Annotated in this window: 41 protein-coding genes and 1 riboswitch (1 of these 42 only partly in view); of the genes, 24 read left to right on the top strand and 17 right to left on the bottom strand. The window is 75.1% G+C overall.

Going from position 1 to position 57,671, the window contains the following annotated elements; all coding sequences use genetic code 11:
* The 7 genes from ABTY20_RS00560 to ABTY20_RS00530 all read left to right on the top strand — a co-directional run.
* Window positions 1–296, top strand: the 3' portion of a protein-coding gene (locus ABTY20_RS00560) for a tetratricopeptide repeat protein (protein WP_351994809.1). 2,011 nt of this gene lie to the left of the window's left edge; the window shows 296 of its 2,307 coding nt (coding positions 2,012–2,307); its start codon lies off the left edge, out of view; it ends in the stop codon at window positions 294–296.
* A 77-nt stretch (window positions 297–373) separates the two neighbouring features.
* Entirely contained in the window at window positions 374–1,765 is a 1,392-nt protein-coding gene (locus ABTY20_RS00555) for a vWA domain-containing protein (protein ID WP_351994808.1), read from the top strand.
* On the top strand, window positions 1,762–2,784 hold the full coding sequence (locus ABTY20_RS00550; RefSeq protein ID WP_351994807.1) for a hypothetical protein: 1,023 nt from the start codon (window positions 1,762–1,764) through the stop codon (window positions 2,782–2,784). The genes ABTY20_RS00555 and ABTY20_RS00550 overlap by 4 nt, the downstream gene beginning before the upstream one ends.
* Window positions 2,781–4,067, top strand: a complete 1,287-nt coding sequence (locus tag ABTY20_RS00545; protein ID WP_351994806.1) for an ABC transporter substrate-binding protein — start codon at window positions 2,781–2,783, stop codon at window positions 4,065–4,067. The genes ABTY20_RS00550 and ABTY20_RS00545 overlap by 4 nt, the downstream gene beginning before the upstream one ends.
* Before the next feature lie 126 nt (window positions 4,068–4,193).
* Entirely contained in the window at window positions 4,194–4,436 is a 243-nt protein-coding gene (locus ABTY20_RS00540) for a DUF6411 family protein (RefSeq protein ID WP_351994805.1), read from the top strand.
* Window positions 4,437–4,544: 108 nt separating this feature from the next.
* Window positions 4,545–5,663 (top strand): hypothetical protein, encoded by a 1,119-nt coding sequence (locus tag ABTY20_RS00535; protein WP_351994912.1) that lies wholly within the window; start codon window positions 4,545–4,547, stop codon window positions 5,661–5,663.
* Window positions 5,664–5,757: 94 nt separating this feature from the next.
* Window positions 5,758–6,519: an SAM-dependent methyltransferase gene (locus ABTY20_RS00530; protein WP_351994804.1), complete on the top strand. Its 762-nt coding sequence runs from the start codon at window positions 5,758–5,760 to the stop codon at window positions 6,517–6,519.
* Window positions 6,520–6,565: 46 nt separating this feature from the next.
* Here ABTY20_RS00530 and ABTY20_RS00525 read toward each other — a convergent pair whose 3' ends face one another.
* The 9 genes from ABTY20_RS00525 to ABTY20_RS00485 form a co-directional block, all read right to left on the bottom strand.
* Complete coding sequence (locus ABTY20_RS00525) at window positions 6,566–7,225, bottom strand: ABC transporter ATP-binding protein (RefSeq protein WP_351994803.1); 660 nt, start codon at window positions 7,223–7,225, stop codon at window positions 6,566–6,568.
* Window positions 7,218–8,195, bottom strand: a complete 978-nt coding sequence (locus ABTY20_RS00520; RefSeq protein ID WP_351994802.1) for an ABC transporter ATP-binding protein — start codon at window positions 8,193–8,195, stop codon at window positions 7,218–7,220. The genes ABTY20_RS00525 and ABTY20_RS00520 overlap by 8 nt, the downstream gene beginning before the upstream one ends.
* Window positions 8,192–9,079 carry an ABC transporter permease gene (locus tag ABTY20_RS00515; RefSeq protein WP_351994801.1) on the bottom strand — a complete coding sequence of 296 codons (888 nt, stop codon included), beginning with the start codon at window positions 9,077–9,079 and terminating at the stop codon, window positions 8,192–8,194. The genes ABTY20_RS00520 and ABTY20_RS00515 overlap by 4 nt, the downstream gene beginning before the upstream one ends.
* Window positions 9,080–9,083: 4 nt before the next feature.
* Complete coding sequence (locus ABTY20_RS00510) at window positions 9,084–10,052, bottom strand: ABC transporter permease (RefSeq protein ID WP_351994911.1); 969 nt, start codon at window positions 10,050–10,052, stop codon at window positions 9,084–9,086.
* A 20-nt stretch (window positions 10,053–10,072) separates the two neighbouring features.
* Entirely contained in the window at window positions 10,073–11,659 is a 1,587-nt protein-coding gene (locus ABTY20_RS00505) for an ABC transporter substrate-binding protein (protein ID WP_351994800.1), read from the bottom strand.
* A gap of 131 nt (window positions 11,660–11,790) precedes the next feature.
* On the bottom strand, window positions 11,791–12,930 hold the full coding sequence (locus ABTY20_RS00500) for a glycine amidinotransferase (protein ID WP_351994799.1): 1,140 nt from the start codon (window positions 12,928–12,930) through the stop codon (window positions 11,791–11,793).
* Between the two features lie 59 nt (window positions 12,931–12,989).
* The gene (locus ABTY20_RS00495) at window positions 12,990–13,190 is read right to left on the bottom strand and encodes an MbtH family protein (RefSeq protein ID WP_351994798.1); all 201 of its coding nucleotides are present in this window, start codon (window positions 13,188–13,190) and stop codon (window positions 12,990–12,992) included.
* Window positions 13,187–19,633, bottom strand: coding sequence for a non-ribosomal peptide synthetase (locus ABTY20_RS00490; RefSeq protein WP_351994797.1), 6,447 nt, complete (start codon window positions 19,631–19,633; stop codon window positions 13,187–13,189). The genes ABTY20_RS00495 and ABTY20_RS00490 overlap by 4 nt, the downstream gene beginning before the upstream one ends.
* A gap of 73 nt (window positions 19,634–19,706) precedes the next feature.
* Window positions 19,707–20,522: a thioesterase II family protein gene (locus ABTY20_RS00485; RefSeq protein ID WP_351994796.1), complete on the bottom strand. Its 816-nt coding sequence runs from the start codon at window positions 20,520–20,522 to the stop codon at window positions 19,707–19,709.
* A gap of 204 nt (window positions 20,523–20,726) precedes the next feature.
* Here ABTY20_RS00485 and ABTY20_RS00480 point away from each other — a divergent pair, with 204 nt between their 5' ends.
* Window positions 20,727–21,746 (top strand): diiron oxygenase, encoded by a 1,020-nt coding sequence (locus tag ABTY20_RS00480; protein WP_351994795.1) that lies wholly within the window; start codon window positions 20,727–20,729, stop codon window positions 21,744–21,746.
* Window positions 21,747–21,935: 189 nt separating this feature from the next.
* Here the strand turns inward: ABTY20_RS00480 and ABTY20_RS00475 are convergent, their stop codons facing one another.
* A complete protein-coding gene (locus ABTY20_RS00475) occupies window positions 21,936–23,570 on the bottom strand; it encodes an AMP-binding protein (RefSeq protein ID WP_351994794.1) in 1,635 nt (544 codons plus the stop codon).
* A 369-nt stretch (window positions 23,571–23,939) separates the two neighbouring features.
* On the opposite strand from ABTY20_RS00475, the gene ABTY20_RS00470 reads away from it, so the two are divergent.
* From ABTY20_RS00470 to ABTY20_RS00450, 5 genes are all read left to right on the top strand, one after another.
* Window positions 23,940–27,173, top strand: coding sequence for a non-ribosomal peptide synthetase (locus ABTY20_RS00470; RefSeq protein WP_351994793.1), 3,234 nt, complete (start codon window positions 23,940–23,942; stop codon window positions 27,171–27,173).
* The gene (locus ABTY20_RS00465; RefSeq protein WP_351994792.1) at window positions 27,170–33,616 is read left to right on the top strand and encodes a non-ribosomal peptide synthetase; all 6,447 of its coding nucleotides are present in this window, start codon (window positions 27,170–27,172) and stop codon (window positions 33,614–33,616) included. Before ABTY20_RS00470 ends, ABTY20_RS00465 begins: the two co-directional genes overlap by 4 nt.
* A 183-nt stretch (window positions 33,617–33,799) precedes the next feature.
* The gene (gene gntD / locus ABTY20_RS00460) at window positions 33,800–34,885 is read left to right on the top strand and encodes a guanitoxin biosynthesis L-enduracididine beta-hydroxylase GntD (RefSeq protein ID WP_351994791.1); all 1,086 of its coding nucleotides are present in this window, start codon (window positions 33,800–33,802) and stop codon (window positions 34,883–34,885) included.
* A gap of 38 nt (window positions 34,886–34,923) precedes the next feature.
* Entirely contained in the window at window positions 34,924–35,694 is a 771-nt protein-coding gene (locus ABTY20_RS00455; protein ID WP_351994790.1) for an SDR family NAD(P)-dependent oxidoreductase, read from the top strand.
* Window positions 35,695–35,749: 55 nt separating this feature from the next.
* A complete protein-coding gene (locus tag ABTY20_RS00450; RefSeq protein WP_502991717.1) occupies window positions 35,750–36,982 on the top strand; it encodes a cytochrome P450 in 1,233 nt (410 codons plus the stop codon).
* Here the strand turns inward: ABTY20_RS00450 and ABTY20_RS00445 are convergent.
* The gene (locus ABTY20_RS00445; protein WP_351994788.1) at window positions 36,944–37,750 is read right to left on the bottom strand and encodes a thioesterase II family protein; all 807 of its coding nucleotides are present in this window, start codon (window positions 37,748–37,750) and stop codon (window positions 36,944–36,946) included. The genes ABTY20_RS00450 and ABTY20_RS00445 overlap by 39 nt on opposite strands.
* A 153-nt stretch (window positions 37,751–37,903) precedes the next feature.
* Here ABTY20_RS00445 and ABTY20_RS00440 point away from each other — a divergent pair, with 153 nt between their 5' ends.
* A complete protein-coding gene (locus tag ABTY20_RS00440) occupies window positions 37,904–38,248 on the top strand; it encodes an acyl carrier protein (protein ID WP_351994787.1) in 345 nt (114 codons plus the stop codon).
* On the top strand, window positions 38,245–39,987 hold the full coding sequence (locus ABTY20_RS00435; protein ID WP_351994786.1) for an acyl-CoA dehydrogenase family protein: 1,743 nt from the start codon (window positions 38,245–38,247) through the stop codon (window positions 39,985–39,987). The genes ABTY20_RS00440 and ABTY20_RS00435 overlap by 4 nt, the downstream gene beginning before the upstream one ends.
* 94 nt (window positions 39,988–40,081) lie before the next feature.
* Here the strand turns inward: ABTY20_RS00435 and ABTY20_RS00430 are convergent, their stop codons facing one another.
* Both ABTY20_RS00430 and ABTY20_RS00425 read right to left on the bottom strand, forming a co-directional pair.
* A complete protein-coding gene (locus ABTY20_RS00430; protein WP_351994785.1) occupies window positions 40,082–41,437 on the bottom strand; it encodes an ATP-binding protein in 1,356 nt (451 codons plus the stop codon).
* A 259-nt stretch (window positions 41,438–41,696) separates the two neighbouring features.
* Entirely contained in the window at window positions 41,697–42,401 is a 705-nt protein-coding gene (locus ABTY20_RS00425) for a 4'-phosphopantetheinyl transferase family protein (protein ID WP_351994784.1), read from the bottom strand.
* Between the two features lie 133 nt (window positions 42,402–42,534).
* Between ABTY20_RS00425 and ABTY20_RS00420 the strand changes: the two genes are divergently transcribed.
* The 5 genes from ABTY20_RS00420 (at window position 42,535) to ABTY20_RS00400 (ending at window position 47,964) form a co-directional block, all read left to right on the top strand.
* Window positions 42,535–43,515 carry a helix-turn-helix transcriptional regulator gene (locus ABTY20_RS00420; RefSeq protein WP_351994783.1) on the top strand — a complete coding sequence of 327 codons (981 nt, stop codon included), beginning with the start codon at window positions 42,535–42,537 and terminating at the stop codon, window positions 43,513–43,515.
* Between the two features lie 157 nt (window positions 43,516–43,672).
* Window positions 43,673–45,064: an MFS transporter gene (locus tag ABTY20_RS00415; RefSeq protein WP_351994782.1), complete on the top strand. Its 1,392-nt coding sequence runs from the start codon at window positions 43,673–43,675 to the stop codon at window positions 45,062–45,064.
* A 31-nt stretch (window positions 45,065–45,095) separates the two neighbouring features.
* A complete protein-coding gene (locus tag ABTY20_RS00410; protein ID WP_351994781.1) occupies window positions 45,096–46,121 on the top strand; it encodes a 3-oxoacyl-[acyl-carrier-protein] synthase III C-terminal domain-containing protein in 1,026 nt (341 codons plus the stop codon).
* 47 nt (window positions 46,122–46,168) lie between these two features.
* Entirely contained in the window at window positions 46,169–46,468 is a 300-nt protein-coding gene (locus tag ABTY20_RS00405) for a phosphopantetheine-binding protein (RefSeq protein WP_351994780.1), read from the top strand.
* A complete protein-coding gene (locus tag ABTY20_RS00400; RefSeq protein WP_351994779.1) occupies window positions 46,465–47,964 on the top strand; it encodes an AMP-binding protein in 1,500 nt (499 codons plus the stop codon). Before ABTY20_RS00405 ends, ABTY20_RS00400 begins: the two co-directional genes overlap by 4 nt.
* Window positions 47,965–48,025: 61 nt before the next feature.
* Here ABTY20_RS00400 and ABTY20_RS00395 read toward each other — a convergent pair whose 3' ends face one another.
* Window positions 48,026–48,964 (bottom strand): HAAS signaling domain-containing protein, encoded by a 939-nt coding sequence (locus tag ABTY20_RS00395; protein ID WP_351994778.1) that lies wholly within the window; start codon window positions 48,962–48,964, stop codon window positions 48,026–48,028.
* Complete coding sequence (locus ABTY20_RS00390; RefSeq protein ID WP_351994777.1) at window positions 48,961–49,299, bottom strand: PadR family transcriptional regulator; 339 nt, start codon at window positions 49,297–49,299, stop codon at window positions 48,961–48,963. The genes ABTY20_RS00395 and ABTY20_RS00390 overlap by 4 nt, the downstream gene beginning before the upstream one ends.
* 173 nt (window positions 49,300–49,472) lie before the next feature.
* Window positions 49,473–49,655: riboswitch (cobalamin riboswitch) on the top strand.
* Window positions 49,656–49,685: 30 nt separating this feature from the next.
* Between ABTY20_RS00390 and ABTY20_RS00385 the strand changes: the two genes are divergently transcribed.
* Genes ABTY20_RS00385 through ABTY20_RS00370 form a run of 4 tightly spaced genes read left to right on the top strand, consistent with a single transcriptional unit; the run spans window position 49,686 to window position 52,377 of the window.
* The gene (locus tag ABTY20_RS00385; RefSeq protein WP_351994776.1) at window positions 49,686–50,405 is read left to right on the top strand and encodes an energy-coupling factor ABC transporter permease; all 720 of its coding nucleotides are present in this window, start codon (window positions 49,686–49,688) and stop codon (window positions 50,403–50,405) included.
* On the top strand, window positions 50,402–50,767 hold the full coding sequence (locus tag ABTY20_RS00380; RefSeq protein WP_351994775.1) for an energy-coupling factor ABC transporter substrate-binding protein: 366 nt from the start codon (window positions 50,402–50,404) through the stop codon (window positions 50,765–50,767). The genes ABTY20_RS00385 and ABTY20_RS00380 overlap by 4 nt, the downstream gene beginning before the upstream one ends.
* 6 nt (window positions 50,768–50,773) lie before the next feature.
* Window positions 50,774–51,523, top strand: a complete 750-nt coding sequence (gene cbiQ, locus ABTY20_RS00375; protein ID WP_351994774.1) for a cobalt ECF transporter T component CbiQ — start codon at window positions 50,774–50,776, stop codon at window positions 51,521–51,523.
* Entirely contained in the window at window positions 51,520–52,377 is an 858-nt protein-coding gene (locus ABTY20_RS00370) for an energy-coupling factor ABC transporter ATP-binding protein (protein ID WP_351994773.1), read from the top strand. The genes cbiQ and ABTY20_RS00370 overlap by 4 nt, the downstream gene beginning before the upstream one ends.
* Before the next feature lie 19 nt (window positions 52,378–52,396).
* Here ABTY20_RS00370 and ABTY20_RS00365 read toward each other — a convergent pair whose 3' ends face one another.
* Together ABTY20_RS00365 and ABTY20_RS00360 are read right to left on the bottom strand one after the other, a co-directional pair.
* Complete coding sequence (locus ABTY20_RS00365) at window positions 52,397–52,642, bottom strand: hypothetical protein (protein WP_351994772.1); 246 nt, start codon at window positions 52,640–52,642, stop codon at window positions 52,397–52,399.
* On the bottom strand, window positions 52,639–57,579 hold the full coding sequence (locus tag ABTY20_RS00360; protein WP_351994771.1) for a DNA repair ATPase: 4,941 nt from the start codon (window positions 57,577–57,579) through the stop codon (window positions 52,639–52,641). Before ABTY20_RS00360 ends, ABTY20_RS00365 begins: the two co-directional genes overlap by 4 nt.
* Window positions 57,580–57,671 lie beyond the last annotated feature (92 nt).

Here is a 57,671-nt window from a genome sequence, read left to right as displayed (position 1 = left end):
GTCCGGGCGACGGGGAGCCGGGCCTGTCGGAGGACGAGGCGCTGCGGCTGAGCACCGAGCTCCACGAGTGGAAACTGGACGCGGTGCACGGCCTCGGCGACCGCCCCGGCTCCCCGGGGAGCGGCGCCGGACGGCTCACCGCCCGCGCCCTGCGCCGTCTGAGCGCGCCGGAGCGCGCGTCGCGCGAGCGGCTGGAGTCGCTCTACCGGCGGCTGGCGGCGCGCCACCAGGAACCGGCCGCCCACGAGCACCTCGTGGACCTCATGCACGCGGTACGGCCGCAGACCGTGTTCTGACCTCACGAGGCGACCGAACGGGACGACCGAACGGGACGGCGCCCGGCGACGAAGGCGAAGGAGCGGTGACGTACGACATGAGCAGCCCCACCCGGCAGTCGCAGCCGGGCATCCGATTGCACGTCGACCTCGGCGACGATCCGCGTCCGCACCGCAGCGCGAAGATCGAGGCCCATCTGCGGGTCGACGTGTCCGCCGACGGCGCCCCCACCGACCTGCCCGCCGTCCAGCTCGCCGTGATCATCGCGGTGGACGTCGCCGAGTCCCACCGGGCGGCCGTCCGGCACGCCCTGCCGGCGGTGCTGCGCGCCCTGCCCGACCGCATCTCCTTCACCGTGCTCGGCAGCGGCCCCGAGCCGGTCCGCTGCTACCCCCGGGGCGACGACGAGTGGGCCGTCGCCGACCAGGACGCCAGGCGCCGGGCCGCCTTCGTCGCGGGCTCGCTCCCGCTGCACCGGGAGGGGCCGCGTCCCGCCGGGTACGCCGCCTGGGTGGCCGCGGCGCGCGCCCTGCTCACCGGCCGGCCGGTCTCCGTGCGCCATCTGGTGCTGATCACCGACGGCAGCAGCGCCTCCGCCGCCGATGACCGGCTGGAGGAGGAACTGGACGCCTGCGCCGGTCAGTTCACCTGTGACGTGTTCGCCGTGGGCGCGGACTGGACGCCCGACCCCCTGCTGGCCCTCGCCGAACGCCTGCACGGCACGGCGGAGTTCGTGGACGACGGGCTGGGCCGTGCGGTCACCGCCGCCCTCCAGCGGCTGCGCCGGGTGCACACCCCGCAGCTGCCGATCGAGGTGACCGTGCGGCCCTCCGTGCGGCAGGTCTCGCTCAGCGAGAAGGCGCCCCGGCCGCACCGCCTGGGCGGCCTGCCCCAGCCCGGCCGGCCGCACCGCTGGAGCTTCCCCACCTACCAGTGGGAGCAGGGACGACGCGACTACCTGCTCACCCTGGTCGCCGACTCCGACACCGACCCGCTGGAGACCGAGCTGCAGTTCGCCATGGTCTCCGTCGGCGACGTCCACGCGCCCGTCACCGCCCGCTGGCACCTTCCCGGGCAGTCCCCGCCGCACGCCCCGGCGGGCGCCGACAGCGTGCGCACCCTCAACGCCACCGCCCGGATGCGGAGCGCGCTGCGCCGGGGACTGGTCGCCCTCCGGGAGGGCCGGCGCGACGTCGCGGAGGAGTGCCTGGGGCAGGCCGCCCGGCTGGCCGTGCGGTTCGGCACGGACTGGGTGCTGGACGAGATCGGCGCGGTCGCCCGCATCGAGGACGCGGCCGAGGGGCGGGTCCGGCTGCGCGCCGTCGACGCCGGCACCCTCGGCCCGATGATCCTGCGCGCCGGGTCCCGTCCCGGCGGCCCCCCGGCCGATCCCGCCGGGATCCGGCCCGGTCCGCGCTGCGCCGGCTGCGGCACCCCGGCGGGGAGCGAGGCCCGCCACTGCATCGCGTGCGGAAAGAGGCTGCTGTGACGGCCGGGCGCACCGCCTCCCGGCGCCGGTACTCCCCCGCCGCGTTCTGGCGCCGGCGGCTGGGCCCCTGGCGGACCCGCCGGCTGCTGGAGGCGCACCTGGTGGTGCTGTTGCTGCTCACGGCCGTGGCGTCGGCCGCCCTGTTCCTCTCCGGACGCCAGGTCCAGCACGGCGCCGAGGCGCTCGCGTCCCGTGAGGCGCCGGCCGTGCAGGGGCTCGCCGCCGCCCGGCTCGCGGCCCTGCGCGCCGACGAGGAGGCCGGCCGCCTGCTGGAGAGGAAGCTCATCGGCGTCGCGGGCTCGGGCGAGGCCTACCGGTCCCAGCTCTCGGCCGCCGACCAGGGCCTGTCCCGGATCGCCGACCGCACGGACCAGGACCTCGGCACGGTCAAGGGCCTGCTCGCCACCTACAGCAACTCGCTCGGTCTCGGCACGTCCCTCTACCGCGACCAGCCCCTCATGCCGGAGCAGAAGCTCCAGGAGGCCCACTCGCTGCTCACCCGCGAGACGGTGGGGATCGCACCGCGTCTGAAGGCCCTGCAGCGGGCCCAGGTGGAGCACGCCGAGTCCACGGCCGCCATGGGGTGGTGGCAGCACGCCGGGTGGTGGGTCGTCGAGCTCTCCCTGGCGGCGGCGGCGCTGACCCTGCTCTCGGCGCTGTTCGTGCTGCGCGACCGCTGCGGCCGCGACTGGAACCCGTACCTGCTGGCGGCGTTCGTCCTCACCGCGCTGCTCGCGGTGGTGCCGCTGACGACGGCGTACTCCACCCAGGACGACGTCGACGCGACGCTCGGGGACCTGCGGCGGATCACCGCCGCGTCCTGGCAGCGGGACGTCCCGCCGGCCGTGGCGCAGCGGAAGGTCACGGAGATGTCGGAGAGGGTCCGGCGGCAGCCGGCCGGCGACGCGTGGACCGAGTCGGTGCACCGGGGCTCCCTCGTCGGCGGCCTGCTGGCCGTCGTCCTGCCCGCGCTGGGGCTCGGTCTGCGGCTCGACCACGACTACTGGAGGCGACGGTGACCCGGCGGTTCGCGATGCTGGTGTTCGGTGTGGTCATGCTGCTGCTCGTCGCCGGCGGCATGGTGGTGGTCTGGGCGCAGCACGACGACGAGGAGCCGGTGACCGTCCTCGGGACGTGGACGGCCGGGCAGGAGGAGCAGTTCGAGAGCGTGCTGCGGGAGTTCGGCGTCCCCTTCCGCTACCAGGGCACCGCGGCCCAGCGGGACGTGCTGCTCTCCAAGGTGCAGTCGGGCGACCCCCCGGACATCGTGATCATGCCGGGCCTCGGGGAACTCGCCGAGTACGCCGGCAGCGGCCTCCTGGAGCCGCTGGACGAGCTCTACGACCCGCGGGAGTACGGCGCCCCCTGGATGCCGTCCGGCACGTCCTCCGGGCACGTGTACTGGGTCCCGGTCAAGGCGGACCTGAAGAGCATCGTCTGGTACCGCGAGGGCGAGCAGCCGGGCACGTCACCGGCCCCGCTGGGGCGCTGGTGCGTCGGCATGGGGGACGACGGCGCCTCCGGCTGGCCCGGCACCGACTGGATCGAGGACCTCGTGCTGCAGCGGGAGGGTCCGGAGGTCTACGAGAAGTGGGCGCTGGGCGCCGGCGGGACGCGATGGTGGCGGAGCGCTCCGGTGCGCTCCGCCTGGAAGGCCTGGGACCGCCTGCTGCGACAGGACCGGGCCGCGGCCGGACGGGCGCTGCTCACCGACCACCGCGGCCATCCGAAGGGCAGCGGACTGCTCTTCAGCGACCCCGACCGCCCCGAGGAACCCGCCGGGTGCGCCCTGGAGCACCAGGGCTCCTTCGCGCTCTCCTTCTACGGGGCCGACGCGCGGCACGCGCGCCTGACGGACTCCGCCCCGCTCCTGCCCGACGGCGGCGACCGGGTCCGGGCGCACGAGGTGACCGGCGACTTCGCGGCCCTGTTCAGCGACCGCCCCGAGGCCAGGGAGCTGATCGGGAGGCTGGCGTCGAAGGAGGGCCAGGAGAAATGGGCCGAACGGGCGGGCGTCTTCTCGGCGAACCGCCGGGTGACGCCACCGGACGACGCGGTCAGGGGCGGGATCGCCCGGCGGCTCCGTCAGGGGCCCCGCTGCCTGGACGCCTCGGACGTCATGGCGCCCGCCGTGCGGGGCGCCTTCTACGAGGCCGTGCTGCTGACCATCGCCAGGGCCGCCTCCGGCCGGGACCCCGGCCTCGGGGAACTCCTCGAGGACGTGCAGCAGGTGCAGGACGCGCAGCCCGCGCCGGCGGCCGGCGGCGGAGCGGCTCCGAAGACGGTGTGCAGCACGCGGTGAGCGACGGGCGCCGCCCGTCGCGCGGGGCACGACGGCCCCGGCGCCGCGGCCTCCGGTTCGGCGCCGGGGCATGGGGGCCGTCCGCGGGGGCATCCGGTAGGGCACCCACGTCCCCGGGAGGTCATTGTGGTCATCGTCGGTGTTGTCGCCCTGTGCGTCGTCCTCGCCGTCCTGGCGTTCCTCGTGCCCCGGCTGTCCCGGGGGCCCGAGCGCGGCACCCAGCGCGTGCTGGGCGTCGGCTCCCGCGCCGGCGGCAAGGCGCCCGGGCCCCTGGGCCGGCTGTTCAGCAAGCCGTTCCGCAGCAGTTCCAAGGCCGTGGGCCGCAGCGGGTCCGCCGGACGCCGCACGCGTGGCCGGCTGCCCTTCTGAGGTCCGTCCGGCCGGCTCCCCGCGGCCGCCCCGGGATCGGGTGGCCCGCCCCCGCGGACCCGGGGGCGGGCCACCCGATCCGCGTGCCGCGTACAACCGTTCGGGGTGCTGAGCGGTCTTCCCGGTGACCACACCGGTCGTGTTCACGAGGAGACCGTCATTTCCGCCATACGCAAGACCTTCACCGCCGCCGCCGTCGCCACCGCCGTCCTGGCCGGGTCCGCCGCCTGCGGCACCGTGGAGAACCTGTCCGCCGGTCAGAAGCTCGACCGGGCCTTCGAGAAGCTCGGCGAGGAGCGCTCGCTCTCCTTCGAGCTGGACCTGGACACCGACGCCGCGACGCTGAAGGCACTGGACGCCGGGGCGGCGCCCGAGGACGCGATGCCCGACGAGGTCGCCGAACTGCTCGGCGACGCGCGGCTCTCCCTCTCCGTGCGGTCCGAGAAGCCGCTCGGCCGGTCCGGTGAGAAGGACCTCAGCGGCATGGCGATGAAGCTCAGCGGCCCGGACGGCGGACTGTTCGAGTACCGGATGGTCGGCGACCACACCTACCTGCGCGCCGACCTGGAGGCGGTCGGGCGGATGGGCGGCGCCCCCATGCCGTCGGCCGACGAACTGCCCGACAGCGCGGGCGCGTTCAAGAAGCTCCTGGCCGGTGAGTGGATCAAGGTCGAGACGAAGGACCTGGAGGAGGCCGGCGAGCAGGCGTCCGGCGCCGGGGGCGGGGAGCCCTCGGCGGAGCCCACGCTCGACGCCAGGACGCGGAAGAAGCTCACCGGGGCGCTGCGGCGGATCATCGTCCGGGAGGTCGACTTCACCACCTCCGAGGGGTCGGACGGCACCGAGCACATCAAGGCCACGGCGCCCTTCCGCACCCTGATGACCGAGCTGTTCGACGAGATCGGCCCGCTGGCCGGGAAGTCGCCGGTGGGCTCCGGGATGCCGACGGCCGAGGACTTCGAGGACGCGCCGAACGAGAAGGTCACGGCCGACTTCACGCTGAAGGACGGCGAGCTGACCGAGGTCTCCGTGGACCTCGCCAAGCTGGCGGAGAAGCCGGAGGTGAAGAAGTTCGCGCTGGTGCTGCGCCTGGGCGGGGGCGAGAAGGCCACGGCCCCGGCGAACGCCACCGAGGTGCGCGTCGACGAGCTCATGGGAGGCTTCCTCGGCGGCTTCGCGGCGAGCGAGCTCGGCGAGGAGGACTTCCCGGAGGGCGTCGAGGGCTGACCCCACCGGTGCCGGCGGTCCCGGCCGCCGGCACCGGCCGTCCGGCGGGGGAAAAGAGGGTGCGGGCCGGCTCCGTCCGTGTCAGGCTCCGGCGATGCATCGTGAACGGATCTCCCGGCTCGCCCACGCCGATCACCCGATCGCGGCCCCGCTCGACGACGACTCGGTGCGGCGGCTGCTGGACCACGGCGTCCCGCGCGAGGACGCGCGGGTGCTCGACCTCGGCTGCGGCGGCGGGGAGTGGCTGCTGCGCGCCCTGGCCCGGTATCCGCGCCTGCGGGCCGAGGGCGTCGACGTCTCCGCGGGCTCGCTGGAACACGCCCGGGAGGCGGCGCGCGTGCGCGGGGTCCGGGAACGCCTGGTGCTGCACCACGGGGACGCCCGGGACTTCGCCGCCTCCCACGCCTTCGACCTGGTGATCAGCGTCGGGGCCACGCACGCCTTCGGCGGTCTGCCCGCCACCCTCGCGGCGGCCCGCGCACACCTGGCTCCCGGCGGACGCGTCCTGATCGGCGACGGGTTCTGGGCACGGGAGCCCTCCCCGGAGGCCGTCGAGCTGCTCGGCGGCCTCCATGACCTGCCGGCCACGGTGGACCGCGTCGTCGCCGACGGATGGACCCCGGTCCACGGGCACATCAGCTCGCGCCGGGAGCTCGACGACTACGAATGGGCGTGGACGGGGTCGCTGGCCTCCTGGGCCCTGGACCACCCGGACGATCCGGACGGCGCGCAGGCCCTGGCGGCGGCCTCCGCCCACCGCGACGGCTGGCTGCGCGCCTACCGGGACGTCTTCGGCTTCGTCTGCCTGGTGCTGCGCCCCACGTCCGGCCGCACCGGACCGCGCGCGACGCCGTGAGCCGGCGCGGGACCCGGCGGGCCCGCCCTCTTCCCCGGTGGCGGCGTCACCGGCCGGTGACCGTGTCCCAGTGGGCCGTGCGGTCGCACCAGCGGTCCAGGAGGGTCCGGTCGTGGCCCACGGCCAGCAGGCCCGCGCCGGTCGAGGCCCGGTAGTCCTCGACGACCCCGACCAGCGCGGCCGTGGTCGAGGCGTCCAGCATCGCGGTCATCTCGTCGCAGATCAGCCAGCGGGGGCGCAGCACCAGGGCCCGGGCCAGGCAGGCGCGCTGGAGCTGGCCGTCGCTGACCTCGTGGGGGCGGCGGGTGAGCAGGTCGGGGGTCAGGCCGACGGTGTCGGCGAGTTCGGCGACCCGGCCGGGGACGGCCGCACGGCGGCCCGTGGCGCGCAGGGGTTCCGCGATCAGGTCGGTGAGGCGCAGGCGCGGGTCGGCGGAGAGGCGGGGCTGCTGGAAGACGACGCCGACGGCGGTGCGCAGCTCCCGCGGGGCGCGGTGGCGCCAGCGGTGCACGGGGGTGCCGTCGAGGACGACGTCCCCGCGGTCCGGGCGGTGGAGGAGGGCGGCGACCCTCGCCAGGGTGGACTTGCCGCAGCCGCTGGGGCCGAGCAGGCCGACGGACTCCCCGGGGGAGACGGTGAGGGTCGCGTCCCGGACGACGGGGGTGCGACGCTCGTATCCGGCGGTGATGGCGCGCAGTTCAAGCACGGACGTCCTCCGGGGCGGGTGCCGGGACCGGGTGGTGGCAGGCGATCGACCCGGTGAAGGACGGCAGCGCGGCGCACGCGTCGGTGACCCGGTCGCAGCGGGCGGCGAAGGCGCAGCCGTCGGGGAGGTCGCCCAGTTCGGGGGGCAGGCCGGGGATGGGGGTGAAGGCCCGGTCGGGGAGGGCGTCCAGAAGGCCCCGGCTGTAGGGGTGGCGGGGGCCGGGGGCACCGAAGAAGGCCGTGGCGTCGGCGAGTTCGACGATGCGGCCCGCGTACATGACCGCCACCCGGTCGGCGACGCGTTCCGCCGCCGCGAGGTCGTGGGTGATCATCAGCAGCGCCCGGCCGCCGTCGGCGTCGACGTGGCGGCGCAGTTCGTCGACGGTGCGGTCCACCAGGTCGCGGTCGAGCCCGGTGGTGGGTTCGTCGGCGAGCAGCAGGGGTGCGTCGCCGATCAGGGCGAGGGCGGTGGCGGCGCGCTGGGCGAGGCCGCCGGAGAGCTCGTGGGGGTACCGGTCGAGGTGGTCCGGCGGGAACCCGGCGCGCTTTGCGGCCCGTTCGGCGGCGGCGCGCAGGGCGGCGCGGCCCCGGACGCCGGTGAGCTGGGCGACCGTCTCCTCCGTCTGGGAGCGGATGGTGCGCACCGGGGTGAGGTGCGCGGCCGGGCTCTGCGGGACGAGGCCGATGCGCCGGCCCCGTATCGTGCGGGCGAGGGTGCGCTCGTCGGCGGTCAGCAGGTCCAGGTCGCCGAGGAACGCGCCGCCCGCGGTCCGCGCGTTGGCGGGGAGCAGGCCGAGGAGGGCGGAGGCGAGGACGGACTTGCCGCAGCCGCTCTCGCCGATCAGGGCGAGGCACTCGCCGGGCGCCACGTCGAAGCGGGCGTCGGTGACGGCGGCGATCCGACGGCCGCCCGGCAGCAGGAAGCGCACGGACAGGCCGCGCACCGACAGCACGGGGGATCGCTCGGTCACAGCATGAGCTCCGATCGGCGGCGGGGGTTGATCCGCTCCCGCCAGGCTCCGGCGAGGCCGGCGACGGCGAGCGTGGGGATGATCAGGAACAGGCCGGGGAAGAGGGTCGGCCACCACTGCCCGGCGAGCAGGGAGCCGCGGGCGCCCTGGACGAGGGTGCCGAGGCTGGCCGTGTGGGTGGGCAGGCCGAGGCCGAGGAAGGACAGGGCCGACTCGTGCCACATGGCGTGCGGGACCATCAGGACGGCGGCGAGGCCGGCCTGGGGCAGCACGCCGGGCAGCAGGTGCCGGACGAGGACCCGCCGGCGGGAGGCGCCGCCGGAGACGGCCGCGTCGATGTAGGGGCGGGAGCGCAGCGAGAGGACCTCGGCGCGCACGATGCGGGCGGTGGACAGCCAGTGGGTGAGGCCGACGGAGACCACCACCGGCCAGACGCCCGGCCGGAACATGGCGACGATGAAGACGCCGAGCAGCAGGTGCGGCACGGAGGAGAAGGTGTCGACCAGGCGCATGACCGCGCGGTCGGTCCAGCCGCCGAGCGCGCCGGCGACGGCGCCGACGGCGGTGCCGATCACGGTGGCGGCGAGCGCGGCCACCACGCCCACGAGCAGGGAGACCCGCAGCCCGTAGACGCAGCGCAGCAGCAGGTCGCGGCCCACGTCGTCGGTGCCGAAGGGGTGGGACCAGGACGGCGGCAGGAGTTTGGCGGCGAGGTCGACGGCCTGCTGGTCGAGCCGGACCAGCGGCGGTACGAGGAGCACCGCGAGGACCGTCACGGCGACCAGGGCGGCGGAGACGCGCAGGCGCAGGGTGTGGGTGGAGCGGCGGGCGGCGCCGTGCGCGCGCCACGCCGTCGTCGCCGCGACGGCGGTGGGGTCGGCCATGGGGTCACATCTCCTTCAGCTTCACCCTCGGGTCGATCAGCCCGTAGAGCAGGTCGGCGAGGAGGTTTCCGGCGAGGACGGCGGCGGTGGCGAGGGTGGTCAGCGCGGCCAGCAGCGGGAAGTCGACGGAGGTGGCCGCCTCCACGGTGGCCGCGGCGATGCCCGGCCAGCTGAACACGGTCTCCACCAGCAGGGCGCCGGTGATGAGTTCGGGGACGCGGGAGCCGATCAGGGTGAGCACGGGCAGCAGTCCGGAGCGCAGGGCGTGGCCGAGCAGGACGGTGCGCTCGCTCAGGCCGCGGGCCCTGGCGCCGCGCACGGGGTCCTCCGCCAGGGCGTCGCCGACGCCCTGGCGGACGTAGAGCGTGAACCAGGGCAGCTGGGAGACGGCGAGGACGCCGGCGGGCAGCACCAGGTGGCCGGTGACCTGGCCGAAGGTGACCCGGTCGCTGCCGGTGTCGGTGAGGCCGCCGGCCGGCAGGACGTCCAGGTGGAGGGCGAACAGCCAGACGGCGAGCAGGGCGGTCCAGAAGACCGGGGCGGCCTCCAGGGCGTACGCGAGGGAGGTGACCGTGCGGTCGAGGAGCGAGCCGGGGCGGCGGGCGGCGAGGACGCCGAGGACGGTGCCGAGCAGGACGGCGACGGCGAACGCGACGGCGCACAGCAGGACCGACCAGACCAGGCGTTCGCCGATCACCTCGGCCACGGGCTGGCGCATCACGGTGGACTGCCCGAGGTCGCCGCCGAGCGCGGAGGTCAGCCAGTCCCACCAGCGGGCGGTGAAGGGCCGGTCCACGCCGAGGTTCTCCCGCAGCCGGTCCAGGGTCTCCTGGTCGGCGCCGAGCGCGGCGGTGCCGGCGTACGCCTTGACGGGGTCGAAGGGGGAGGCGGCGGCGACGGCGAACACGCCGAAGGTGACGACGAGCAGCACGGGCACGGCGGACAGGGCCCGCCGTGCCGTGAGCCGGGTCATCTCTCCCCAGGGGAGCGCGGTCATGCGTCGGGCCGCCAGTCCTCGACGTTCCACCAGGGGCCGCTGGCGAAGCCGTGCTCGTGCGGTTCGACCTGGGTGGTGAGGTCCTTCCAGCGGTCGGCGAGGACGTACATGTGGTCGATGTGGGTGAGGAAGGTGTAGCCGGGGTTCTTCACCAGTTCGCGCTGGAGGGTGTCGTAGGCGGCCCTGCGGTCCTCGGGGTCCCGGCCGCGGCGGCCGGTGTCGAGGGCCTCGTCGACGGCCGGGTTGTCGTACCGGGCCATGTTGTTGAAGCCGTCGCCGGCGAGCGAGGAGTGCAGCAGGGTGTAGAGGCCGAAGTCGGGGTCGCCGGTGCTGCCGAAGCCGGCGAGGACGGCGTCGTGCTTCATCCGGGGTTCGATGACCTCCCAGGTGGCGCTCTCGACCCTGACGTCGATGCCGGCCTTCTTGGCGTCGGAGGCGTAGGCGAGGGCGTGGTCCTGGCGGACCTTGTCGCCGGAGGGGTAGTAGAGGGTGAAGCGGGCGGGGCGGCCGTCCTTGGCGCGGATGCCGTCCTCGCCGGCCTTCCAGCCGGCCTCGTCGAGGACGGCCCCGGCCTCGTCGAGGTCCCGGGAGCGTTCGACGTCCTTCGCGAACCAGGGGTCGTCGACGGGCAGCGGGCCGTAGGCGGGGCGGCCGGCGCCGTCGAGGATCTTGTCGACCATGGCCTCGCGGTCCACGGCGAGGTCCAGGGCGCGGCGGATCGCGGTGTCGCCGGTGACGGGATTGCCGGTGGGGAGGCTCACGGCGCGGAAGTCGTACGACGTCGCCCGGTAGGTCTTCCTGCCGTCGTCGTCCTTGAAGGTGGCGGCGAGGTTGGGCGGGAGGGTCGCGCCGTCGAGGTCGCCGGAGCGCAGCCGGGTGGCGCGGACGTCGTCGTCGGCGATGATCGCCATGGTGAGCTTCCTCACCTTCGGGGCGCCGCCCCAGTAGTGCGGATTGGCCTCGAAGGTGAGCTTCTCGCCCTTGCTCCAGCCGGTGAGGACGTACGGTCCGGTGCCGATCGGCTTCGTGTTGAAGGAGCCGGTGTTGGGGTCCTGTCCGCCCGCGACGTGCTCGGGGACGACGGGCAGCACCGTGCGGGCGGCGAAGGCCGCGTAGGGGTGGTCGAGGGTGAAGACGACCTTGTCGTCGCCGACCGCCTCGACCTCCTTGATCGCGGCCAGTTCGCTCCTGGCGGTGTTGTTGGTCCCGTCGTCCAGCACGGTCTCGTACGTGAAGACCACGTCGTCGGCGGTCAGCGGCTCGCCGTCGCTGAACTTCACGCCCTCGCGCAGGGTGTACGTGTAGGTGCGGCCGCCGTCGGTCACCTCGGGGAGCGCCTTCGCCAGGGCGGGCTTCAGCTCCATGTCGGCGTCGCGGGCGAGGAGTCCGTCGAAGATCTTGGAGTTGCCGTCCTTGCCGTAGCCGAGCAGGGGGCTGAGGGTGTCCGGTTCGGACGGGACCCCGATCACGACGGAGTCGGCGGACGCCCCGCCGTCCGCGCCGCCGCCGGGCGCCGAGCAGGCGGCGACCGCACCGGCCATCGCGGCCGCGGCGGCGGCGCTCCGTATACGTCGGGTCGTCATCGAACCTCACACCCCTACTGCCTGGAAACCTTTGTTGCATATTAATTGCAACAAGAGGTCGTCCAGGACAGCGGCCCCCCGCTCCCCCGCCCTCGCGGGCGGCGGGAGGGCGAAGGGCCGGGCCGTCCGTGTCAGACGAGAGGGGTGTGGTCGAGGCGGGGGAAGTAGTCCTCGCGGGTGCCGGTGCGGCGGACGTCCCAGGTGGCGCAGTGCAGGGAGCCGCCGTACTCGAAGACGTGCCGGAAGGGCACCGTGAACACCTCGAAGCCCCGGTCGGCCAGCAGATCCTGGAGGGGCTTCTCGTTCTCCTCGCAGACGACCTTGGTCGGGGAGATGCTGAGCACGTTCATGGACAGCCACTTGGAGGACTGGCAGTACTGCGGCATCTCCTCGTTGGTCAGCACCGGCTGCGGGGCCTCGAGCAGTTCCCAGTCGTTGGCGAGGAACATCTTCTCCTCGCCCTCCTTCAGCGGGCGTTCGGGGTTGGTGAGGATCAGGCCGGGACGCAGCGGCACGAAGGTGCAGTCGATGTGGGAGGGGAAGAAGTCCAGCGGGAAGTGCACGGTGTGGACGCGGAAGCCGCGTGGCTCCAGGTGCTGCCTGAGCCAGCGGATGCCCGCCCGGTTGGTGGTCATCGACTCCTGGACGAGGACGTCCCGGCCGAGCCGGCTCATGTCGGCGGCGTCGAAGACGATCTCGTCCTGGGTGACGCAGAACTCGAAGGCGTGCATGCGCTCGTGCCGCTGCTCCAGCGGCCACTCCCAGAAGTCCTCGCGGTACATGCCGTCCGCCATCGAGGGCTTGGGGGCGGCGGTCCACGTCACGCGCGGGTCGGCGTTCCAGTACTCGTAGACCAGTTTGCGGTACGGCTGGTACTCGAAGTAGCGGGCCCGGCGCGACATGGTGGCCTCGACGATCTCGTTGCCCAGGGTGATCATCACGTCGCGCGGGCAGACCGAGCAGTACTGGTTCTCGACCTCGAAGTCGGGAGTGGCCAGCGGGCGGGAGAAGTCGTGCGGGGCGGGACGGCGGACCGTGACGCCCTGGGACTCCAGAAGGCGGACGAGTCCCTCGAGCTCCTCGTTGGCGAGGTCGATCGCCTCCTTGGACTTCGGGCCGGTCGGGAAGGGCGTGCCGGGGGCGCTGCGGACGGCGGGCCGGCTGCCCGGCTCGGTGGGCTCGAAGCAGGCGTTGTCGGCCGAGCCGACGACCATCTCCTCGAGGGGGTCCCATTCGTTCCAGGAGTTGACGACCACGGAGTCGTTCTGCATGGGTGCGGTCACCTGTCTGTGAGGGCGGGGCGGGGCGGGGTGCGCGCCGGCGGGACGGGTCACGCGTCGGCGAGGCTCGCCGGGCGCATGTCGGTCCAGTTCTGCTCGATGTGGTCCAGGCAGGTCCGCCGGTCGCTGTCGGCGAGGACGACGTCCCAGCCGGGCGGCACCAGGGCGAAGGCGGGCCAGAGGCAGTGCTGGCGTTCGCCGTTGACGAGCACGTGGAAGGTGCCGTTCTCGTCGTCGAAGGGGTTGGTCATGTCGTTCTCCCGGTGGGTGCGGTCTCGGCGTCGTCCCGTCGTGCGGCGAGCGCGACGGCGAGGGCTCTGGGTGTGCGGTGGCGGAAGACGGCCGAGACGTCGAGGGCGACGTCCAGTTCGGCCTCGATGCGGCCGACCAGGCGCAGCGCGGTCAGTGAGTCGCAGCCGAGGGCGAACACGTCGTCGTCGGCGCCGACGGCCGTGCGCCCCAGGACGTCGGCCGCCAGTTCGCACAGGCGCCGGCCGTCGGCGTCCGGCGAGGCGGCGGACGGGGCGTGGTGGCGCAGGAAGCGTCCGGTCGGGGCGGTGAGCGCCGGCGCCAGGGTGGTCAGCAGCTCGTGCATCCGGGAGACGACCCGCTCACCGGTCCCCTCGTCGAGGAGGTCGGCGCGGTGGCCGATCTCCAGCCGGAGCCGGCTGCCGGGCGCGACCATGAGCTTCAGCGGGTAGTGGTAGGGGTCGTGGCCCGCCAGCCCGACCAGGCGCAGACCGCCCTCGGGGGTCGGGAGGCCCTGGGCCAGGGGGAAGTTCTCGAAGACCACGCAGCTGTCGAACAGCGGGCCCCGTCCCACGGCCCGCTGCACCTCGGCCAGGGCGAGGTGGTGGTGGGGCAGCAGCACCGCCTGCTCGCCCTGCATGCGGCGCAACAGGTCCGCCACCGGCTCGTCGGCGTCCAGGCGCACCCGGACCGGCACGGTGTTGACGAACATCCCGACGGTCTCGGCGACGTCCGGCAGATCGGCCTCCCGCCCCGAGACCACGGCGCCGAAGAGCAGGTCCCGCTGCCCGGTCAGGTCGTGCAGGCACAGCGCCCACGCCGCGCGGACCAGGGTGTTGAGCGTGACGCCGTGACCGCGGACCGCGTCGAGCAGGGCGGCGGTCTCCGCCTCGGGGAGCTCGACGGCGAGGGTCTTCGGCAGGACCCGCACGCGGGCGGTGTCGCGGCCCGGGCTCACCAGGGTGGGCCCGGGCAGGCCGGACAGGGCCGCGCTCCAGGCGGCGCGCGCCTCGTCCCGGTCCTGCGCGGCGAGCCACTCCAGGTGATCGCGGCAGCGGCCGGTGGCGGCCGGGCTCCCGGCGTCGCCGTCGCCGTCGAAGAGTGCCAGGAGGTCCCGCAGCAGCAGGGACGTGGACCAGCCGTCGGCGAGCAGGTGGTGCGTGCTCAGCACCAGTTCGTGCCGGTCCCCGGCGAGCGCGAGCACGGTGCAGCGCATCAGTGGCGGCACGGCGGGGTCGAAGCGGCGGTGCCGGTCGGCGGCCAGGAGCGCGGCACGGCGGGCGTCCTGCTCCGGACCGTCCAGCCCGGTCAGGTCGTGGACCTGCCAGGGCATCCGGACGTGTTCCGCCACGGCCTGCACCGGCTCGCCCGAACGCCGCTGGAGGAAGGCGGCGCGGAGCACCGGGTGACGGCGCAGCAGGGCGTCGCAGGCCCGCCGGAACCGTTCGACGTCCAGCGGGCCCTCGGTCTCCATCGCGATCTGCACGGTGTAGACGTCGAGGTCCCCGCCGGCGTAGCGGGCGTGGAAGAGCAGCCCCTCCTGGGTGGGTGTCATCGGCAGCAGCTGCTCGACGGGACGGCCGATGCGGGCGGCCAGCCGGGACCGTTCGGCGGCCTCGTCCTGTGCGACGCGGGCCGGGCGCGCGGTGGCGTGGACGACGAGGGCGCGCAGCGCCGCGAACCACAGGTCGGCCAGTTCCGCCGCCTCGGAGTCGGTCAGGAGGCGCCGGGCCCACCGCCAGTGGGCGACGAGCCGGGGCCCGTCCGGACCTTCCTCGACCGCGGCGTCGACCTCGACGACGTGGGTCAGCGGCATCCGCGGGTCGGCACCGAGCGGCAGCACGCCGGACTCGGGAGCGACGTTCCAGTCCTCGTCCCCGGACGCCGAACCGTTCTGCCGGCCGAGGTAGTTGAAGCACAGCTGGGGTGGGGTGAGGCCGGCCAGGTCTGCCGCCGTGCCGCGATTGAGGTGGCGCAGCAGGCCGTAGCCGAGGCCGTTGCGCGGCACCCGGCCGAGCTGGGCCGTGACCCGGCGCACGGCCTCGCCGAGGCGGTCGTCGGACGCCGGGTCGGCGCCGTCGGGGCTCCACCCGGGGACCTGCGGGTCGAGGCGGACCGGGTACAGGGAGGTGAGCCAGCCGACGGTTTCCGACAGGTCGGCCTCGTGCTCGAGCGGCTCGCGGCCGTGGCCCTCGACGTCGATCACGACGGAGGTGCCGCCGGCCTCCGGGCCCCGCCGGGCGGTCGCCGCGAGGGCGAGGGCGGTGAGCAGCACCTCGTGCGTACGGGCGCCGAACGCGGTGGGCACCGTGGCGAGGAGCTTGCCGGTCAGGTCCTCGGGCAGGGTGCGGCGCAGCTCGCCGGCGGTGGCCTGGATGTCCCGGGAGGGCGACAGCGGCGCGTCGGTGAGGACCGGTCCGCCGGCCTCCAGGGTCCGCCGCCAATGAGGGAGTTCGGCGAGGACGTCGTCCGTGTGCGCCGCCCGGTGCAGGGCACCGCTCCACTCGGCGAGCGGCAGCGGCACGGGGTCGAGCCGCACGGTGGCTCCGGACGTGGCGGCGCGCCAGGCGGTGTGGAGGTCCATGAGCACGACGTGCCAGGACACCGCGTCGACGGCGAGGTGGTGGACGGTGACGAGCAGGCGTCCCTGACGGGTGTCCCCCGCGTCGAACCAGGTGACCCGCAGCATGGCGCCGTCGCGCGGGGCGAGGGCGTCGGCGTCCTCCGCGGCGCAGGCGGCGATCCGGTCGCGCAGTTCCTCGTCGTCGGCGGTCCGGGCGGTGACGTCGACCCGCCGCACGGTGCCCGGGGGCGCGGTGCCCGGGGCGGGGTCCACGGCGAGGGACCCGTCCTCGCGCAGCCGTCCGCGCAGTGCCTGGTGGCGGGCCAGGACGGCGTCCACGGCGGTGCGCAGCCGGTCGACGCCGAGGGCGGGCGGCACGCGCAGCAGGGTGGACTGGTGGAAGGCGTCGTAACCGCCGCCGTGCGCCTGCAGGCGTCGCATGAGGGGCGTGGCGGGGACGACGGTGACGGCGTCGGGCCGCGGGCCGACGGGGGCCGGGGCGGTGGACGCCGGAGTGGTGGACACCGGGGCGGTGGACACCGGGTCGTCGACGACCGGGGCGGGCCGCGGGCCGGCGGCCCCGGCCCCCGGGCCGGTCCGCGTCGGCACGGACTGCGCCAGGGAGGCGGCCAGCGCGGCGGACGTACGGTGCGTGAACACCTGCTTCGGCGTCAGCCGCACCCCCGCCTCGCGCGCCCGCGCCACCAACTGGATCACCGTGATCGAATCACCGCCGAGACCGAAGAAGTCCTCCTCGGCCCCCACCGCCTCCAGCCCCAGCACCTGACCGAACAGCCCCGCCAGCAACGACGCGGCGCCACCGTCCGGCCCGGGGACCGGAGCGGCCCCCGGGCCGGTCCGCGTCGGCACGGACTCCCCGGGCCGCTCGGGCCTGCGGGCGTGCTCGGGTGCGGGCAGCGCGGCGCGGTCGACCTTGCCGTTGGGGGTGAGCGGGAGCTCGGTCAGCGGGACGAAGGCCGAGGGCACCATGTAGGCGGGCAGCAGTCCGGCGACGCGGTCCGCCAGGCCGGAGAGGCCGCTCCCGGAGCCGGGCACCACGTACGCCACCAGGCGGGGGGTGCCGCGCCGGTCCTCGCGCACGGCCGCGGCCACCCGGGCGACCGCGGGGTCGGTGCCGATCACGGCCTCGACCTCGCCGAGCTCGACGCGGTGACCGCGGAGCTTCACCTGGTCGTCGGTGCGCCCGCCGTAGACCAGGACGCCGTCGGGCCGCCACCACACGAGGTCGCCGGTGCGGTACATCCGGGCGCCCGGCGCACCGAACGGATCGGCGACGAAGCGGGCCGCGGTGAGACCGGGGCGGCGGGCGTAGCCCCGGGCCAGGACGTCGCCCCCGATGTACAGCTCGCCGGGGACGCCCGGCGGTACCGGGCGCAGCCAGGGATCGAGGACGTGGAGCCGCGCGGCGGGCACGGGGCCGCCGATGGGCACGGCGCCCCGGGGCAGCGGATCGCCGGGTTCCAGGCGGTACTCCGTGCAGCCGACGGTCGCCTCGGTGGGGCCGTACTCGTTGACGACCGTCACGTCGGGGTGGTCCGCACGCCACTGGGCGAGCGACTCGCCGGTCAGCTGCTCGCCGCCGAGGACCAGCTGCCCGGTGGGCGAGTACCAGTCGGAGGAGGCCGTGAGCACCGGCAGGTGGCTGGGGGTGGCCTTGACGAACGCGGGCGGCCGGATCCCGGCGCCGGCCGGGGCGTCGACGCCGTCCAGGTCCACGACGTGGACCAGGCCGCCCGCGGTCAGGGGGCCGAGCATGCCGGTGACGGTGAGGTCGAACGACGGCGGCGAGTGCACCAGCGCCCGGTCGGCCAGCCCGGGGTAGGCGGCGCGGGCGAAGGCGAGGTAGCCGTCGACCGTGCGGTGCTCGACGACCACGCCCTTGGGGCGGCCGGTCGAGCCGGAGGTGTAGATCACGTACGCGGTGTCCCCGGGCCGCACCTCGGCGTCCGGGGCGGGCCCGTCGAACGCCGCCAGGGCCGCCCGTACGGCCGGGTCGCCGAGCGGGACGGGCGCCGGGCGGCCGGCGAGGGCGGGGTGGCCGGCGTCGGCGCAGACCACGGCGGCGGGTGCGGAGTCGTCGAGCAGGAAGGCGATGCGCTCCGCGGGGTGGCCGGGGTCGACCGGCACGTACCCGGCGCCGGCCTTCAGCACGGCGAGCAGGGCCACGACCAGATCGGTGCCGCGCGGCAGGACGACGGCCACCAGGTCGCCGCGGGCGACGCCCCGTTCGGTCAGGAGCCGGGCCAGCCGGCCGGCGGCGTCCTCCAGCTCGCGGTACGTGAGCGTGCGCTCGGCGTCGGCCACGGCCGGGGCGTCGGGGGTGGCGCGCGCCTGCTCCGCGAACCGCCGGGTCAGCGGAACCGGTTCGGGGAGCGCTCCGGAGCCGCGGCCCCACTCGTCCAGCACCTTCCGGCGCTCCTCGGCGGTCAGCAGGGGCAGCCGGGCGACGGGCGCCGTGGGGTCCTGCGCGAAGCCGTCGAGCAGCAGCCGCAGGCGGGAGCCGATCAGCTCCATGCGGTCGGCGTCGAACAGGTCCCTGCGGTAGCTGATGTGGAGGCTCAGCCGAGGGCCGGCGAGGGCGACGACGCTCAGCGGGTAGTGCGTCGCACCGGTGATCTCCTGCCCGCCGGGAGCTTCGGCGGCCCCGGCGTCCCCGGTCTCCTCCTCGGCCCGCAGCAGGGGGGCGATGCGCAGGCCGGGGACGGCGTCGCGCAGGGCGTCCCAGCCCAGGGGCGCGTCCCCGAAGCTGGTCGCGGTGTCGAACAGCGGCCCGTGGCCGGCCAGGCGCCGCACGTCGGTCAGACCGAGGTGCTGGTGCGGGGCGAGGGCGAGCTGCTCGTCCTGGATCCGCGCGAAGAGCACGGCCGTCGGTTCCGCGGGGTCGATCCGCACGCGCACGGGGACGGTGTTCATCAGCAGACCCACGATCCGGCCGGCCCCGGGGAGGTCGGCCGGGCGGCCGTGCACGGTCTGCCCGAACACCACGTCGTCGCACCCGGTGAGCATCGCCAGCAGCAGCGCCCAGGTGCCCTGGACGACCGAGTTGAGGGTGAGGCCGTGCCGGCGCGCGGCCCGCTCCAGCACGCGGCTGGTGTCCTCGGGCAGGGTGACGCGGACCAGTCCGGGCAGTGTCCCGCCGCCGGCCTCGGCGGCGCCCGGCGCGACGAGCGTCGGCCGGGCCAGTCCGGCCAGCGCCTCGCCCCAGGCCCGTTCGGCGGCGGCCCGGTCCCGCCGGGACAGCCAGCGCAGGTAGTCGGTGAGGGGAGCGGGAGGGGCGCCGGTGACGGTACCGCCGCCCGCGGCGTGGTGGTGGTACCGGGTGAACAGGTCCTCCAGCACCAGGGGCACCGACCAGCCGTCGAGCAGGATGTGGTGGTACGTCAGCACGAACGCGTGCCGGTCCGCGGCGAGCCGGACGAGCGCGAACCGGATCAGCGGCGGGTCCGCCGGGTCGAAGCGCCGGCGCCGCTCCTCCTCCAGGAAGGCGACCAGCTTCTCGACGCGGACGGGTTCCTCCTCGTCCGCGAGGTCCAGCGCGGTCCAGGACGTGGTCGCGGTACGGCGGATCAGCTGCACGGGCTGCCCGCCGGCGCGCTCGCGGAAACCGGCCCGCAGCGCGGTGTGCCGGGCGAGCGTGTCCGTACAGGCGGCTCTGAGCGCGTCGGCGTCGAGCCGGCCGGTCAGTTCGAAGGGCGCCTGGACGGTGTAGACGTCCGCGCCCTCGGGGTCGTACAGGGCGTGGAAGAGCATGCCCTCCTGCAACGGGGTGAGGGGCAGCGCGGCCTCGATCGGTGACGGGGCGGTGCTCTGCGGCGCCGGCTGCGAGGGCCGACGGTCCTGCGGGGCGACGTTGGTCTTCACTGTGAGGTCTTCCCGGAAGCGGTCGGCGGCGCGTACGACGACGCGCTCGCCCGGGCGGGGTCCGGCCGGTGGGTCAGGAGCGGGGAGCCGGCCGGGCGAGCGGGGCGAGAGCCCGCACGAGGGCGTCGAGCATGTCCCCTGCGTGGGTGAACGGACAGTCGTGGCCGCCGGGCAGCATCCGCAGGACGAACCCGTCGTCGGCGCAGTCCCGCCAGCCCTCCAGCTGGTGCGGGCCCACCAGCGTGTCGTCGGCGCCGCCGAACACGTGCAGGGGGCAGCCGACGGGCGCAGGACCGGGGGCCGCGTACGCCTCGGCCAGCGCCAGGTCGCGGCGGACCGTGCGCACGGCGTACCGCAGGTACGCGGGATAGCGGCGCAGTTCGGGCGGGAAGCCGCCGAACCCCTCCAGCCAGCTGAGCAGGCCCTCGTCGTCGTGGCCGGTGACCCGCCGGAGCACCCGGGCGTGCGGGGCGCGGGAGGCGGAGACGAGCAGCGCGGCGGGCGGGGTGAGGCCACGGCGGCGGATGCGGACGGCGAGCTCGTAGCCGATCAGGGCGCCGAAGCTGTGGCCGAAGAGGGCGTACGGCGCCCGGAGTTCCCCGGCTATGCCGTCGAGCACGGCGTCGGCGAGCTCCTCCAGGGTGCCGGGCCCCGGCTCGGCGCTGCGGACGCCCCGGCCGGGCAGTTCCACCGTGGCCAGTTCGATGCCCGGCGGCGGGGTGAGCCGCCAGGGCGCGAACGACGCGGCGCTTCCGCCCGCCTGCGGCAGGCAGATCAGCCTCAGACGGGCGTCGGGTGCCGCCACCCGGCCGACGATCCACGGACTGTCCACACCGCGCGTCGGGGTGTGCGCACGGTGGGAGGGTCGTGCGGCGGCGTCGGTTCGCATCCCGCTCCTTCGTCGGCCGGTCGTTCTCCGGGTGGTGGTCCGCAGGGACGATGGTGGGCGGCCGGCGGCGACGGGGCCAGGCACACCGACCGGCAACACCTCTGCCGCCCAGTTGCCCGGCACCTGCCTGGCCTGCGGGAACGCCCGGTGGCGAGGATCGGCGGAACAGTCCTGCTCTTGCTCCCCGAGGGGATCTCCTTCACGATGACCGCCCTTCCTGACGAGGCAGCCGACCCGACGTTCTTCACCCTGGAATCCGTCAAGGCGGAGCTGATGGAGGTGGAGAGCCTCACCCGGGCCTGCCTGAACTGGGACTACGGCAAGCGCGACAGCCGTGTGTGGAGCCTGTACGAGAAGAACAAGGCCTCCCAGTGGAACGCCACCACCGACATCGACTGGGACCACGACGTCCGTTTCGGTTCGGAACTGCCGGAGGAGAACGGCGCGAGACTGGCGTCGTTCGTGGTCGGCGAGGGCAGCCCGGTGCCCCGGGAACTGCTCACCCGGTTCCGGTGGGAGTACCAGGCGTGGATGTGCAGCCAGTTCCTCCACGGGGAACAGGGCGCGCTGGTGACGACGGCCCGGCTCGTCGAGACCGTGCCCGACATGGACGCGAAGACCTACGCCGCCTCCCAGGTCGCCGACGAGGCGCGGCACGTGGAGGCGTTCGCCCGCTACGTCGACGAGAAGCTGGGTGTGGTGTACCCGGTCAACCCGGGCCTGGGGACGCTGCTGCACGACGTGCTGTCGGAGTCGCGCTGGGACATCGTCTACCTCGGCATGCAGGTGGTCATGGAGGGCCTGGCCATCACCGGGCTGCGGCTGGCCAGCAGCGGCTTCGGCGACCCGCTGATCCGGCAGATCACGCGGATGGTGGCGAGCGACGAGGCCCGGCACATCGCCTTCGGCGTCACCGCGCTCACCGGCATGTACCAGCAGGTGACCTCGGCGGAGCTGCGCGAGCGGGAGGACTTCCTGCTGGAGGCGATCCGGTTGATGTCGCGCCGGTTCATGCTGCGGGAGCTCTGGGAGCGCATGGACCTGGACGTGGAGCTGGGCGTGCGGTTCGCGCGCACCAACCCGATGATGGCCACGTACCGGCAGCTGCTGTTCCAGCAGGTCATCCACGTGCTGCGGCAGCTGGGCATGCTGTCGCAGAAGGTGCGGGAACTCCTGATCGCGGAGAACCTGGTGCGGGCGGAGACGATGGCCGCGGTCCGCTGAGCCGCCGGCCACCGCGCGACGCCATCGGACGTGTTCCGCGGCCCTGCGCCCCACCGGGAACCCGCGGGCCCGCGCACGCCGTGACGGCGGACCGGCCGTCACGCACGGAGCCCGGCCGCGCCACGGGGGCCGGGCGGGTCCCGCGACCGCACGGGCCCGCCGCCGGCCCCCACCCGACGCCTCCGCCCGTCAGTCGTCCCCGGCCGTCAGCGGCCGGGCCGTGTCCTCGTACGCCCCGCCGCACAGCGCCTTCCAGATCACCCGGCGCCTGGGCTTGCCGCTGGAGGTGACCGCGATGCCGCCGCGCGGGACCTCGACGGCGAGGAGTTCGGCGTCGCCCAGCCACGTGGACAACACCTCGTGGGCGGTGCGCCGCCAGCCGTCCCGGACACCCGCGAAGACGGCCACGCCGGTCGGCGTGCCGTCGCGGACGCCGAGCAGCACCGCGACCCGGCGCTCGGGGATGCCGCGCTGGTGCAGCAGCGTCTCCAGGCTCTCGGCGAACACCATCTTGCCGCTGACCTTCAGCCCGTCGCCGAGCCGGCCGATCACGAACAGCTGCCCGTCGCGCAGGAATCCCGCGTCGCCGGTCCGCAGCCGGTCGCCGATGCTGGTGCCGGAGGCGGTGCCGGCGTCGCCGACGTAGCCGTCGGCGATGGACACGCCGCCCACCACGATCTCGCCGACCTGCCCGTCCGGCAGCGCGTCCCCGCTTTCGGAGACGACGGTCACCGTACGGCCCTCGAGCGGCCGGCCGCAGCCGACCACCGCCGTGCCGGCGAGGGAGCCCGCGTCGCCCTCGTCCGGCTCGCGCGTCGACCAGCCCTCGCCGGGGGCCAGCCCGGTCACGGCGAGGGTCGCCTCCGCGCTGCCGTAGGCGGGCAGCAGGGCGCCGCGGTCGAGGCCGTGCGGACCGAGCAGGGCGTGGACGTCGTCCAGCACCTCCGGGTCGACGCGTTCGGCGCCGATGATGACGCAGCGCAGCGAGTCGAACCGCAGGCCCTCGAGGTCGGCCGGGCGGACGCGGCGCAGGATGTAGGAGAGGCCGAAGTTGGGCATGGCCGTCATCGCGATCCGCCGCTCGCTGATCCGCCGCAGGTAGCGCTGCGGCGAGCGGATGAAGTCGTCCGGCTGGAGCATGTGCCCGTCGAAACCGGTGACGACGACGTTGAGCAGGAAGCCGACCAGGCCCATGTCGTGGTGGACCGGCAGCCAGCTGATCGCCGGGAGCTCCGGGGCGCAGCCCAGCCAGCCGCGCATCCCCGTGAGGTTGGTGCGCAGGGCCTCCGCGGAGATCCGCACGCCCCGGGAGAAGCCGCTGGAGCCCGAGGTGAACTGCACCAGCGCGGTCTCCGGCAGGGGCAGCGGGCCGTCCAGCGGCGGTACCCCGGCCACGAGTTCGTCGAAGACCACCGGTTCCGTCAGGTCGGTCACGGCGGCGATCTTGCGGACGCGTTCCTGCGACTCCTCGTCGCAGACGGTGATCCGGGGCCGCACGGTGGTGAACAGGTGGGCGGCGTGCCGCTCGTAGTCGTCGGCCCGCTGGAAGGCGAACGGCGGGGCGATGGTGCAGGGCGTGGCGCCCGCGGCCAGTGCGCCGAAGAAGGTCGCGACGAAGCCGGGACCGGAGCGCTGCACCAGCGCCACCACGTCGCCCTTCCCGACACCCCGCGCCCGCAGGGCCCCGGCGGCGCGCAGCACCAGTTCCCGCAGATCGCGGTAGGACCGGAAGTCCCAGCCGTCGCCGCGGTTCGCGTAGTACAGGCCGCGTTCGGCGGACGCGTCGTCCAGCCAGTCGAGCAGACCTCGGTCCCCGATTCCCAACGTGCTCGTCCTCTCCGGGATGTGGTGCCGACACGGGATGCCCGCGGCACGGCCGGCCCGCACGCGGGCGCCGCGTGCGGTGACCGCCAGCCTCAAGGCTCCCGGAGGGCGGCGCCAGGCAGGGGCCCGGTAACTCATCCGGAGCGAGCGGCAGTTACACCAGCAACAGCGGTTGCCGGTCGGTTGCCTGGCGACCGGCGGACGGCCCGTGCAGCATCGAGCGGGGTGCCGCCCCACCCCGCGCCGCGGACGAGACGGGCGCTCGCGCGGGGACGCCGCACCGTCCACCGGCATCCTCCGGAAGGCCCGGGAGACCGCGGGCGGCGCCCGACGGTCTCCCGGAAGTCCACGAGAGCGGTGACGAACCAGATGACACCACGCGACGGCGCCCTGCCCGCCGACCCCGGCCTGCTCCCGCTCACCGCGGCCCAGTCGGGGGTCTTCCACGCCCAGGGCCTCGACCCCGGCAATCCGGCCTACAACACCGTGGCCGTCATGGAGGTCCGCGGGCCGCTGGAGGGGGACCTGCTGCGACGCGCCGTCCGCCGGTCGGAGGCGGAGAGCGGCACCTTCGACGTGGAGTTCGTGGAGCGGCCGGACGGCGTGTTCCAGCGTCCGGTGGCGCCGGGCTGCTCCACCTGGCGTGAGCTCGACCTCACCGGTGAGCCGGACCCGTTCGCCGCGGCGCGGGCCCTGGTGGACGGCGACCGGTCCACCGCACTGGACCTGACGCGGGACGCCCTGTCCGCCCACGTGCTGATGCGGGTGGGCCCCGACCACCACCTGTGGTACCAGCGCAGCCACCACGTCCTGTCCGACGCGTTCGGGTCGGTGCTGCACTCGCGCCGCATCGCCACGCACTACGAGGCGCTGGCCACGGGCACGGACCCGGCCGGCGAGCCGCTGGACACGCTGCGGGCGCTGCTCGCGGAGGAGGCGGACTACCGCGCCTCACCGGAGTACACGGCCGACCGGCGGTACTGGAACGACGCGTTCGCCGACCGTCCCGAGACCGTGAGCCTCGCCCCCGGAGTACCCACGGGCGCCGCGCCCGGCGCCCTGTCCGCCTCGGCGGAGCTGTCCCCGGCCGAGCTGGCGGCGCTGCACGCGGCCGGCCGGGCGGCCCGCGCGCCGTGGACGGTGGCGCTGCTGTCGGCGGTCGCCGCCTACCTCCACGGGATGACGGGGGCCGAGGACCTGACGATCGGCGTGCCGGTCACCGCGCGGCTGGGCGCCCGGTCGCGCAACGCGCCCGGGATGCTGTCGAACACGCTGCCGCTGCGTCTGGGCGTCCGCCCGGCCGAGAGCCGCACCGCCCTGGTCCGGCAGGTCGCCCGCCGGCTCGGCGAGCTGCTGACCCACCAGCGCTACCCCTACGACGAGCTGCGGCGCGACCTGAGACTGCTGGGCAGCGGGGAGCAGTTGTACGGCGTGCTCGTCAACATCATGCCGGCCGGCTCGGAGACGGCCTTCACCGGACGCGAGGCGAAGCTGACCACGCTGTCCGGCGGACCGGTGACCGACCTGAACATCACCTGCCACCCGCACCCGGACGGCACCGGTGCCCGGGTGTCCTTCGAGGCGAACCCCGACCGCTACTCCCCCGCCGAACTGGACCTGCACCGGGTCCGCTTCACCGCGTTCCTGTCCCGGTTCCTGGCCGCCCCGCAGGACCTCCCGCAGGCCCGGACCGAGGTGCCGACCGCGGCCGAGCGCGCCACGGTGCTCGCGGTGGGGGAAGGGGCCCGGGGCGTGCCGCCGCGCACCTTCCCGGAGCTGTTCGAGGAGCAGGTCCGCCGCGACCCGCGCGCCCTCGCGGTCCTCTCCCCCGACGGCTCCCTGGACTACGCCGGGCTCAACGCCCGCGCCAACCGGCTGGCCCGGGCGCTGACGGCCCGCGGCGCGGGGCCCGAGGACCTGGTGGCGGTCGCCGTGCCGCGCGGCGCCGACGCCCTGACCGCCGTGGTGGCGGTGCTGAAGTCGGGCGCGGCCTATCTGCCGGTCGACCTCGGCTACCCGCGGGCCCGGCTGACCGCGATGCTCGACGACACCCGGCCCCTGCTGGTACTGACCACCCGCGCGGCGGACGACCCGACGCTCGCGCCCGGGGTGCCCCGGCTGTACGTGGACGACGGGGCCGTCGCCGGTCCGCCGGACGCCGACCCGGCCGCCGCCGACCCGACCGACGCGGACCGCCGTGCGCCGCTCGCCCCCGGGCACCCGGCGTACGTCATCTACACCTCGGGCTCGACCGGCCGTCCCAAGGGCGTCGTGGTCACCCACACCGGCCTGGCCTCCCTGGTCCGGCACCAACGGGACCGGCTGCGCCTGCGGCCGGGCACCCGGGTGCTCCAGTTCGCCTCGCCGAGCTTCGACGCCTCGGTGTGGGAGCTGACGACGGCCCTGCTGACCGGAGCCGCCGCCGTGGTCGCGCCGGACGAGCGGCTCGTGCCCGGGCCCCCGCTGGCGGCCCTGGTGGCCGAGCTGGGCGTGACCTGCCTGCTGCTGGCCCCGTCCGTGCTGGCGGTGCTGCCGGCGGACGCACTGCCCGAGGGGACCGACCTGGTGGTGGGCGCCGAGGCGTGCTCCCCGGAGCTGGTGGCCCGCTGGTCGCCCGGCCGGCACATGGTCAACGCCTACGGCCCCACCGAGTCGACGGTCATCGCCACCCAGACGGGCCGGCTCTCCGGCCGGACCGTGCCGCCGATGGGCCGCCCGGTGCCCGGCACCCGGGTCCGGCTGCTCGACGCGGCGCTGCGGCCGGTGCCGCCGGGGGTCCCCGGCGAGGTGTACCTGAGCGGTGACGGCCTCGCCCGCGGCTACCTGGCGCGCCCCGGCACGACGGCGGAGCGTTTCGTCGCCGACCCGTTCGGGCCGCCCGGCACCCGCATGTACCGCACCGGCGACCTGGCCCGCTGGGCGGCCGACGGCGAGCTGGTCCACCTGGGCCGCGCCGACAGCCAGGTGAAGGTGCGCGGCTTCCGCATCGAGCCCGGCGAGGTGGAGGGCGTGCTCACCGGGGCGCCGGGCGTCGGCGGGGCCGTGGTCGTCGCCCGCGAGACCGGACCGGGCGTACGCCAGCTGGTGGCGTACGTGGTGCCGGCGGCCGGTGCCCGGACACGGCCGGAGCCGGTGGCCGTGCGCGCCCACGCCGGGGAGCGGCTGCCCGCGTACATGGTCCCGGCGGCGGTGACGGTGCTGGACGCCTTCCCGCGCACGCCCGGCGGCAAGGTCGACGTCAAGGCGCTGCCCGAGCCGCGGTTCGAGGCGGCGAGCGCCTACCGGCCGCCGGCCACGGAACGGGAGCGGATCCTGCACGACGTGTTCGCCGAGGTCCTGGGCCGGGAGCGGATCGGCGTCGACGACAGCTTCTTCGACCTCGGCGGCGACTCGGTCACCGCCACCCGCCTGGCGGCCCGGGCCCACCGGGCGGGCCTGACCCTCACCGCCAGGGACATCTTCGGCCACAAGACCATCGCGCGGCTCGCCGAGGTGGCCCGGGACACCGGTCCCGGGACCGCGGCGCCGCGCACCGAGAGCCTGGTGCGGCTCGACGCGGACGAACTCGACGAGCTCGAAGCCCAGTGGGGGACGACACTGTGAAGCAGACTTCCTTGGAAGCGGTGCTGCCGCTGACCCCGTTGCAGCAGGGCATGCTCTTCCACGCCCTGTTCGACGAGGGGGACGGCCCGGCGCCCTCGGTCGACTTCTACACCGTGCAGACGCCCCTGGAGCTGACCGGCGCGCTCGACACCGCGGCGCTGCGTCGCTCCACCGCGGCCGTGACCGGCCGGCACGCGAGCCTGCGGGCGGGGTTCCTGCGGCGCCGCTCGGGCGAGGCCGTACAGGCCGTCGCGCGATCCGTGGAACCGGCGTGGGAGGAGGTCGACCTCTCCGGCTTCGGCGCGGACGAACAGCGGCTGCGGCTGGCGCGGCTGCTGGCGGACGACCGGGCGCGGCGCTTCGACATGGCCCGGCCGCCGCTGCTGCGCTTCACCCTCGTCCGGCTCGCCGCCGAGCGCCACGTCCTGCTGCTGACGCACCACCACATCCTGCTGGACGGGTGGTCGCTGCCGCTGCTGCTGGCCGACCTGTTCCGGATCTACCGGGACGGCGGCTCGGACGAGGCGCTGGAGCCCGCGGTGCCGTTCGGGGACTACCTCGGCTGGCTCGCGGCACAGGACCGCGAGGAGGCCGAGCAGGCGTGGCGGTCGGCGCTGGCCGGGCTGGACGGGCCGACGCTGGTCGCGGGCCCGTCCGGGCACGGCGGGCCGGTGCGGGCCCAACGGCGCGCCGTCGCGGAGCTGTCCCCGGCGGACACGGCACGGCTCGCGGAGACCGCGCGCTCGCGCGGACTCACCCTCAACACCGTCGTGCAGGGCGCCTGGGCGCTGCTGCTGTCGGTGCTGACGGGCAGCAGGGACGTGGTCCACGGCAGTACGGTCGCCGGCCGCCCGCCCGAACTGCCGGGCGGCGAGCGGATGGTGGGCCTGACCATGAACACGGTGCCCGCACGGGTGCGGATCGACCCGGCCGAGCCGGTGGCCGCGCTGCTCGCCCGTCTCCAGGACGAGCAGACGGCGCTGACCCGGCACGAGTACCTGGGCCTGGCCGACATCCACCGCGCGGCGGGCGTGACGGAACTGTTCGACACCACCGTCGCCTTCGAGAACGTGCCCGTCGACAGCGCCGTCCGCGGCGCCGAGGTGCCCGGCCTCGAGGTGACACTGCTGCGTGACGTCGTCGACGACGCGTTCGAGGGCACCCACTACCCGCTGAGCCTCGCCGCGCACCCCGGTGAGGGGCTGCGGCTGGAGCTCAACCACCGTGAGGACGTGTACTCCGCGGACGCCGCCTCCGGGCTGCTGGACCGGCTGTGCGGGCTGCTGCGCGACATCGCCGCGGACCCCGCTCTCCCGGCCGGGCGGCTGCCGTCGTGCCTCCCGGCCGAGCGCGAGGAGCTGCTGCGCACGTGCTCCGGACGGACCGTCGCCCACCCGGGGCGGACGCTGCCCGAGGTGTTCGAGGAGCAGGTCGGGGCCACCCCGGACGCGGTGGCCGTCGGTGACGGCGCCACCAGCCTGACCTTCGCCGCCCTCAACGCCCGGGCCAACCGGCTGGCCCGGCTGCTGGTCGCCGAGGGAGCGGGCCCCGGTCTGCTGGTCGGCGTGGCGCTGCCGCGCACCGTGGACGCGGTGGTGGCGATCCTGGCGGTGCTGAAGTCGGGCGCCGGCTACCTGCCGGTCGACACCGGTCACCCGGCCGAGCGGATCGCGGCGGTCTGCGCGGAGGTCCGGCCGGTGCTGGTCCTGACCGACGCGGCGACCGCGCCGGACGTACCCGGCCGGACGCTGCGCGTCGACCGGGCCGTGCTGCCCGAGGACGCCTCGGACCTCACGGACGCCGACCGCACGGGGCCGCTGCGGCCGGGGCACCTGGCGTACGTGATCCACACCTCGGGCTCGACCGGCCGGCCCAAGGGGGTCGCGGTCGAGCACCGCAACCTGGTCAACATGTTCCACAGCCACCGGGCCAACTTCTTCGAACCGGAGCGGCGGCGTGCCGGGGGCCGGACGCTGCGCGCGGCCCTGACCAACCCCCTCGGCTTCGACGCCTCCTGGAGCCAGCTGCTGTGGATGGTCGGCGGCCACGAGCTGCTGCTGGTCGACGACGACGACCGCAAGGACGCCGTGGCCCTGGCCGCGCTCACGGCCCGCGCGGCCGTCGACGTCGTCGACACCACGCCGTCGGTCGCCCGCCAGCTGCTCGCGGCCGGCATGTTCGAAGCGTCCGGACGGGGGCACCGGGTGCGCGTCCTGGCCCTCGGCGGCGAGGAGGTCGGCGCCGACCTGTGGGAGGCGCTGCACGCGGTGGCGGACCTGTCGGTGTACAACCTGTACGGCCCCGCCGAGTGCACCGTGGACGCCATGCTGTGGCACGGCGGCGCCGCGGCCGGCCCGGCCATCGGCACCCCGGCCGACAACACGCGCGTCTACCTCCTGGACGCCTTCCTGCGTCCGGTCCCGGACGGGGTGGTCGGCGAGCTCTACATCGCCGGCGACGGGGTGGCCCGCGGCTACCTGGGCCGCCCGGCGGCGACCGCCGAGCGCTTCGTCGCCGACGTCCTCGGAGAGCCGGGGGCGCGCATGTACCGCACCGGTGACCTGGGGCTGCGCCGCCCGGACGGGGTGGTGGAGTACCGCGGCCGGTCCGACTTCCAGGTGAAGATCCGCGGGTACCGTGTCGAGCTCGGCGAGGTCGAGGCCGCCCTCGCCGCCGACGCGTCGGTGGACCGGGCGGTGGCGTCGGTCTCGGAGGACGCGGCCGGTGTGCGGCGGATCGTGGGCTACGTGCGTCCCGCGACCGGCGCCCGGGTGCGTCCCGACGCGCTGCGCGCGGCCGTCGCGGAGCGGCTGCCCGCGTACATGGTCCCGGCGCTGGTCATGGCCGTCGAGGCCTTCCCGCTCACGCCCAACGGCAAGGTGGACCGGCGGGCGCTGCCCGAGCCGCGGTTCGAGGCGGCGAGCGCCTACCGGCCGCCGGCCACGGAGCGGGAACGGGTCCTGCACGACGTGTTCGCCGAGGTCCTGGGCCGGGAACGGGTGGGCGTCGACGACAGCTTCTTCGACCTCGGCGGCGACTCCATCACCGCCATGCGGCTCGCCGCCCGCGCGCACCGGGCCGGGCTCGCGGTCAACGCCCGGGACGTGTTCGTCCACAAGACCGTGGCCGGCCTCGCCGCGGCGGCCGGGGAGACCGGCCCCGGGCCGGAGGCGCCGGCCGTTCCGGCCGGGCCGCCGATCACCCTGACCGAGGCCGAGCTGGCCGAACTGGGGACGTCGGGGCGGCCCCACGCCGAGGTGCTGCCGCCGACACCGCTGCAGCAGGGCATGCACTTCCACGCGATGCTGGCCGCGGACGGCGTCGACGTCTACACCGCCCAGGCCCCCGTACGGCTCACCGGCACCCTCTCCCCGGCGGTGCTGCGCGCGGCCTGCGACGCGGTCCTGGCCCGGCACACCGCGCTGCGGGTCTCCTTCCGGCTGCTCGGCCCGGGCCGCCTGGTGCAGCTGGTGCACGAGGACGTCCGCACGCCCTGGCGCGAGGTCGACCTGGGCGGAGCGGACGGGGAGGAGCGGCGGGCCCGGGTCGCCGAGCTGCTGGCCGACGAGCGGACGCGCCGCTTCGACCTGGCCGAGCCCCCGCTGCTGCGGGTCACGCTGGTCCGGTTCGCGGACGACGACCACCTGCTGGTGGTGTCGCACCACCACGCGCTGCTCGACGGCTGGTCCCTGCCCCTGTTCTTCCGCGACCTGTTCGCCGCCTACGCCCGCGGCGGTGCCCACCCGGCGCCGGCGCCGGCGCAGTTCACCGACTTCGTGCGCTGGCTCGGCGGGCAGGACGGCGACGCGGCGGTCCGGGCCTGGGGCGAGGCGCTGGCGGGGTTCGACGAGCCCACGCTGGTGGCCCCGGACGCGGAGGCCGCCACGGCAGGCGTGCCGCACCTGGTGACGCACACCGTCGACGCGGAACGCACCGCCGCGCTCCTCGCCGGCGTCCGCGGCGCGGGACTGACCCTCAACACCCTGGTCCAGGGTGCCTGGGCGGTCGTCCTGGGCCGGCTGCTGGGCCGCGACGACGTCGTGTTCGGTGCCACCACCGCCGCCCGCCCGGCGGACCTGCCCGGCTCCGAGGACATCGTGGGCCTGCTGATGAACACCGTCCCGGTGCGCGTCCGCCTCGACGCGGCCCGGCCGTTCGGCGCGCTGCTGGCCGCCCTCCAGGAGGAGCAGGCCGGACTGCGGCCCTACCAGCATCTCGGGCTGACCGAGGTGCAGCGGTCCCTCGGGGCGGGCGAACTCTTCGACACCGTACTGGACTTCGCGAGCGCGCCGTTCGACGGCGAGGCCGTCCGGCAGCAGGTTCCGGGGCTGCGCATGACGGTGGACGAGGAGCCCGTGCCGGGCGCCTCGCACTACCCGCTGAACCTGGTGGTGGTGCCCGGTGAGCGGCTGAGCCTCGAACTCAGTTACCGTGCCGACCTGTTCACCGCCGAGGAGAGCGCCGCCCTGCTCACCCGGGTCCGGGCGGTCCTGGACGGTTTCCTGACCGACCCGTCGGCCCCGCTGGGCCGGCTGGACCTGCTCACGGCCGAGGAGCGGACCGCGCTGCGCGCCGCCGCGCGGGGGCCCGTCCCCCCGGGACCGGACACCTTCCCGGCGCTGTTCGAGGAGCGGGTACGGGAGCGGCCCGACGCCGTCGCCGTCGTCGACGGGGACCACGCCCTGTCGTACGGCGAGCTGAACGAGCGGGCCAACCGGCTGGCGCGGGAGCTGGTGGCCGAGGGCATCGGCCCGGAGGACGTGGTGGGCGTGGCGCTGCCGCGGTCCGCGCAGTCGGTGACCGCGGTCCTCGCCGTGCTCAAGGCGGGCGCCGCCCACCTGCCGCTGGACCCCGGCTATCCGCCGGAACGGCTGCGGCACATCGTCGGCGACGCCCGGCCCGTGCTGGTGCTGACCGCGCCGGAGACGGCGGACCTGCCGGCCTGGGCGGGCGCGGTGCGGACCCGCTGCCTCGGCACGGCGCCGGTGGACGGCGGCCTTCCCGGCACCGACCTGACGGACGCCGACCGGGTGACGCCGCTCAGGCCCGCGCACACCGCGTACGTGATCTACACCTCCGGGTCGACGGGCCGCCCCAAGGGCGTGCAGGTGCCGCACCTCGGGATCGCGGCCCTGGTCGCCCAGCAGCGCGCCGGTCTGGAGCTGCGCGCGGACGAGCGGGTGCTGCTGTTCGCCTCGCCGAGCTTCGACGCCTCGGTGTGGGAGCTGGCCACGGCCCTGCTGACCGGGGCGTGCGCGGTCACCGCGCCCGCGGACGAGCTGCTGCCCGGTCCGGCGCTGGCGGCCACGGTGGCCCGGCACGGTGTGACGGCCCTGCTGCTGCCGCCGTCCTCCCTGGCCGTGCTTCCCGAGGACGCGCTGCCGCCGGGCACGACCCTCGTGGTGGGGGCCGAGGCCTGCCCGCCCGACCTGGTGGAACGCTGGTCGTCCGGGCGCCGGATGGTCAACGCCTACGGCCCGACCGAGGCGACCGTCATGGCGACGATGAGCCGCCCGCTGAGCGGCCGGGTCCGCCCGCCGCTCGGCGAGCCCGTCGTCGGAGCCCGCGTCCACCTCCTGGACGGCACGCTCCAGCCGGTGCCGGCGGGCGTGCCCGGTGAGCTCTACGTGGCCGGCGAGGGGCTGGCGCGCGGCTACCTGGGCCGCCCCGGGCCGACCGCCGAGCGTTTCGTCGCCGACCCCTTCGGCCCGCCCGGGGCGCGCATGTACCGCACCGGTGACCTGGCCCGCCGGGGGCCCGACGGTGCCCTGGAGTTCCTCGGCCGGGTGGACCAGCAGGTCAAGGTGCGCGGATTCCGCATCGAGCCCGGTGAGATCGAGGCCGTGCTCGCCGAGGACCCGGCGGTCGCGCAGGCCGTGGTCGTCGTCCGCGAGGACCGGCCCGGTCACCGGCAGCTGGTGGCGTACGCCGCCCCGGCCGCCGGTGCCGTGCCCGATCCGGTCCTGCTGCGCGGGCGGGCCGCCGAGGTGCTGCCCGAGCACATGGTGCCCGCGGCGGTCGTCGTCCTGGACCGGCTGCCGAGGACCGCGAGCGGCAAGCTCGACCCGAACGCGCTGCCCGCGCCGGAGTTCCCCGCCGGGGAGGGAGGGCGGGCGCCGGGCACCCCGCGCGAGGAGCTGCTGTGCTCCCTGTTCGCCGAGGCCCTCGGCGTGGAGCGGGTCGGGGTCGACGACAGCTTCTTCGACCTCGGCGGCGACTCCATCGTCTCGATCAAGCTGGTGACCCTGGCGCGCGAGGCCGGCCTGGACGTCGCTCCGCGGGACGTGTTCGCCCACAGGACCGTGGCCTCGATCGCCGCGGCGGTCAAGGAGCTCGCCCCGTCGTCGGCCGACGCGGCGGCCGACGCGGCGGCCGGCGACGACGAGCCGCTGATCACGCTGGACCAGGCGGAGCTGGACCGGTTCGCACAGGACTGGCGGTAGGGCGGACCGCGCCCGGCCCCGCTCGGCACCACCGCACGACCACTGGACCACGACACGGCCGGGACCCTGCTCGGCCGGTCCGGTGCGCTCCACCACGCGGTCCGGCCGCCCTTCGGCGGCGCGGGCCGCACAGGACCGAACGACGGACGACCCGAGCGGTCACGACCCGGTGAGGACACCGACATGACAATCACGAACCCGACCGTCGACGCGTCCCCCCGGGACGCCGCCCGCGCACCGAGCGCCCCGGACCGCCCCGAGGCCCCCGCCGAGTACGTCCTGGACGCCGACGAGGTCGCCGAACTGCGCACCGCCGCCGAGAAGCTGGGCGAGGTGTACGGGGCGCCGTCCCTGCCCGAGTTCTACGACCGCGCGCTCACCGCGGAGGAGGCGCTGCCGGCGGGGCTGCGCACCTTCCTGCTGTCGTACCGGCGCAGCGAGCGCAGCGCCTCCTGCCTGGTGCACGGCTTCCCGGTGGACGGCGACGCGCTCGGGCCCACGCCCGCTCACTGGCGCGAGGCGATCCACGGACGCACGGCCCGCGACCAGGAGGTGTGGCTGGCGCTGTGCGGCCTGCTGCTCGGCGACCCGTTCGGCTGGGCGACCCTCCAGGAAGGGCGGATCATCCAGAACATCCTGCCGATCCACGGTGACGAGGACCGGCAGAGCGGGTACGGCAGCGAGGCGCTGCTGGAGTTCCACACCGAGGACGGCTTCCACCCCAACCGCTGCGACTACCTGCTGCTGATGGGGCTGCGCAACCCCGACGCGGTGCCGACCATCGTCGCCTCCGTGCGCGATGTCCGGCTCGACGACGCCGACCGGGCGGTGCTCGCCGAGGAGCGGTTCCTCATCCGCCCGGACACCGAGCACGTCCGGCAGCTGGAGACCTACGCACCCGGTCACCCGGCGCTGCCCCGGCTGCGCGCGATGGCCGGGGACCCCGTGCCGTCGGCCGTGCTGTTCGGCGACCGGCTCAACCCCTACCTGCGCATCGACCGCCCGTTCATGGACACGCTGCCCGGCGACACGGAGGCCGAGGCCGCGCTGGACCGGCTGATGGCGGAGCTGAACCGCGTCCAGCAGGACATCGCGATCGCCCCGGGCTCCCTGCTGATCGTCGACAACTACCGTGCGGTGCACGGCCGCAGGCCCTTCACCGCCCGCTACGACGGCACCGACCGCTGGCTGAAGAAGCTCACCGTCAGCCGCAACCTGCGCCGCAACCTGAGCGGTTACGCCCTCGACCACCCGCGCGTCATCGTCTGACCCGGCCGGTCCCCCCGTACGCGAAAGGCAGCATCGTCATGCGCACCGTCATCGTGTCCGGCGCCTCCAGCGGCATCGGGCAGGCCACCGCCGAACGCTTCGCCCGGGCCGGCGACCACGTCGTCAACCTGGACGTGCAGCCCCCGACGGCCGACCGCCCGGACGGGCCCCGGGAGGGCGGCGGCGAAATCCACTGGGTCGAGGCGGACGTGGCCGACTGGGACACCGTCCGGCACGCCGTCGACCGGGTGGCCGCCGAGCGGGGGCGGCTGGACGTCGTCGTCGCCAACGCCGGCATCAGCGTCCGGCACGGCATCCTGGAGATCACCGAGGCCGACGCCCGGCGCACCCTCGACGTCAACCTCATGGGCGTCCTCGCGCTGTGGCGGCACGCCGTGCCGCACATGCTGCGCCGGGGCGGGGGGGTGCTGCTGGCGACGGCGTCCGTCAACGGCTCCCGCGGCTACCCGCTGTACGCCGACTACAACGCCAGCAAGGCCGGCGTGGCGTCGCTGTGCCAGACCTTCGCGGTCGAGCTGGCCCCGCTGATCCGCACGGCGTGCGTCGCGCCGGGCGCGGTGCTCACGCCGATGCAGCGCGCCGAGTACACCGACGCCATGCTCGACGAGGTGAACGCCCGCATCCCGGCCAGGCGGCACGCCGTGCCGGAGGAGATCGCGGAGGTCTTCCACTTCCTCGCCTCACCCGGGGCGGCCTTCGTGTCGGGCCAGCAGTTCACGGTGGACGGGGCGGAGACCGCCGGGGCCACGACGGCGTTCTTCCCCGGACCGACCGAGCCCCCGTGCTGACCCGGCGCCGCCGGGAAGCCGTCCGACCGAGCCCGAGGGACCCAGGAAGATGACCATGAAGACCCGGCCCGCGCCCGACCCGGTGGCGCTCGACGAGGTGGACCTCGCCGACCCGCTGCTGCACGCCCGCCACGACCTGGGCCCGCTGTGGCGCCGGCTGCGCGCCGAGGACCCGGTGCACTGGCAGCCGGAGGGCGCGCACCGCCCGGGCTTCTGGGTGGTGAGCGGCCACGCGGACGCGACCGCCGTGCTGGGCGACAGCGGGACGTTCACCTCCGAGCGGGGCAACGTGCTCGACACGCTGCTGGCGGGAGGCGACTCCGCGGCCGGGAAGATGCTCGCCGTCACCGACGGGGGCCCGCACCGGGCGCTGCGCAGCGCGCTGCTCAGGCCGTTCTCGCCGCGGTCGCTGGAGGTGGTGGTGGACAGCGTGCGGCGCGGCACCCGCCGGCTGGTCGCGGAGGCCGTCGAGCGGGGCACGGTGGACTTCGCCGCCGACGTCGCCGCGCACATCCCGCTGGCCGCGATCTGTGACCTGCTGGGCGTGCCGGCCGCCGACCGGGGACACATCATCTCCCTGACGTCCGCGGCGCTGTCGTCCGCGGACGGCGTGCCCGACCGGGAGGCGACCTGGTCGTCGCGCAACGGTCTGCTGCTGTACTTCTCGGAGCTGGCCGCCGAGCGGCGCAGGAAGCCCTACGACGACGTGGTCGGCCTGCTGGTGAACCGGGAGATCGACGGGCGTCCGCTGACGCACGAGGAGATCGTCTTCAACTGCTACAGCATCATCATGGGCGGTCACGAGACGACCCGCTTCGCCATGGTGGGCGGGTTGCACGCCCTGATGGAGCGGCCGGACCAGTGGCGGGCGCTGAAGTCCGGCGCCGTGGACACGTCGTCGGCCGTGGAGGAGGTGCTGCGCTGGACCACCCCGGCGCTGCACAGCGGCCGTACCGCCGCGCAGGACGTGCTGCTGGGCGACCGGTTCGTCGAGGAGGGCGACATCGTCACCGTCTGGATGGCCTCGGCCAACCGGGACGAGCGGGTCTTCGACCGGCCGGACGTCCTCGACCTGTCCCGGTCCCCCAACAAGCACCTGTCCTTCGCGTACGGGCCGCACTTCTGCCTGGGCGCGTTCCTCGCCCGCGCGGAACTGTCGGCCCTGCTGGAGAGCCTGCGGGGCCTGGTGGCCGAGGCGGAGCCCGCCGGGGAACCGGAGTACGTCTACTCCAACTTCCTCAGCGGTCTGTCAGCCCTGCCGGTCACCCTCCGTCCCGAGACCCTGTAGGCCGAGACGGCGCAGTTCCCCGGCCACGGCCGTCAGCGTCGCCTCCGGATGCGTCCGCGGGTAGGAGTGCCCGCCGGGCACCAGGCGCGTCCGGGGCGGCGGCGCGCCGTACCCGGCCCACGGTTCGACCGCGGCGGGGGCGGCGACGCCGTCGTCGGCGCCGGCCAGGACGGCGAGCGGGCAGCGCACCGGGACCGGCCCGGGCAGGAGGTAGCGTTCGGCGATCCCCAGGTCGGCCCGCACCGCACGCAGCAGGTCGCTCAGGAATCCGGGGTGCTCCAGCAGTTCTCCGGGCAGTCCGCCGTGCCGGTGCAGCCAGGCGGCCAGCGTCCGGTCGTCGCTTCCGGCGAGGCGTTCCCGGCCGAGTGGTACGTGCGGGGCGCGGTGGGCCGACACCACCAGCGCGGCGGGGGCCGGCAGGCCGCCCCGCCGCTCGATGCGCCGGGTCAGCTCGTAGGCGACGACGGCACCGAAACTGTGGCCGAACAGCACGTACGGCAGGTCGAGTTCGTCGCTCACCGCCTCCAGGAGTGCGTCGACCAGCGGCTCCAGGGTGTACGGCACCGGTTCGTCGATGCGTGAGCCGCGGCCCGGCAGCTCCACCGGGGCGAGTTCGACGCCCCGCGGCAGGTGGGGACGCCAGGGGCTGAAGAAGGCCGCGCCGCCTCCGGCGGGCGGCAGGCAGAACAGCCGGAGGCGGGGCCGCCCGGCGGCGTGCCGCCCGGCGATCCACGGCGTTGCCGGCGCCACGGGGTCAAGGGTGCTCATACGCACCAGCCTTACCGTCGCCGGCGCGGTCCGGCCAGGCAGTACGGCGGCAGTTTGCGCGGTAGCGGCACCGGTCGCCGCCAAGGGAGTTGCCGAGAGCCTGCCGGGGCCGTTACCTGGGGCGGGGCGCCGGCCCGCCCTAGCGTCGGCGCCATGACTCACACCCCTGCCGCGAGCACCACCGAGGCCGTGGCCCCCGTGGTGTCCGGGATGGTCCGGCTGATCGCCCCGCGCAAGCTCCCCGAGGTCACCGCGGAACACCACCTGATCGGCGACCTGGGCTTCCACTCGCTGGTCCTCGCCGAACTCGGCTACAACCTGGAGGACCTGTACGGCCTGCGGTCGCTGACCCCCGAGGAGGCGATGAGACTGGAGCGGGTCGGCGACGTCGTCGACTTCGTCGTGTCCGAGGTGGCGGCGGGCCGCGCCGCGCTGCCCACCGACGACGAGGTCGAACTGCTCCTCGCCCGTTACGACATCGACGGCACCACGGCATGACCGGTCAGGACCTCGACCGGCCGTCCCACGCGCTCGCCGCGGACCTGGACCGGGTCCTGGGCGATCCCGGCGCGGGGAGCGGCCCGTTCAGCTTCGCGCAGATCGTGGCGCACGAGGAGCGCGACGCGCTGCCGCCGGGAGCCGTGGACCTCCTGCGCTCCTGGGGCTTCGCCCGGTACCTGGTGCCGGAGGCGTTCGGCGGCGGGCTGCGCAACCTGGAACAGCTCTTCCTGCTGACCCGTGTCCTGGCCCGGCGCAACCTCACCCTCTCGGTGATGTTCGGCTCGGCGCTGCTCGGCGTCAACCCGGTGTGGCTGTGGGGCGACGAGGAGCAGCGGAAGCGGGTCGCGCAGGGCCTGCTCGACGGGGACCTGGCGTGCTTCGCGGTCTCCGAACCCGACCACGGCAGCGATCTGGGCACCAACGGGACGGTCGCGGTGCCGGACGGTGACGGCTACCTCCTCACGGGGGAGAAATGGCCGGTGGGCAACGCCACCCGGGGCCGCTTCGTCACCGTGTACGCGAACGTCGAGGGCATCGGCCCGTCCCTGTTGCTGCTGGACAAGTCGCAGCTCGAGGAAGGAAGTTGGAACAACCGTCCCTTCGTCCGCACGGTCGGGCTGCGGGGCCACGACCTCAGCGGCATCTCCTTCCACGACACACCGGTTCCGGGCGGCTGTCTGCTCGGCCGTCCGGGCGGCGGCCTGGCCGGGATCCTCCAGGTGCTCCAGATCACGCGGACGGCGATCGGCGCGCTGTCGGTGGGCACGATGGACTCGGTCCTGCGGATCACGCTGCGCTACGCCCGCGAGCGGCAGCTCTACGGCCGGGAGATCTACCGGCTCCCCGTGATCCGCCGGCACCTGGTCCGCGCCCACCTGGACCTGCTGATCGCCGAGTGCACGGTACTGCCGGTGACGCGCTCGCTGTCGGTGGCGCCCTCCCGGCTGAGCCTGTGGTCGTCGGTGGTGAAGTACCTGGTGCCGACCCTCGCCGAGGAGGTCGTGGCGGAGGCCGGGCGGGTGCTGGGCGCGCGGAGCTATCTGCGCGAGGAGGTCGCCTCGGGCGTCTTCCAGAAGCTCCAGCGCGACCACGCCATCGCGAGCATCTTCGAGGGCACCACGCACGTCAACCTGCACGGCATCGCCTCGCAGCTGCCCACGGTGGCGCGGATCGCCGACCGCCCGGCACGCGAGGGGAACACCGTGCTGCGGGACCTGTTCGACGATGCCCGGGAGGCTCCCGTCTGGCAGCCCTCGGGACGCGCGCTGCGACTGACCAACGCCGCCGAGGACGAGATCACGCGCGGCTGGGAACCGGCCGTGGCGCGGGCGCGGCTGATCGCCGAGCGGGAGCTGCCGCCGGCCGAGGCCGGCGCCCTCACCAAGGTGCTGGACCGCCTCTCCCTGCTGCGGGGCGGGTTCTACGCCCGGATCGCCGCGGGCACCCTGGACGCGACCACGGCCGAGGCGCAGGACGCCGCCGCCGAGCACTGCCTGTACCACGCGGCGGCCTCCTGCCTGTACACCTGGCTGTACTCCTTCGAGCAGGAGCGCACCACGCCGGCCGGCACCGCCTGGCTGGTGCTGGTGCTCCGGCGGTTGCTGTCCCGTCTGGGGCACGCCACGGAGCCGGACGGGGAACTGCTGGCGCCGGTGGAGGAGCTGATGCTCGCGTGCCTGGACGGTCCCGAGCACTTCTCGCTCCGGGCGCTGCGGGCGGCCTGCCGTCCGGCATGACCCGGAGCGCCCGGGCGGAGCCGGCCGCCCGGGGGCGGGACCGGCGCCGCGAAGCGCCCCCGGACCCCCCGGGGGGCGCTTCGCGGACGGGACGTCAGGCGGCGGAGTGCGCCGCGCCGGCCGCGGACACGGCACGGGCGCGGTACTCGTCCACGTCCTGTCCGCACGGGGCGACGGGCTGCTGCCGCGCGCGTGCCACGACGTGCCGGACGAGGGCGTGGACCCGGTACCGGTACTGCCCCTGACGCAACGTCTGGACCAGTGAGGCGTCGACGAGTTCGGCCAGGCGGTGGGAGAGCTGGGGCGCCGATCCGGTGGGTCCCTGGTGACCGGCGAGGACGTCGTCCAGCGCGAACGGGTCGGGCAGCGCGACCAGGTCGTGCAGCAGGTCCCGGTGCGGCGCGGGCAGCAGGTCGTAACTCCAGCGAACGCTGTCGGAGAGGGTGCGGTGGGCGCTCAGCGCGCCCGCGTCGACCTGGTCGAGCAACGAGAACAAGGTCTCCTCCCGCAACAGCGAGCTGAGCGGCAGGGACCGCAGCCGCTGCGCGGCGATCTCGATGGCCAGCGGCATCCCGTCCAGCAGCCGGCACAACGTGGTGACCTGCGGCATGTGCGGGGCCAGGTCCAGCGTCGGCAGGCCGGCCCGGACACGGCGCAGCAGCAGTTCCACCGCACTCGGCACTCCCGTGTCGCGGTCCTCGGGGCCGTCCACACGCAGCGGTTCGACCTCCCAGCCCTCGGCCGCCCCGGCGGCCAGGGTCCGGCGCGAGGTGACGAGCAGGTGCAGTCCGGGGTGTTCGTCGAGGAGCCGGCGGGCGAGGCGGACGGTCTGCCGGACGACGCGTTCGGCGCCGTCCAGGACGAGCAGCCGCCGCCCGGTGTCGCCCAGGTCCCCGGTCAGGCCTTCGGTGAGACGGTCCAGTTCGGCGCGGCTGCGGACCGGCTCGAGGTGTTCCGGCGTGCAGTCGCGCAGTTCGACGACCGCGACGCCGTCGGGGAAGAGCGGGCGCAGCCGGTACGCCGCCGCGAGCGCGAGCCGGGTCTTGCCCACGCCGCCGGGCCCGGTGAGGACCACCAGCCGGCTGCGCTGCGCGGAGGCCAGGATGTGCCGCATGTCGGTCTCACGGCCCACCAGCGGGTCACCGAGGGGCCGGGGCCCGCGCCACGGCACGGGTCGCGCCCGGTCCTGCTCGGAGCGGGTCCGCTGCGCGGGCACGAGGGGTCCGTCCCCCGGATACCAGGCGTTCGGGCCGACGGGCGCGGCGGAAGCGCTGCCGAGGGCGTTGAGCAGCAGTTCGACGGAGCTCCGGCGGGGGTTGGTGTTGGATCCGGTCTCCAGGTTCCGGATCGTGCGCACACTGACACCGGAACGCTCCGCGAGCTCCTCCTGCGTCCAGCCGGAAACCCGTCGCTGGTTCACCAGGAATTCACGTAGCTGATGTACATCCATTCTGCCGAAGGAGAAAAATTCGGCGTGAATCACCATTGACAGAATCCCCCTTGGAAATCAGACTGGCGCGACCCCCGCGTCCATCCCCATGGACATCTCGCACAGCGGTAGGCCGCACCTCTTTCTCGGCCGGTGGGCCGATCCGGAGCGATTGACCGGATTCCCACAAAGTTAACTGCGTCACATTCCCGTTTTGGCCAAGACTGGACCCTACTCGACCAAAAGAACAAGCGGGAGTTCCCCTCTCGGCAGGAAAGCGTCACATGGCCGCTTGTTGCCACCCGCTGCCGGGCGGAAAACCCGCCGACAGCGGTCCGGACCACTCCGCGGCGGTCAGGCAGACGACTGCCACCAGGTAACCGGAACGCACCGTCCACCGTCCCTCGAACCGGTGCCGCCGCCCGGGCACCGCACCCCGGAACGAGCCGTCGCCGGCCGGCAGCACCGCGAAGTCGCGGATGCCGTGACGGCGCCCGAGCCACGGGGAGAACGCCTTGTAGGACGCCTCCTTGGCGCAGAACGCCAGCCGGTCCGCCGGTATCCCGAGGGCCGCGCCCAGCGCGTGCGCCGACCGCCGTTCGGCGTCCGGCAGGAGTCGCGCGGCGACGACGGCGGGCAGCGGTTCGGCCGGTTCGGCGTCGATCCCGAGGGCGGCGTACTCCCCGGCCGGGGCCACGACGGCCGCCCGGTAGCCGGGGCAGTGGGTCATGCTGCCGACCGCCCCCCGGGGCCACCGCGGGGCACCCGACACATCCGGAACAAGTGGTCCCGGCGGAATGCCCAGCCGGGCCAGCGCCCTGCGCGCACAGCCCCGCACCGTGGTGAACTCACGCCGCCGCTCCTCCGACAGGTGCCGCACCACGGCCCGCTCGGAGGGGAACAGGCGGTACGCCGCCGCTTCGGGTCCCGCGTCGCCGTACGCCTCGCACAGCTCGACGCCCTCGGGAACCAAGTGATCGAGCACCACGCCCCCGTAGAAAAGATCACCGGTTGATACGGTCGGCGCCGAAGATACTCCCCCACCTGTGCGATCTGTGCGCAGGGATGGTCGGCGGCCCGAGGAGTGACGGATGACGGGGACACGGGGATGTGACTCCATGCTGCAGAGGTTAGGACTCGATCGACTCACCCGTGTGGTGTACACGCAGCTCATCACGGGACGGCACCGGGAAGCGGACGAACTCGCCGCCCACCTGGGCGTTCCGGCCGATGACGTACGCACGGCACTGGAACGACTGGCGCAGCTGGACCTGCTGCGGCCGTCCGGGGAGGACCTCGGCGAGCTGGTGGATCCCCGCCTCGCCCTCCGGGCCCTGCTGCTGCGGCAGATGTCCGGGATCGAGGACCGGCTGCGGGAGTTCGAGGAGGACCGGGCCGCCGCCACGGCCCTCATCGACCGGTACGTCGAAGCACGGCCGGGCGGCCGGGAGCCCGGTTTCGAGTACGTCAACGGCCAGGTGGCCGTCATCGACCGGCTGCACGAGCTGTCCCGCGCGGCGGACACCGAGTGGCTGGCCCTCCTGCCGGACGGACCGTCCTCGACGAGCTGGCTGGAACCCGCGCGGGAGCTGCACCGGAAGGTCCTGGCCCGCGGCGTGGCGAACCGTGCGGTCACCACGGACAGCGTCCGCGGTGACACCCGGGTCGCCCTGCGCACCGCGTGGGAGGCCGAGCCGGACTGCCGGGTGCGCACCGTTCCGTCGCTGCCCGTGCACCTGCTCCTCGTCGACCGCTCCCTGGCGCTGCTGCCCACCGATCCGCGCGCCCCGTGGCACGGGGTCGTGCAGATCACCGTGCCGGGCGTCGTCGAGGCGCTGAACTCCCTGTTCGAGCGGTTCTGGGAGAACGCGGTACCGCTCGGCTCCAGCGGACCGGGCCCCGACGAGCACGAGCTCAGCCCGCGCGAGAGGGAACTGCTGCGCCTGATGGCGCGCGGCCTCAACGACGAGGCGATCCGCCGGCGCCTCGGCGTCTCGCTGCGCACCGTGCGCAGGATCGTCGCCGACCTGTGCGCACGGCTGGGGGCGGCCAGCAGGTTCGAGGCGGGGTACCAGGCGGCCAGACGCGGCTGGATCTGACGGCTGCCGGAGGCGGCACCGGCGGCAACATTTCCTCCCCCGGAGTTGCCGGTGCGCTGCCTGGCCCGTCCGGTGGCGCTTCGACCAGCATGCTGGTCGGGATCCGCGGCACCGGCCCGGACCAGCGAACGCGCGAACGGACGGGGAGCGGACGACGATGGTGCGGTCACGCCCCGAGGACACCGAACGGACCGAGGACACCGAACGGGACGGCGGGGACACCGGACGGAGCGGGAAGCCGCCGTCGTTGTGGCGCGACCGCGACTACGTCGTCTGGTGGTCCGGCGAGGGCCTGTCGGCGCTCGGCAACAGCGTCTCGACGCTCGCCTTCCCCCTGCTCATGCTGCACGTGACCGGGTCGGCGGCGCAGGCGGGCACCATCACGATGCTGCACATGCTGGGCCGGCTCGGCACGCTGGTGCTCGGCGGCGCCCTGTCGGACCGGATGTCGCGGCGCCTCCTCCTGGGCCTGGCCGCGCTGGTCGAGGCGCTGTCGATGGGAGCCGTCGCCTGGCTGGTGTACCGGGGCGACCCCTCGGTCCCGGTTCTCGACGTGCTGGCGTTGGCCAGCGGACTCGCGGCCGGACTGAGGTCCGGCGTGACCTCCCCGGTGCTGCGCCGGATCGTACCGAAGGAGCGGATCGCCGACGCCACGGCGCAGGGCATGGGCCGCGACATGCTGGCCCAGCTCCTCGGCGCCCCGCTGGGCGGCCTGCTGTACGCGGCGGCGCGCTGGGTGCCGTTCCTGTTCGACGCCGTGTCCTTCCTGTTCATCACCCTCAGCTCGTTCCTCATCCGCCGGCCGCTGGGCCCGGACCGACGGGACGACGGGGAGCGCCGGCCGGGTCTGGCCGCGGACGTCAAGGACGGGCTGCGCATGATCCGGCGCAGCGACTACCTGGTGTTCACGCTCGCCTGGGGCGCCGTGCTCAACGCGGTGGCGCAGGGCTTCACCCTGCTCTTCGTGGTCATGGTGCAGCACCGGGGCGGCGGACCGGCCACCATCGGCGCGGTGACCTCCCTGGCGGTCGCCGGCGGCGTGATCGGGGCCGTGCTGGGTCCGTGGCTGATGCGGCGTGTCGGCGCCCGTCGCGTACTGCTGCTGTCCGCCTGGCTGTTCACGGCCTCCTTCGCCGCGGTCGCCGTCGCGCCCCGGCCCTGGCAGATCGGCATGGTGATGATGATCGGCATGACGAGCATGATCCCGATGAACGTCGTCACCGAGTCCTACGAGGTCCGGCTGGTCCCGGACGCGTATCTGGGACGGGTCGCCGCCACCGGGCAGTTCGGCTTCCAGGCCGTGCAGTGGACCGGACCGCTGGTGGCCGGCGTACTCGCCGACTCGCTGGGCGTGGAGTCGGCCGTGCTGGTGCTGGCCGCCGCCATGGCCCTCCTGGCGCTCACCCTGCACCTGGGCCGGCGCCGCCTCGCCCTCCTGGACGTTCCGCTGGAGGAGGTCCGGGAGCTCCCGGCCGACGACGTCGGGCCCGGGGGGGCCGCCGCGGACGGCGTCGTCCTGATCCGATCGTCGGAGGACGGGGCGGGCTGATCCACCCCGGCCGACTGGGAAGGAAGTACACATGGGCACGTCAGCGGAGTTGGGCATCGTCGCCATGGGCATGGCCTTCGGCGAGCGACGCGACGTGTCGGCGACGGCGGCCGACTACGTTCCCGATCCCGAGGCGGTCACGGCCCTCGGCTACCGCACCTACCACCGCGCCGCGCCCGGCGTCACCGCCGTCGACCTGGCCGCCGAGGCCGCGCGGGAGGCCCTGGAGAACGCCGACGTCACCGCCGCCGACCTCGACCTGATCGTCGTCGGCAACTCCGACGTGCCGGACTACCTGGGCTGGGACCCCTCGGCGGCCGTGGCCCGGTCCCTGGGCGCGCACGGCACGCCCACCACGCTGTTCACGCAGGCGTGCGCGGCGTGGTCGCCCGCACTGGACCACGCCGCCGGCGCGATGGCCCTCTCCGCCGCCGAGACCGCGCTGGTGGTCCTGGTCAACGTGATGAGCGAGGCGCACGGCAACCGGATGGACTTCAACGGCTGCGTCGCCAGCGACGGAGCCGTCGCCGCCGTCGTCCGCCGCGGGCATCCGCGGCTGCGCCGGCTGTCCTCGGCACAGTTCACCCGTCCCGAGTACGCGGACCTGTTCCGCATCGAGTACGGCGGGGCGGCCGTGCCGCTGCCGCCGCCGGGGAGCGGGCTGAAGGACGTCAGCCCGATGGCCTCCGTCTACCGGCATTTCGACCGGGACCCGGAGCGCTTCCAGGCGTTCCTGAAGGAGACCACGGCGCGGCTCGCGGACGTCGTCGACGAGGCCCTGGCACGCGCGGGACGGAACCGGTCCGAACTGGCCCGGCTGATCCACCTCAACGACAACCAGCAGGCGTTCCGGGCGGTGGCCGACACCGTCGGCATCCCCCTCGCCCGCACCAACGCCGAACTGGCCCGCTCCCTGGGCCACATGGGCTGCGCCGACCAACTGGTCTGCCTGTGGCGGCACATCGAGGCCGGCGAACTGGCCCTCGGGGACCTGGTGGCCCTCACGGGCGTCGCGTCCCCCGGGATGCACTGGTTCTGCACGCTCGTCGAAGTGTGAGACGGCGCTCCCCGCACGTCAGCACCCGCGAAAGGACGTACCGAAACATGGCCGCCGATCCCCCCTCCGCGCCGGTGACGCCTCCCGCCCCCTCCGAGGCGGACATCGCCGGCTTCGTCGTCGAGCGCTTCCTGCCCGGTCTCGACACCGCCGACCTGGACCCGGAGTACGACCTGCTCGCCACCGCGGTGATCGACAGCCTCGCGGTCCTGCACATCGCGGCCTGGCTGGCGGACGAGCACGGCGTCGACCTGCCCGACGAGGAGCTCGTCGGACGCAACTTCCGCACCGTGCGCGCCATCCGGGCCACGGCCGGGCGGGCGGCGGCCGGGAGGGAACGCTCATGAGTGCCCCTGCGCCCCTCGCCGCGGCGTTCACCGCCCGGGCCGCCGAGCGGCCGTCCGCCCCCGCACTCGTCTGGGAGGGCCGGACGACCTCGTACGGCGAGCTGCACGCCATGGCCTGCCGTGCCCGCACCCGGGTGGAGGCCGCCGCACCGCACCCCGGCCGCCCGGTGGGCCTGCGGATGCGGAAGTCGCCGGAGGCGGTGGCCCTCGTCCTGGGCTGTCTGATGGCGGGCCGCGGCTTCCTGCTGCCCTCCCACGAACTGCCCGACCTGCCGCTCGAGGAGCTGTACGGGCAGGCCGGGTGCACGGTGGTCCTCGGCCTGGCCGACGATCCTCTGGTGGACGTGGTGGTGGACCCGTCCGCCGCCGCTCCGGGCGGCGCCGGGGAACCGCGCCCGCCCGCCGAGGTCGCCGAGGACGACACCGGCTTCCTGCTGACCACGTCCGGTTCGACGGGCCTGCCGAAGATCGTGCCGCTGTCACAGGGGGCGGTGGCCCGGTTCACCGCGTGGGCGGCGGACGCCTTCCCCCTCGGGCCGGGCAGCACGGTCCTCAACTACGCGCCGCTCAACTTCGACCTGTGCCTGCTGGACGTGTGGAGCACCCTCGCGCACGGCGGGACGGTGGTGCTGGCCGACCCGGAGCGGGGCACCTCGGCGCGCTACCTGCACGGCCTGGTCGCCGACCACCGCGTGACGCTGATCCAGGGCGTTCCCCTGCTGTTCGAGCTGCTCACCCGGGCCGCCGCCGAGGCGGGCCCGCTGACCACCCCCGAGCACCTGGTCTTCGCGGGCGAGGCGATGCCGGCCCGGGTGCTGGCGGGCCTGCCTCCGGTGTTCCCGTACGCCCGCTGGTTCAACAACTACGGCTGCACCGAGACGAACAACAGCTTCCTCCACGAGGTGGACCGCAGCGGACCGGTCGCCGGTCCGCTGCCGATCGGCCGCCCGCTGCCCGGCGTGCACTGGCTGATCACCGGCGACGACGGGCGCGCCCTGACCGGCCCCGGCCGGGGGGAGCTGCTCGTCAGCACCCCGTTCCAGACGACGGGTTACGTCAATGTGCCCGACAGCCGGAAGTTCGCCCCGCACCACGACGGCGTGCCCGGGGTGGTGTACTACCGCAGCGGTGACGTCGTCCGGCGGCACGAGGACGGCTCGCTGAGCGTGCTGGGGCGGACCGACCACATGGTCAAGGTGCGCGGCACCCAGGTCAGCACCCAGCACGTCGAGAGCATCCTGCTGGAGCACCCGGCGGTCGCCGAAGCGGCCGTCGTCGCACTCCCGGACCCGGTCGCCGGCCACCGTCTGCACGCGACCGTGCGGCCGGTCGAGCCCGGCTCCGTGGGGGTCCTGGCGCTGCGTCGGTACTGTGCGGAGCGGACGGTGCGGGCGGCCGTGCCGAGCGTGTTCGAGATGGTGTCCCGGCCGTTGCCGAGGACGTCGACGGGGAAGGTCGACCGCACCCGGATCCGGGACTCGCTGAGCACGGCGTGACGCGGGCACGCGGGGGCTGTCCGGCCGTGGCCGGGCAGCCCCCGCGTGTCGTTCCCCGCGGTCAGCGGAGCGCCGTGCGGAAGGCCTTGGCCACCGAGGTGACGCCGATGGCGAGCACGATGACCGCCGCTCCGCCGTAGACCGATTCCTGGGACTCCCAGAGGGTCCTGGCGTCGGCGAGGAAGTCGGGGTTGAACAGCTCCTGCCGGTACAGCACCCAGGCCAGCGGCAGCGTGAACACCGCATGGGCGAGCGCGTACCAGCCGGCCAGCCGGACGGTCCAGCCCTGCCCGGCCACCCGTGCGGCCCCGACCACCGCGAGACCGGCCAGACCGGCCAGAACCGGCCACAGCCAGCCCGACCACAGGTCCGGGTCCAGTACCTCCAGGTGCCGCCCGTCGTCCGCCCGGTAGGGCTCGGCGGTGTGCTGCCAGACGATCAGCGCGAACAGCAGCACGTCCCACGCCACGGCGGCCGACGCCGCGACACCGCCCCGGTCGCGCCGCGGGACGTCGGGCAGTTCGTCCGGCGTCCAGCGGTCGCCGGTGACGCCACGGCGGTACCGGATCCGCTCGGTCACGCCGAACACCACCGTGATCGCGGCGACCAGCTGGGCGCCGACTCCCATCAGCGTGCCGGCGCCGACGCGCAGGGCCGCGCCGGGACCGCCGCCGTCGGCCACCTCCAGCAGGGCGAGCCCGAGGGAGAGGGCCGGCAGCACGCCGGCCACCAGGGTGACCAGCGCGCGTACGTAGGCGGGATACAGGTCCGGACCGATCAGGACCAGCGGCCGTTCGGTGCACCGGGCCGCGTACCGCACCGGGTCCCCCAGCTCGCTGAGCACCTCCCGCTCGGCCGCCCGGTGGTCGTCGCCGCCCCGGCCGTCGATGGTGTCGGCGATGGTGGCGCGGAGCTCTCGGGCCACGTCGTCACGCTGGTCCGCCGGAAGCCGTCGGACGACCTCGTGGACGTAGCGCTCGGTGAGCACCCCCGTACTCATTCGTTCTCCTTGGTGAGTCGTGAGATCGAAGCGACGAGGTCCTGCCATTCACGCACCAGGCCCTCCCGGACCCGGGATCCGTCGGGGCTGACACGGTAGAACTTGCGCGGCCGGGACTCGTCGGTGTTCCACTCGCTCGTCAGCAACCCCTGTTTCTCCAGGCGCCGCAGCAGCGGGTACAGCGTGTTTCCGTCGACGGTGACCCCCGCGTCGCCGAGCGTCTCCAGGAGCGCATAGCCGTACTGCGGTTTCCGGAGCAGCGCCAGACAGGCGAGCACCACCGTCCCGCGGCGCAGTTCCTGCGCCTGGCTCAGGGTCAGTTCTTCTACGGACACGACCCACACGATAGTGTGCGTCGCACACTAATGTCACCCCCCCTGACACGGTGGATGCTCCGCCCCCTCGGGACGCCCCGGACGCCGCGCGGCAGGGGGACCGCACGGATCCGGCGCACGTCCCACCGTCCGCGCGCCCCCGGTGTCCGCTTGTCACCGGACCGGAACGGGCACTACTGTCACCACGCCTTGGTGACGGGAAATCGGTGCGATACCGGTGCGGCCCTCGCCACTGTGATCGGGAAGTCCGGCTCCGGTCCTCACGGACAGCCACTGGGTTCTTCGGAACCCGGGAAGGCGGAGCACGGGCGGTGGTACCCGTCAGCCAGGAGACCGGCCAAGGCGCGTCAACCATCCACGAGGTGCTGGAGAGGGTCTGCTGAGCCATGCACATTGCCGAGGGTTTCCTGCCTCCGGCGCACGCGGTCGCCTGGGGCGTCGCGTCGGCGCCCTTCGTCGTCCACGGAGCCCGGTCGCTCATCCGTGACGTCAGGGAGCATCCCGAGAGCACCCTTCTCCTCGGTGCCTCGGGAGCGTTCACGTTCGTGCTGTCCGCGCTGAAACTGCCGTCGGTCACCGGGAGTTGCTCCCACCCCACCGGCACGGGCCTGGGCGCGATCCTGTTCCGGCCGCCGGTCATGGCGGTGCTGGGCACCATCACCCTGCTGTTCCAGGCGCTGTTGCTCGCCCACGGCGGGCTGACCACCCTGGGCGCCAACGTCTTCTCGATGGCGGTCGTCGGCCCCTGGGCCGGGTACGGCGTCTACCGGCTGCTGCGCCGGTACGACGTGCCGCTGATGGTGGCGGTGTTCTCCGGCGCGTTCGCCGCCGACCTGTCGACGTACTGCGTGACGAGCGTGCAGCTGGCGCTCGCCTTCCCCGACCCGGGCAGCGGATTCCCGGGCGCGCTGGGCAAGTTCGGCTCCATCTTCGCCGTGACGCAGATCCCGCTCGCGGTGAGCGAGGGGCTGCTGACGGTGCTGGTGATGCGCATGCTGACGCAGTCGAGCAAGGGGGAGCTGACGCGGCTCGGGGTGCTGGTGACGTCGGGGGCCGGGCGGAAGACGGCGAAGTCGTCCGACTCGGCGGGGACGGTGGCCCGATGAGCCGCAACGCGAAGATCAACACGCTGCTGCTGGTGCTGGTGGCCGCGCTCGCCGTGATCCCGCTGGCGTTCGGGCTCGGGGACCACAAGGAGGAGCCGTTCACCGGCGCGGACGCCGAGGCGGAGACCGCGATCACCGAGATCGACCCGGACTACGAGCCCTGGTTCTCACCCCTGTACGAACCGCCGTCCGGCGAGATCGAGTCGGCGCTGTTCGCCCTCCAGGCGGCGCTCGGCGCGGGCGTCCTCGCGTACTACTTCGGGGTGCGGCGCGGGCGGCGGCAGGGCGAGGCACGGGCGCTGGAGCGGCTGCGGGCCGAGGCCGGCGCGGACCCGGACGCCGCTCCCGGACGACGGGCCTGACGGCGCGTGCTGCCGATCGACGCGGCGGCGCACAGCAGCCGCTGGCGCCGCCGTCATCCCGTGGACAAGGCCGTGCTGGGGCTCGGCCTCACCGTGCTGGCGATCTCGCTGCCACCGTGGCCGGGCGCGGCCCTGGTGCTGGTGACGGCGCTCGTGGTGCTGCTCGGCCCGGCCGGGGTGCCCGCCCGGCGGCTGTGGCGGGCGTACCGGGTGCCGCTGGGCTTCTGCGTCACCGGGGCGCTGACGCTGCTGGTGCGGGTGGGCGGGCCGGGCGGATTCGTGTCCTGGGCCGGGGACGGGCCGCTGCGCGCCGGGGAGGTGCTGCTGCGCACCTCCGCGGCCTCGCTGGGCGTGCTGCTGTTCGCCTTCACCACACCGATGTCCGACCTGCTGCCGCGCCTGGTGCGGGCCGGGGTGCCGGCCCCGCTCGTGGACGTGGCGCTGGTGACGTACCGGATGAGCTTCCTGCTGCTGGACTCGGTGCGCCGCGTCCGGGACGCGCAGGCGGCCCGGCTCGGGCACACCACCCGGGCGGCGGCCTGGCGTTCGCTGGGCGGGCTCGGCGCGACCGCGTTCGTCCGGTCCTTCGACCGGGCGGCGCGGCTGCAGACCGGGCTCGCCGGGCGCGGCTACGACGGCACCCTGCGCGTGCTGGTGCCCGAGGCCCGGGTCTCCGTCCGGTTCACGGCGCTGAGCGTGGCGCTCCTGGCGGCGCTGGCCGCCCTCACCCTCGTCCTGGAAGGTCCCCTGTCGTGAGCGAGTCCGCCCTGGTGGCCCTGCGGGGCGCGTCGTTCGCGTACGAGGACGGCCCGCCCGTGCTCGACGGCCTGGACTTCGAGGTGCGCGAGGGGCGCGCGCTGGCCCTGCTGGGACGCAACGGCAGCGGCAAGACGACGCTGATGCGGCTGCTGAGCGGTGGACTGCGTCCGGCGGGCGGCGAGCTGACCGTCGGGGGGCGGCCGGTCCGCTACGACCGCAAGGGCCTGACGGCGCTGCGCACCACCGTGCAGCTGGTGGTGCAGGACCCCGACGACCAGTTGTTCGCGGCGTCCGTCGGGCAGGACGTCTCCTTCGGCCCGCTGAACCTCGGCCTGTCCGACGCGGAGGTGCGCGCCCGGGTGGCGGAGGCGCTGGCCGCGCTGGACATCACCGCCCTCGCCGACCGTCCCACGCACCTGCTGTCCTACGGGCAGCGCAAGCGGACGGCCATCGCGGGCGCGGTCGCCATGCGGCCGCGCGTCCTGATCCTCGACGAGCCGACGGCGGGACTCGACCCCGACGGCCAGGAACGCCTGCTCGCCGCCCTCGACCGGCTGCGCGCCGGCGGCACCACGGTCGTCATGGCCACCCACGACGTGGACCTGGCCCTGCGCTGGGCCGACGACGCGGCCCTGCTCACCCCGGCGGGGGTGAGCACCGGCCCCGTCGCCGAACTGCTGGCCCGTACCGACCTCCTGCGGGCCGCCGGGCTGCGGCTGCCGTGGGGCGTGGCGGTCGCCCGGCTGCTGCGGGCACAGGGACTGGCGGCCGGCCCGGACTCCGGCCCCCGCTCCCCGGAGGAACTGGCGGCCCTGGTGGCCGCGACCACCACGGACGCCGACGTCCCGTGAGGGAGCGGGACGGTACCGGTCAGGTCGCGCGGCCGGTCCGCACCGGCGTGGACACATGGGCGCACAGGCCCGTCACCCGCGCGAGGAACACCAGCACGGCCGGGCGGCCGCCGTCGAGGTGCGCACGAGCGGCCCTGCTCACTCCCGGCCCGCCCGTCGGCCGTCGCTCCGGCGCCCTTCGTACGGCGCGCCGCCCGGCGGCGGTGGGGATGCCGAGCCGGACGCCGTGCGCGTCCTCGGGGAGCGGTGCCGGGCGGGGCGTCACCGGTCGCTCTCGGGGGCCGGGTGGGCGAGCAGCCGGCGCGGGTCGGCGGCGCGGGTGATGGCCGACTCGACGGCGGCGATGCGGTCGCCGAGGAGGGCGAGGGCGGCGACCGCCCGGGCCAGGGCGTCCTCGTCGGGGCCGCCCAGGGCCAGGGTGCGGACGTGGGCCGCCTTCAGCTCGGTCCAGCGGGCCGCCCGGTCGGGGGTGAGGGTGCCGCGCAGTTCGGCGAGTTTGAGCAGGTTCGCCTCGGCGCCGGTGGTGAGGGTCTGGGCCTCGGCCGTGTAGTGGTCGTCGACGACGGCGGCCAGTTCGGCGTCGTTCATGACGGGCTGGATCCGCTGGGCGATCTTGTTCATGTTGCGGTAGGAGCCCTGGAGCCGGAACGGCGGCTCGGTGCGGGCGTGGTCGGACCGGGCGGCGGAGGCGATGTAGGCGGCGTTGACGGCGAGGACCGTGCGGCGGGCGGTGAGCAGGTGGCGCAGCACCGCCAGGACGCGGTCCAGTTCGGTGGGCGCGTAGGGGTGGACGAGGCGGTCGGGGCGGGCGGTGGGGTCGTTCCCGGCGAGGCGGACCAGCAGGTCCAGGTCGGCGCGGTCGCGGCCGGCGAGCGGGGCGAGCACCGGGTTGGCGGTGAGGGCGTTCTCCACGAAGCTGAGCGCGAAGACGTCCTCCTTGCCGGTGAGGACGTCGCCGAGGTTCCACACGTCGGCGCGGTTGGCCAGCATGTCGGGGACCCGGAAGGCCTCGCCGGACTCGGTGTAGGGGTTGCCGGCCATGCAGACGGCGAACCGCTTGCCGCGCAGGTCGTAGGTGCGCGGCTCGCCCTCCCACACGCCCTCCATCCGGCGCGTGGCGTCGCACAGCGGGATGAACCTCTGCAGCAGTCCGGGCGAGGTGTGCTGGATGTCGTCGAGGTACAGGAGGGTGTTGTTGCCGGCCGCGAGCGCGAAGTTGATCTTCTCGATCTCCTGGCGGGCGGTGGCGTCCGGCGCCTCGGCCGGGTCGAGCGAGGTGACCGCGTGGCCGAGCGCGGGACCGCTGATCCTCACCAGGACCAGGCCGAGGCGGTCGGCGACGTACTCCATGAGGGTCGTCTTGCCGTAGCCGGGCGGGGAGACGAGCAGCAGCAGGCCGCCGGTGCCGGTGCGGCCGGACTCCCCCGTGGTGCCGAGCTGCTTGGCGAGGCTGTCGCCGACCAGCGGGAGGTAGACCTCGTCGACCAGCCGGTTGCGGACGAACGACGACATCACCCGCGGCCGGTGGTCGTCCAGCCGCAGCCGGGTGCGCTCGGCGGTCACCAGGGCGGTGCGGCGGCGCTGGAAGGCGCGGAAGGCGGGCACGTCGCGCTCCCTGAACTCCTCGGTGCGGGCGAGGAACTCGTCCAGGCGGAGGGTGAGGCGGCGGCCGGTGATCCGGGGGTGGGTGCCGAGCAGGCCGTCCACGGTGACGGTCAGGGGCGCGTCCGACGTGTGGCGGGGCGTGTCCGGGCAGAGTTCGGCGGCCACGGCCTCCGCGAGGTCGCCGGCGGCCGGCTCCCGGCCGGTGGCCGCGGCGTACGCGGTCAGCCAGGCCTCGGCCAGCTGGCGGCGGGCCGGGAGGCCGGCGAGGGCGGCGAGGTCGTCGGCGTAGGCCTCGCCGGCGACCTCGCGGCGGAAGGCGTCGAGGAGCGCGCGGGTGCGGGCGCCGATGACGAAGCCCTCGGGGCCGGTGGTCAGTTCGTCGAGGAGGTACGCGGCGCAGGCCTCCGGGCGGACGGGGGCGGCGGCGTCCCAGTCGCGTACGGCCCCGGCGAGTTCCGCGCGCAGCGCGTCGAGGGCGGGCGGGGGCCCGAAGGCGTCGCGGACCCGGGCCAGGGAGCGGGCGCGGCGGGTGAGGTCCGCGCGCTCCTGGGCCGTGGTGCCGTGCGCCCAGTACAGCAGGGCGTGGGCGCGGGCGGCGGGCTCGTGGCGCAGCGGGCCCGCGCCGGCGTACAGGGGCAGGAGGGCGGCGAGGAGCGCGGTGGCGTCGTGGTCGTGGACGCCCCGCTCGTACCCCTCGTCGTACGCCTCCTCGGCGGCCCGGCGGACCAGGGCGGCGAGGTCGTCGGCGCCGGCCAGGGCGGCGGGGCCGTGCTCGTGCAGCAGCCGGGCGGCGAGGTGTTCGGCGCGGTAGACCCCGGGCGACTCGGACGGCAGGTGCCGGTCCCACAGGGGGCGGTCGGCGAGGAGCGCGGGGTCGGTGACGGGGGCGCGGTAGTCGGTGCCGGTGAGGGCGAGCGCGAGGCCGTCGCCGTGCGGGACGACGGTGAGGTCGAGGGGCTGGGTGGAGACGGCGAACCGGTGCCGGCCCAGGCGGACGGCGCGTCCGCCGTCCGCGTAGAGGTCGGCGCGGTCGCGCAGGGCGCGGTCGGCCTCCTGCCGGGCGGAGCGCAGCCGGCCGTCGAGCTCCTCGGCCCGGACCCGGTCGCCGAGTGCGCGCAGCTCCTCGGCGGTGCGGCGGACCTTGGCGACGAGCGGGTCGGAGGCGAAGTAGGTGCTGACCGCGTCCGCGTCGGGGAGCGCGGCACAGCGCCGGGCGACCGTCTCCAGGACGCGGCCGGCGGCGGCGGCGAGCTGTTCGGCGCGGCGGGCGCGGGCGTCGGAGAGGCCCTGCTTGCGGGCGGAGAACGCCTCGTAGATCTCGGTGCGCCGGTCGGCGAGCTCGCCGAGGACGTCGTCGAACTCGGCGAACCGGGACTCCAGGGACTCCAGTTGCGCCAGCACCCGGGTCAGCTGCTCGTCGCAGGTCTCCGGGGTGTCCGCCGCTGCGAGGGCGCCGGTGACCGTCTGCCCGAGCAGGGCGAGTTCGGCGGCGAGACCGGCGCGCGCCTCGCGGTCGAGGAGGGACCGGCGGCGGGCCTCGAGGGTGGCGCGGGCGCGGTTGACGCCGCCCGTCGCCCCGGCGATCCGCTCCAGGACGGCCGTGCGGACGGTGGCGTCGGCGATGTCGAGCCCGGCGACCACCTCGGTCACCGTGCCCAGCCCGTCGGCCAGCTCGTCCAGGCGGCCGGCGACCGGGGCGGCCTCGGCGGCGGTGGTGACCGACTCGGCGTCGGCGACCAGCCGTTCGACGTCCGCGTGGTGGGCGGCGAAGGCGTCCTCGCGGGCCAGGAAGGCGATCGCGCGCTGCCCGAAGGAGGCGAGGTCGGCCCCGGCGCCCTCGGCCAGTGCGTCGATGCGGGCGTGGTCCGCGTACCGCATCTCCTTCAGGGTCAGCAGATGGCCCTGGGCGTGGCGGAGTTCGGTCAGTCCGGCGACCCAGGCGGCGGCCTCGCGGGGCTGCTCGCCGCGCAGCCGGCGCACCACCGAGGCGATCCGGTCCGCCGCCTCGTCGAGCGCGGCGGCGGCCCGCCCGGTGAGGTCGCGCACGGTCTCGAACTCGGCCAGCACCTGGTCGGCGGTGGCCCGCATCTGCTCCAACGGCGTGCGCAGGTCGCCGAGTTCGGAGTCGCCCAGCCAGTGGTGGGCGTCCAGGGCGCGCGCGCAGGCGGCCACCAGGGCCGTGTACACCTCGGTGGTGGGGGTGGTCTCGGCGACGGAGCGGGCCAGGGACAGGCAGTCGGAGACGCCGCGCACCAGGTCGGCGTTGCCGACCCGGGCCAGCGGGCCCTCGCCGACGGGCTGTGCGGCGGCGTGGGTGTCGGAGACGTAGGGCGAGCGCCACAGCTGCACGGGGTGGACGCGGGCGGGGTCGTCGCCGTCGGGACGCAGCAGGGCGAGGAGTCCGTCGTCGAACAGCGCCCAGCCGTGGCAGGCCATCGGGGTGGCGACCGCCTCGCGGATGAGGTTGTACGACAGCAGCAGCGCGCGTCCGCGTCCGGGCGCGTGGAAGACGTACAGCACGTCCTCGCCGTAGGGGGAGCGCACCTCGCTCGCGAACTCCATGCCGGTGGTGTCGAGTTCGTACGTCTTGTGGGGGCCGGCGGCCAGGCAGTAGCCGCCGGGGAAGACGATGCCCTGGTCGTCGGGGAGGCGGCGGCAGCCCTGTCCGATGCCGTCGAGGCGGACGACGGTCCGGGTGAGGGTGTTGAAGACCAGGTGGCGGTGGTCGCTCTCCTTGTAGGGGAGGATCCGCAGCAGGATCAGCGGGCCGACGCGGGCGTGGGCGATCTCGGCGTCGGCGAGGGACTGCAGCGGCTCGTCGACCGGTTCGCTGTGGACGCCGTCGGGGGTGTCGGTGTCGTTCTCGGTCTTGACGGTGAGGGTGCCGCCGAGGGTGTCGACGAACACCTCGCCCCGGACGGAGACGTGCGGGTGGCGGCCGAGGACGTGGTCCTCGCGGGTGGCGGGCGTCCAGGTGACGCCGGCGGGCGGGGTGCGGGCGTGGTCGCGGTCGCCGCGCGCGTCCAGGAAGACCGCCGAGCGGCCGTCCTCCGGGATCGTCCAGCGCAGGACGCGGATGTCGCCGGCCTTCTCGCCGGTCTGGAAGACGGCGAGCAGCCTGCCGTCGACCCGGCGCAGCCGCAGCAGGCGCGCCTGGCGGTAGTAGCGGTGCAGGGCGGCGAACTCGCGGACGAAGCCGGGGTCGTCGAGGAGTCCGGGGACGGCGTCGTCGGGGAGGCGGTTCAGGTCGCGGTCGTGCGGGGCGAGGACGTCGCCGACCGCGGTGCCGGCCTCCGGGCGGGGCCGGGTGTCGTAGCCGAAGAGCAGCACGTCGCCGACGGCGACGATGTCGCGGGGCACGGCGGTGCGGCCGGTGCGCAGCCGCTCGGTGCCGGTGAGGCGCAGTTCGGGGGCGCCGAACTCCTCGGCCCGGCGGTGGTTCAACGCCTCGGCCCGGCCGGCGAGTTCGGCCGCCCGGTCGGCGAGGCGGTCGCGCAGCACCTGGTAGGCGCCGCCGTCGGCCGCCGTCTCGGGGCCGCCCGCTCCGGGCGTGCCGCGGTGGGCCGGGTGCACGGGTTCGTGGGTGCCGGTGGTCATGGCTGCCTCTCGGATGGTGCGGTCGGGGGGCGCCCGCCCCACGGGGGGGGGGCCCCCCCCGCCGGGGGGCAGGCCCCCCCCCGCCCCGTCAG

Origin of the sequence: Streptomyces sp. NPDC126497 (assembly GCF_040302425.1) — a bacterium.
In the GTDB taxonomy this organism is placed as follows: Bacteria; Actinomycetota; Actinomycetes; order Streptomycetales; family Streptomycetaceae; genus Streptomyces.
The sequence above is the reverse complement of the archived record's forward strand: the minus strand, read 5'-3'. Positions and strand labels throughout refer to the sequence as shown.

What these genes read in the sequence shown, in the direction of transcription:
- ABTY20_RS00555 (WP_351994808.1), top strand. Translation starts at nt 374, where the DNA reads ATGAGCAGCCCCACCCGGCAGTCGCAGCCGGGCATCCGATTGCACGTC.
- ABTY20_RS00385 (WP_351994776.1), top strand. Translation starts at nt 49,686, where the DNA reads ATGCACATTGCCGAGGGTTTCCTGCCTCCGGCGCACGCGGTCGCCTGG.
- ABTY20_RS00395 (WP_351994778.1), bottom strand. Translation starts at nt 48,964, where the DNA reads ATGAGTACGGGGGTGCTCACCGAGCGCTACGTCCACGAGGTCGTCCGA.
- ABTY20_RS00410 (WP_351994781.1), top strand. Translation starts at nt 45,096, where the DNA reads ATGGGCACGTCAGCGGAGTTGGGCATCGTCGCCATGGGCATGGCCTTC.
- ABTY20_RS00445 (WP_351994788.1), bottom strand. Translation starts at nt 37,750, where the DNA reads ATGAGCACCCTTGACCCCGTGGCGCCGGCAACGCCGTGGATCGCCGGG.
- ABTY20_RS00480 (WP_351994795.1), top strand. Translation starts at nt 20,727, where the DNA reads ATGACCGCCCTTCCTGACGAGGCAGCCGACCCGACGTTCTTCACCCTG.
- ABTY20_RS00435 (WP_351994786.1), top strand. Translation starts at nt 38,245, where the DNA reads ATGACCGGTCAGGACCTCGACCGGCCGTCCCACGCGCTCGCCGCGGAC.
- ABTY20_RS00485 (WP_351994796.1), bottom strand. Translation starts at nt 20,522, where the DNA reads ATGCGAACCGACGCCGCCGCACGACCCTCCCACCGTGCGCACACCCCG.
- ABTY20_RS00405 (WP_351994780.1), top strand. Translation starts at nt 46,169, where the DNA reads ATGGCCGCCGATCCCCCCTCCGCGCCGGTGACGCCTCCCGCCCCCTCC.
- ABTY20_RS00455 (WP_351994790.1), top strand. Translation starts at nt 34,924, where the DNA reads ATGCGCACCGTCATCGTGTCCGGCGCCTCCAGCGGCATCGGGCAGGCC.
- ABTY20_RS00510 (WP_351994911.1), bottom strand. Translation starts at nt 10,052, where the DNA reads ATGACCCGGCTCACGGCACGGCGGGCCCTGTCCGCCGTGCCCGTGCTG.
- ABTY20_RS00500 (WP_351994799.1), bottom strand. Translation starts at nt 12,930, where the DNA reads ATGCAGAACGACTCCGTGGTCGTCAACTCCTGGAACGAATGGGACCCC.
- ABTY20_RS00495 (WP_351994798.1), bottom strand. Translation starts at nt 13,190, where the DNA reads ATGACCAACCCCTTCGACGACGAGAACGGCACCTTCCACGTGCTCGTC.
- ABTY20_RS00430 (WP_351994785.1), bottom strand. Translation starts at nt 41,437, where the DNA reads ATGGATGTACATCAGCTACGTGAATTCCTGGTGAACCAGCGACGGGTT.
- ABTY20_RS00440 (WP_351994787.1), top strand. Translation starts at nt 37,904, where the DNA reads ATGACTCACACCCCTGCCGCGAGCACCACCGAGGCCGTGGCCCCCGTG.
- gntD (WP_351994791.1), top strand. Translation starts at nt 33,800, where the DNA reads ATGACAATCACGAACCCGACCGTCGACGCGTCCCCCCGGGACGCCGCC.
- ABTY20_RS00380 (WP_351994775.1), top strand. Translation starts at nt 50,402, where the DNA reads ATGAGCCGCAACGCGAAGATCAACACGCTGCTGCTGGTGCTGGTGGCC.
- ABTY20_RS00505 (WP_351994800.1), bottom strand. Translation starts at nt 11,659, where the DNA reads ATGACGACCCGACGTATACGGAGCGCCGCCGCCGCGGCCGCGATGGCC.
- ABTY20_RS00400 (WP_351994779.1), top strand. Translation starts at nt 46,465, where the DNA reads ATGAGTGCCCCTGCGCCCCTCGCCGCGGCGTTCACCGCCCGGGCCGCC.
- ABTY20_RS00420 (WP_351994783.1), top strand. Translation starts at nt 42,535, where the DNA reads ATGCTGCAGAGGTTAGGACTCGATCGACTCACCCGTGTGGTGTACACG.
- ABTY20_RS00530 (WP_351994804.1), top strand. Translation starts at nt 5,758, where the DNA reads ATGCATCGTGAACGGATCTCCCGGCTCGCCCACGCCGATCACCCGATC.
- ABTY20_RS00470 (WP_351994793.1), top strand. Translation starts at nt 23,940, where the DNA reads ATGACACCACGCGACGGCGCCCTGCCCGCCGACCCCGGCCTGCTCCCG.
- ABTY20_RS00450 (WP_502991717.1), top strand. Translation starts at nt 35,750, where the DNA reads ATGAAGACCCGGCCCGCGCCCGACCCGGTGGCGCTCGACGAGGTGGAC.
- ABTY20_RS00415 (WP_351994782.1), top strand. Translation starts at nt 43,673, where the DNA reads ATGGTGCGGTCACGCCCCGAGGACACCGAACGGACCGAGGACACCGAA.
- ABTY20_RS00515 (WP_351994801.1), bottom strand. Translation starts at nt 9,079, where the DNA reads ATGGCCGACCCCACCGCCGTCGCGGCGACGACGGCGTGGCGCGCGCAC.
- ABTY20_RS00360 (WP_351994771.1), bottom strand. Translation starts at nt 57,579, where the DNA reads ATGACCACCGGCACCCACGAACCCGTGCACCCGGCCCACCGCGGCACG.